Source organism: Paenibacillus sp. FSL H3-0302 (assembly GCF_037982245.1).
Classification (GTDB): Bacteria; Bacillota; Bacilli; order Paenibacillales; family Paenibacillaceae; genus Paenibacillus_AQ; species Paenibacillus_AQ odorifer.
Window position 1 is genome coordinate 1326443 of record NZ_CP150284.1, and the last position, 57671, is coordinate 1384113.

Consider the following 57671-nt stretch of genomic DNA (forward strand, 5'->3'; position numbering starts at 1 on the left):
TCTCCATATGCATACGTGGATACAAAAAATGATCTTGTATTCACCCGGGAGGAAGTAGAAGGATTAATGAATGACTCTACCAAAAGAGTCTGGCGAACATTTGCTGGCTCCGGTGATTTAATCGAGCTGACATTCGCAGATTACTACAAGCGGTTTGTTTATGATGCCGACTTCATTCAGAAGGCCGAAATTGCTGTGAACAAGGGGCTTGGGCAAGGGACGACGATCAATAACTTAAACGAAGTGTATCCTAAGGAGCAATATGATTTCGTTGAATATCATATTGCTGGTATCGATCCTTCTGTCGAGGGTATGGATTGGCGCAGCCTGCGCCTAGTCTTCGAAAAGATCGGAGAAGACCATGCATTAGTCGGCATTATTCATGATCAATGGACGCCTTAGCTTACGGACTCAGATGACGCTATTATGGACGCCTTAGCTTACCGACCCAGATGACGCTATTATGGACGCCTTAGCTTACGGACCCAGATGATGCTATTATGGACGCTGTTTGCCTGCTTCAACTAATTATTCACGTCCGTTGGTATACGCTGATCCTTACGGACCCAGATGACGCTATTCGCGTGTTTTTAGCGATTAGGGCATAGTTTCGGACTCCAGTGCAGCTATTCATTAGAAAAAGGCATATCTATGGTGCTTTTTGTGCCAATAGCGACGATGGAGTCCTTTAGTAGTCCAAATGTGCGATTATACTGCGAATAAGGTCATCTGGGTCCGATAGCTACTGCAACCCCATCCGCTGCAAATCCTTCTGTTGCACACCTAGTTGCTGCACACCTAACTGATGCACACCTAGTTACTGCATACCTAACTCCTACACACCTAACTGTTGCACCTAGCGGTTGCACACCATCTGCTACGTTCGCATACCGCAAACATTGGAACATCGCTGATCTGTATCTTGTTTTTGGGTACCTGCTTCAGCGGATTTTCATATTCGTTGATACAGGATGAGCCTTACGGACCTAGATGACGCTATTCGCGTGTTTTTAGCGATTAGGGCATAGTTTCGGACTCCAGTGCAGCTATTCATTAGAAAAAGGCATATCTATGGTGCTTTTTGTGCCAATAGCGACGGTGGAGTCCGATAGTATCGTGAAATTGGCATTTTTCTGCGAATAAGGTCATCTGGGTCCGATAGAAGCTACGTCCGTGCAAATATGATCTAATCGCTCGAAGTTTGATGTTCATCCCCGTCAAGTAGCCTCTTGCACACAAAAATGATCTAATCCCTGGAAGTTTGATGTTCATCCCCATCAAGTAGCTTCATGCACACAAAAATGACCTAATCGCTCGAAGTTTGATGTTCATCCCCATCAAGTAGCTTCATGCACACAAATATGATCTAATCGCTCGAAGTCTGATGTTCATCCCCGTCTAGTAGCTTCATGCACACAAAAATGACTTAATCGCTCGTAGTTTGATAATCATCACTGCCAAGTAATCAGCATTTCTGAGCCTGAGTTAGCTTGCGAACCCAGCGACGTTATTTGTAAATTTATTGCGATTGGAGCACAGTTCGGGCCCAGTGCTGCTATTCGTTAGAAATAGGCCCATATTGGATACTTTTTAAGACAATAGCAACTATGTAGTCCGATAGCGGCTGCATTCGTTACCTAATCAATCAGAGTTTGGAGTTGGGATAAAGGGAGAAGGAACAACAAATAAGGGATGCTTCAGCAACCATTATGATGGCTTTTGAGGCATCCCTTATTTGCTTATAAAAATGAACTTAGATACCTGAGGAAAGGAAGAGAGGCGAAGGGGAACTCTAGAACTGTAAGAGTGATAATGCCCTCCCTATAGCTTTCCACAGGAAAGCCATCTTCGTAAGCATAAGCTTCTCCGTATCTCAGCCGTCATAAACGGCAGCTGGAAGTCCAAATATTCACCGCAGCTGCGACTGACCCTTAACTCTAAAACCCTCAAGTTCAATTTATATTATTGTGCCGCGCTAGACGAATAAAAGGCGGAGCCAGTTACAGGTTGAGCGATAGCTTTGTATCCATCTGGCAGATAAGTGGCAACAGATGCTTTTGTGATCACCTGCGCGTACATTTTCCCTGGTTCAGGAGCAGTCACGTTAAAGTAAATCACAGCTGTATTGTCTTTACCAAATTCGATTCGCTCAATCACCAGCCCATACCCGGGGTTAGGTAGATTATTAACGGTAAGGGTGGCTTTATTTACGCCTTCACCCGCTTTGGTCAACGTAACCTCTGTTTCGTAGGTTGGAGTAGTGGGACTGCCATTAGATACAATTACACGTTTAGCAAAAGCGGCTGCATCATAGATCAGAGCGGCTGCTTCAGAGCGGGTAATAGCATCATTCGGCCGGAAACTACCGTTCTTATCGAGTGTGGCAATATGTGTATTCAGCAGGATCTGGAGACTATTTATAACCTCCGTAGAGAGTTTATCGCCATCCTTAATGTCTACATACATCAGCGTAACAGGGAAGTTACCTTTACTTTGCAACGCTTGCGTCAATAAGTGCGCGAACTGAGCACGGGTGATAGTTCCATTAGGATCCACTGTCCGGTCGAGTGAAAGGCCATTTTGCTTGGCAGTCAGGAAAGCCGAAGCATACCAGGCCTTGTCGTTCACTTTATCAAAATAATCACTGGCTTTGGAAGAACTACTACCTGCCGCTGGTTGCGGAGTCAGATTCAGACCCCCAACGATGAATTGTATCCCTTGCGCAAAGCTTACTTTAGATTTAGGAGCAAACTTATCTTTTTCTACTCCGTTTATAATCCCCTCTTTATGCAAAGAGTTGATTTTTGCTTCCGCAGGATCACCTTTCAAATCTGAAAAAGCAAAAGCGGATGCCCCAAAAGACACACTCGCTGCCAAAATGCCGCAGGCTATAGTCATTTTTTTAGCGTTATTTATGAATAATGGTTTTTTCATTTGCGTCACCTCCATACTCTTAGATGGTAGATTAGACCAAAATGTTGCATAGAATTTAAAATATTATAACGGTTCAAGTAAAATATTATCCACGCAGTAGCGATTCGGCACCATCTACATAAATTTCAGTTCCCGTCACATGAAAAGATTCATCCGATGCGAGAAATAATACCAGATTGGCAACCTGCTCAGGCTTACCCGGTGCATTTTCCAGCGGATGATTACCTTCCGGAAATTCCACAGGAATCTTCACTTCTTGAAGATCATCGCTTTTATACGTATTATCTCCAATTTGTGTATCGATTGATCCAGGACAGATGGCATTTACACGGATGCCGTATTGCGCCAGCTCTAGTGCAGCCATTTTCATAAAAGCAACTTGTCCTGCCTTGGAAGATGAGTAAGCGGAAGCGCCAATGTTCGAGAATACTCGGTTGCCGTTAATGGAGCTGGTGATAATGATGCTGCCGCCATTTTCTTTCATGTGGGGGATGGCGTATTTTACTGTGGAAAAGGTGCTGCGTAGGTTGGTATTCAGTGTCTGGTTCCAATCTTCGATTTCTAGTGTTTCGATGGGAGACCATGTACCATTAATGCCAGCATTGGCAAAAACAATATCAATCTTCTCGGCCGCCTCCCCAACCTTACGAATACTTTCTTCGACCAGACCTGGATTGGAGACATCGCATTCAATTACTGTTGCTGTACCGCCAATAGATTCAATCTCACGTTTAGTTTCATAGGAATCCTCGGGAGTGCGGTCAAGCATATATACCTTAGCTCCCTGTTGGGCAAACCGTATCGCTGTAGCTTTTCCAATACCGGAACCAGCACCTGTAACCACTGCAACTTTATCCTGTAAACGTTTATCTGTCATGATGAATTTCCTCCTCGGCGTTAAATTTCTTATATTAGTAATTACATACCCGGCATAGCTGAATCTAACCATTTGAACTGGAGGGTGGAACAACGTAGATGGATATATTACTATGGAACATAAGGATGTAAATAATATAAATTTAGATAAATCTAGCTCATGATAGGGGAACTATAGATGATTCAGCAGCAGGGAGCAGAACGGATTAATGTGGGGATATTTGCCCATGTGGACGCCGGGAAGACAACAACAACGGAGCATATTTTGTATGAAAGCGGTCGCATTCGAGCGCTTGGCAGCGTAGATACGGGGACGGCATTGACGGATTCTATGGATGTGGAGCGGCAGCGGGGGATATCCGTACGGGCGGCATTGGCTTCTTTTGCTTGGAAAGGTGTGCAGATTAATCTGGTCGATACCCCGGGGCACGTCGATTTTCTGTCCGAAGTTGAGCGGTCTTTGCGGGTGATGGATTGTGCGGTGCTTGTTCTTTCAGCCGTGGAGGGTGTGCAGGCCCAAAGCGAGATGATCTGGAACGCGCTGCGCAAGCTGGGAATCCCCACACTTATTTTTGTGAACAAAATGGATCGTGTAGGTGCTGACCCTGAAGCTGTGCTGGCAGAGGCGCGAAATTATTTGTCTAGTGATATTATTCCAGTTCAGCAACCCATCGGCAAAGAGAAGGAGTACATAGGAGCAAGAGATTTATGGGAGAATGAAGCTGATGCTAACAAGCGAACAGAATTATTAGAGGCTTTAGCTGAACGGGACGAAGAGCTGTTGGAGAAGTATATGTCTGGTAGTCCGATTGATTTGGCTGAATGGAAAAAATATATGAAAACAGCCTCCTCATCAGGTCGCTTTTTTCCGATGGTTTATGGCGTCGCCGCCAAGGGGCTTGGGATTACTGCCTTGCTGGATGCGATGGTTGAGTATTTTCCGCGCGCTGGTGGGAATGTGGAGGGTCCGGTGTCAGGCATCGTATACAATATTCAACGTGATAAAAGTATGGGACGGATGGCGTTTGTCCGCCTTTATGAAGGGACGATCCGTAACCGCGATACGCTGTTGAATTATACGCAGGATATTCAGGGAAAAGTGACCCAGATCCGCAAGGTCGAAGGTGGTCGGACCGAGGATGTTGGAGCGCTTGAAGCGGGAGATATTGCTGTTATCTATGGTCTTTCCGGGGTGCGCATCGGAGATGTGCTCGGCCATCCGGGGGCCATTCCGGAGGAGGCGAAGCTGGCTGTACCGCTGCTAACAGTGCGTGTATTCTGGGAACCAGATATGGATGACCATAAAGTTATCGGGGCGCTGCAGGAGCTGGCGGATGAAGATCCGCTTTTGGATGCACAGTGGCTGCAGGATGAGCGGGAGCTGCATATCAAAGTAATGGGACCGATTCAGCTGGAGATTCTGAACAGTGTTCTGGAGGAGCGATATGCGCTGAAGGTGACCTTCGGTCAGCCTTCTGTCATTTATAAAGAAACGCCAGCCCGTGCCGGCGAAGGTTTTATCGCTTACACGATGCCGAAACCGTGCTGGGCGATTCTACGCTTTCAGATTGAGCCTGGACCTCCGGGCAGTGGTTTAGTCTATGATTCGATAGTGCGGAGTTCCGATCTGCTGCCGCAATACCAGAGCGAAACCGCACGTCGTGTACCGGAAGCCTTGCAGCAGGGTTTGTATGGCTGGGAGGTTACCGACCTTAAAGTGACCTTGACCGAGGGACAGCATCATGTATGGCATACCCATCCGCTGGATTTTGCTGTGGCGACTCCGATGGGAATTATGGACGGACTCGCTCGGGTAGGCACTAAGCTTCTGGAGCCGATTCTGCAGGTTCGCATCGTGGTCCCTGAGGAGAATGGCGGCCGGGTGATGAACGACCTCGTGCAGATGCGCGGCACGTTCGAGCCTCCCGTGCTGCAAGGCGAACGGATGATTATCGAAGGACGTCTGCCGCTGGCAACGTCACTCGATTATCCTGTCAGCTTAAGCTCCTACACGAAGGGGCGCAGCACGTTTACTTCTTTTTTTGCCGGCTATGAAGAATGTCCACCAGACGTATCTGCTGAGCGCACCCGCCGGGGCGTGAACCCACTTGATCAGGCGAAATATATATTAAGCGTGCGAAAGGCACTGCAAGGGTAAATTGAGGTAGAAGGACTATTGAGACTAATAGGCAGGGTGAAGACAAAGGAGCGTGTCAGCGATGTTAGTACTAAGATATACTCAGAAATTATTAAAAGATATGAAAGTAGCTCCAGTAGAAGTAGAAGACATCTCCTCCTTTTTTAGTTGGCATGTGAATATTATGCAACTCAGAAAAAAACATATTTTATTTGTACATGATGCAAGCCGGTTATGTATATTATTGGATGGAATAAGAAGTGGTCAAGCTGATAAATTGGTTGAAAAGTTCAGAATAGAACTTAAGGAGTATTTATTGCAGGAGGGTTTTAAGAAGCAGCTCATAAATCAGTATTTACTAGAGGCCGGAGAAATCACTATATCCCGTACAAATAATAAAAGTGTACTTGGAACAATGAATGAAATAACACTATACAATTCGGTAGCTCAAAGTGATTTCAGCTTGCTTGAGAGGAATAAGTGGTTGAACACTATTATATATAAACCTATTGATTATAAAGAGCCCATTAATGTCTTTAGAGAATCCTTAAATAGTTACTATTCATAAGCAAGTACTGTCAATCTTGGACTAGCTGAAGCTTTTATCGGAAATCTGAGGGGGAAATAAATTGAAGATTAGAGAAGCAACAGCTAGTGATATAGAGGGGATCGCTTTTGTCCACGCTGCGAGTTGGAGAACCACGTACAGAGGGCTAATTTCGGACGAGTTTCTCGATAAAATCACAGTGGAAGTAAGAAGAAAGCTCTGGATTCGGAATTTTGAAAACCCCAATAAAGACGAGGTTATGTATGTGGCCGAAGATGGGGCTGGGACGATTATTGGTTTTGCAAATGGAGGAGCGCGAAGAGGGTCAGATCTCTCTGATCTCTATGATGCGGAGCTATATGCACTCTATTTGCTTAAGGAACAGCAAGGAAAGGGTCTTGGAAGGCAACTCATAAGAAGCGTAGCACAGAATTTATTGGAGAAAAATTATAGCTCATTCATGACTTGGGTGGTAACAGGAAATCCCGCGATTCATTTCTACCACAAAGTGGGTGGGCAATCTGTTGCGACAAAAGAAGTGAAGATTGGGAATGAGATTGCTGAAGAGATCATGATCGGGTGGAGGGATATTGGGGTTGTTGGGGATTAAGAGCCAAGGAGAGCGATGTGCAGAAGCTTTTAACTGTATTTTGTACAACTATAATCCCACAAATAACCCGCCAAAGAATATAACTGTATTTCGTACATCTATTTTTGTGATTTAATACTCTATGGGCACATTTTATAGTTTTTAAGTGTACAGAATACAATTAAAGTCCTGATGATCCCCTTTGGATGCGGAATAAGTGTATGAAATGCAGTTATTTTACGAGTTCATTAAGCTCCGTGCACAAAACTATCTAGAGAAGGCCAGGTTTTTTTCGCTAAAAAATAGGATGAGTTAAAGGTTGTGAGAAAGTGAGCGATAAACAAGCACGGCTATTACGTATGGAGCAACTGAAAAAAAGAGTGAAAATAGAAAACCCACTAGGTTCTCTTTACAGTGAGTGTATCGAAGCTTTAGGTCCCAACACAAGAATATATAGTTTAGAAAAGTCGTCCGAGATTGTATCTATGATGGAGAGTATAGTTAATTTCACACAGTGGGCGCGGATTGACTGGGAATCTATTGATCAAAAGAAATCCTTTAAGACGCCGGAAGAATTGAAAGACATAGAATCTATTTTATTGCGTGATAACTATTTTATTGTGTGGAATGAGATCAATCTTCCGGTAGTGGAAACTAATTTAAATAATATTATAAATAACTTCAATGATGTTATTGCTGTTGGATTTGATACATGGATTATAAATATGGATAAAGGAATTATCATTGAAAGCTATCACGAGGGGGATCTGACAGTGGGTTGGATCACGCCTCCCTCACTACCAGCTTAACCATAGGCTCTAATGGATGCATAGAGAGTGAAAAATGTACGTAATTCACACTGCGCTAATAACCTCAAGTTTATTCTTCCTACACGGAACAAGCTTACATTAAGTATAAGAGTTTTAATATAAACTATTAGCCTATAGACTCTATTCCCCCTCAGACTCAGCCTTCTTCCGCGCCCGGAAGCGCCGCACCTTCATAAGGTTGCCACAAGCTTTGTCATCGCAGTACCGCTTGGAGCGGTTGCGTGTCTCATCATAATAGACCCAGAGGCAATCGGGATTCTCGCAGATGCGGAATCTTGTGGGTTCTTTTTCAAGCAATGCCTCTGCAAAAGACGCCGCAATCTCCGCCAGCACCTGCTCCCAACCGCTATGAAGTGGCAACAGCTTTATTTCCGCTTGCTCGTCGCTTTTCCATACAATTCGCCGTGTAACAGGACCCTTGTCCAAATAGATATTGAGCTGTTCAAGCATTTCTCCATACACCGAGTTTCCTTGCACAATAGCCTGTACCCAGTTCCATAGTAGTGAGCGAAGCTTTTTAAGCTGCGCCATTTCTATCGTGTTCGGCATCTGTGTTTCTAAAAGAGAATACTCCTTCAGCCATTTAAAAACCCATTCTTCTTCATCGAGCCTGTCCCGATCTTTATTCTTATCTCCTGTTCGCCAATCCCGCCAGTAGCTGTTAATGAAATCCTCCCACAACACGGTCTGTTCATCCTTTCCGATTCAACGCTCATTACAAATCATTGTAACAGTTAAAAATAAGTTTAGCTAGTTACTTGAATACAATCTGGAAATATGCTACATTTCTTTTGTAACCACTATATTATGGTTTAAGTCGTTACATATTAGTTCGCTTTGAAGTAGTTCTTTTTGAAGCTACACCATGAAGTTTATGTTTACACAAATTTTTAGGAGGTTGAACATGCAAAATAAAATCAGTGAGGTCTTGCTCCAAAATTGGGATTATTGCATGGATATCGAGGATTGGGCTCCGCCGCTTAGCGATGCGCTGGAAGGTGTGGATAGCAAACAGGCTCTCTGGAAGCCAGAGGGTGGGGCGGCCAATTCTATCTGGGAAACGGTTAACCATCTAGCTTATTATAAGGTGCGTTTGCTGCGAAAGCTAAAAGGGTTGCCCAAACAACCCGATGCTGAAAGCAACGATGATACCTTTACTGTAACAGCTGAAGGAGAAGAAGCATGGGCGAAAGCCGTTGCAGACCTGAAGGACGTGCATGCTGCTCTTAGAGAAATCATTGAAGCGTTGGAAGAAGGCGCGTATGATTGGGGCGGTTCGGGTCATGCGCCAGGGGAAGAGGTAATGAGCCTTATCTTACACGATTCTTACCATACTGGACAAATTATTATGCTGCGTAAATTGCAGGGTTCTTGGGTGTCCAACCGTAGTTTTAATTAGAACCTCCACATTTAAAAATACAAGCCGTACACTGCTATTCCGGTATACCCGGGTCAGCGGAGGTACGGTTTTTTTGTGTGCAACTCTGGTAGGCACGAGTATATATTATATATGTTTTTTTTGGTTGATTTGGATAAATTAAAACGCGATATGGATATGGGCTCAGAAACTAATCACTGATATCATATAATCCAAAGGCCGAATTAACAAATAACTAGAGCTGCAGATGATTCCTGAAGATTTAAGGGTCATCTTTTTTGATGAGGAATCAAGTCTATCAGGCGGAAGGGAGTGTAAAGATTGACGAGGTTTGGACAGTTAAACACATTGCGTAATCAAATTTTCCTGGGTTTTATGTTTGTCATGGTGATCGTACTAGCCACGGTTGGTTTTTTTATGTACGGGCAAGTTTCGGTTCTATTACGCAATAGTGCGGAGAAGCACATTGAACAGACTGCAGTTCAGGCAACGGGCAAATTGGATGTACTGATCCGGCAGATTAATACGTTGACGGCACAAGTGGCAACCAACGCCTCCATTCAGCGATTGCTCGCTCAAGAGGCCGAAGGAAAGCCGATCAGCTTCGCCGAACGTCAAACCATCCAGCAGGAAGTACGTAAATATGAGGCGTATGCGACAGGGATTCGTTCCATTGAGCTGTATGCAGGTGATTATCAGAAATTACTTTCGGTTGATGACGCCAGCCTGAACAATCGAGTATCCGAAGAATGGATCAGCCGGGTGGACGAGGGCAAAGGACGTCTCGTATGGTTTGGACTTGACCCGCGGAATTCGGATATCGTCATTGCGATTCGTAATATTAGGCTGATTGATCATTCATTCACGAAAGCTGGCTATATTATGGTTCAAATTGAGAAAAGTTACTTCCAGCTTACGGATGAGGTGGACAGCTCACAGGCGGAAACGCGTGAATTAATGAGATTATTTGATGAAGCGGGACGGCAAATTTCTTCCGATTTTTCCGTAAATGTCAATGCAAATAAGATACTGGATCATGGAGGAGAAAAGGTTGAGGTTGGCGGAGAAGACTACATTGTAATTCAGAAGCAGTCCAAGGCAACAGGTTGGAGGCTAGTAATCCTCACTCCAGTTGACTATACGACAGAGGGGATATCTGTCCTTCGTACAGCGATCATCGTATCCGGTGTTGTTGGCAGTTTATTGTTTCTCATCTTTACTTTTATTTTATCCACGATGATTACACGTCCCATACTGAATTTGATTAAAGTGATGCGCGGTTCGCGATTTGGAACCTTGAAACCGATTTCAGTCACTTCTACCACTATGGAGATCAATGAGCTCAATAATACTTACAACCAGATGGTTCACTCTCTGAATGAACTAATTGAAGTCGTCTATCAGAAGGAGATCGTCCAGAGTCGCACAGAATTAAAGGCACTTCAGGCTCAAATCAATCCGCATTTCTTATTTAATACATTAGAAGCATTCTACTGGGCCCTCGATGAAAAGGGTGAGGAGGAATTAGCTCAAATTGTGGTTGATATGTCGGGGCTTTTTCGTTATGTCATCAATCGAACTGATGATGATGAATGGGTGACTATCGGCGATGAGCTCGACCATGCCGAAAGATATTTGAAGATTATGGAGATGCGTATGCTCGACAGGTTATCCTGGCGGATTGAGTCAGATGAAGCTTGCCGAAGTGTCCCGCTACCGAAGCTGTTAATCCAGCCTCTTGTCGAAAATGCGATTCTTCATGGCGTAGAGCAAAGGGTTGGACCGGGGACAGTCATGCTAATTGTCAGACCTTCAAGTCGTCCGGGATATACATTGGTTACGGTAACTGACGATGGTCCAGGGATGGATGCAGCAAAGATATCGTCTATCTATCACACCATGGAGAAGGGGAGCATGAGGTCTTCCAAAGGGACTGGGATTGGTATTGCTAATATAGAGCGGAGACTGAAACTCAGTTACGTAGACAATACGGACGGGCTTGAAATACGAAGTGAAGAAGGTTATGGAACTAGCATCTCTTTTGAAATACCGAATGAACCTGGAGAGGGGAAAAACACGTGAAAACTATACTCATCGTAGATGATGAACCGAGAACAAGAGAAGGGGTTCGTAAAACATTAGAAGCCTGGTCATCCGGTCAATATCGCATCGAAACCGCAGCAAGCGGTGTTGAGGCACTGGCATGGCTGCAAAATAACGAAGTTAATCTGCTTATTACCGATGTGCGCATGCCTGAGATTGGAGGGCTAGAATTAGTTGAAAAGCTGAACGAAATGCCTCATCCTCCAGTGGTTATTGTGATCTCCGGCCATCCTGAATTTGACTATGCACAGAAAGCCTTGCAGTTTGGTGTAGTTGAATATTTACTGAAGCCACTCGACAAAACGAAGCTGGTCCGAGCAGTGGAATTAGCATTGAAACGCAAGGATGATATTTATCGAATCGAACGAATGGAGAAGCTGATCGATCCCAAGCTTATGGAAACGGTACAGCAGGAGAAAGTGTATAGCACTCAAGTGCGTGAGGCACTCCAATACTTAGACGAACATCTTCACGAATCGATATCCATGCGTGATATAGCGGATCAATTACACATGAATGCCAGCTATTTCAGCGTCCTTTTCAAAGAGCAGACGGGACTGACTTACAGTGAATATGTAACGAGAAGGAGAGTACAACGAGCCAAAGAACTACTGGTGAGCACCCGGCTGTCCATTGCTGAAATCGCGGAACAAGTAGGCTATCAAACAGCCAAATATTTTGTGAAGGTATTTCGTGCACTCGAAAATGTTAGTCCAGGGCAATACCGGCAGAACGTCATGACCACGGAGGAAAGAATCCAATAATAGTGGTATTAGTCCCAATCCTTATGACCTTACGACATCATGGGATCCAAGCTACAATCTAGTTAAGCGGTTACAAGGCCGCTAGACAACAATAGAAAAGGGGTTGTAAGCGTGCGCAATAAAAAATGGACAATATTGTTCTTAACGATGTGCCTCGTTCTTGTCACAGCTGGTTGTGGTCAAAAAGATAACAATGCAGGTGAATCTAAAGGTAGTGCAAATGGGGGAAGCGACAAAGTCACCGTTAACTTCATGCATTTATGGCCAGAAGGTGTTTCTGCCGGACAAAATAAAATTGTTAATCAAATCATTAAAGAATATCAAACAGAGCATCCCAATGTTGTAATCAAGCAAGAGGTTCTGGACAACGAGCAATACAAAAATAAGCTGAAGGTATTATCTGCTTCTAACGAATTGCCAGACGTTGGGGTAACTTGGGCCGCTGGCTTTTTACAGCCTTACGTTGAAGGAAATCTGTTCGCACCTGTAGATGACTTGTTGAATGGTGAATTAAAAGACAAGTTCGTCGCAGGAACTACAGAAGCTTATGCTATTAACGATAAAACGTATGCGCTTCCACTTGAGTTTAACATCGCACCTATCTACTACAATAAAGCTATTTTTGAAAAGTATAATCTTGAGGTTCCACAAACCTACGATCAGTTTAAGCAAGTTGTAAAAACACTATCTGATGGGGGCATTGCACCGATTGCTCTCGGCAATAAGGATCGCTGGACAGGATCGCTTTGGTATATGTATCTGGCTGATCGGATCGCAGGCCAACAGGCACTTGCAGGTGCGATCAGTGGATCAGGCTCATTTATGGATGAAGGATTAGTAAAGGCGGCATCAGAGGTCCAATCACTTGTAGACAGCAATGCATTTGTTAAGGGATTCAACGGTTTATCAAATGAAGAGGCAAAATCAGAGTTCGTAAATGGCAAGGCGGCAATGTACATGATGGGATCATGGGATCTGCCAAACTTCACAACGAATGAAGAAATTCCACTGGAATTCCGTAATAGTGTTGGTTTCTTCAAATTCCCGACAGTTGAAGGCGGGAAGGGAGACATTAACAGCTGGGTAGGTGGACCAGGTGTAGGATTATTTGTTGCTGAGAACTCTGAGGTAAAAGAAGAAGCAAAATTATTCGTCGAGTATTTCGTATCCAAATGGGGAGAGCAATCCGTAACTGGAGCAGGCGTTATTCCAGCTACGAAGGTGGACACCGCCACACTGGATCTACCACAGCTCTACATCGATTTGTTTAACGAAATGAACAAAGCTAGCAGCATCACTTTATTCGCAGATGTTCAAATGCGTGCCAATGCAGCAGAAACGCATCTGAATATGATCCAGGCTCTTTTTGGCAAAGCGGTGACGCCAGAGAAGTATTCCGAGGAGCATGACGCGGCCATCTCTAAAGGCAACTAAAGCTTCGACAACTAGGCGAAGGGGACAATTAGCTTATCCGGCAGCGTGATGCCGGATAAGCCTTTCCTCAAACGGTTTATGAAGGAAAGGAGTCGGACACTTTGGATAAAGTGATGTCTAACAAAAAAATAATCGCGTTATATGTATTTCCCGCCTTGCTTCTCATTCTGGCTATTGTATATATTCCGATTGTTCTAACGGGTTATTATGGACTGAATAAGTGGAATGGCATAGGTGCTCTGACTTTTATCGGATTTGATAACTATAAAGCTTTGCTAACAGACCAAACCTTCTGGAATAGTGCTTGGCATTCTCTGCAGTTAGCGTTGTTTTCTACCCTAAGTCTCATTATTTATTTGGCAATTGCTATGGTATTAGCCGCCCGGATCAAGGGAGCTAACTTGTTTCGCAAAATATATCTGATTCCGATGCTGCTATCGTCCGTTGCGATTGCGCAGCTTTGGCTAAGAATTTATCATCCGACGAACGGAATTGTGAACAGCTTATTAGTATCCATTGGTTTTGCTAATCCTCCTGCATGGCTTGCAGAGCCTACATTAGTTTTGTTTGCTTTATTTATTCCCATTCTGTGGCAATATGCTGGTTTCTATATTCTGATCTATTACGCAGCACTCAAGAATATCCCGACCTCTCTGGAAGAGGCAGCAAAGATTGACGGAGCCTCTGCCTTACAAATCGCTTGGAAAATTAAGCTTCCACTCGCAATGGAAGTCATTAAAGTTACGATTGTTCTGGCCGTTGTAGGTTCTCTGAAGTATTTTGACTTAATCTTTGTTATGACGGATGGAGGTCCTAATGGCTCTAGTGAAGTGATGGCGTCTTATATGTATCATCAGGCTTTTCGGGCTTATGATTTTGGCTACGGGAGCGCAATTGGTTTCTTCCTGCTCGTCATCTGTCTCGTCATTACTTGGGTCATTCGCAAATTAACTGCTACGAAAGATTCGATCCAATACTCATAAGGAGGGGCGCTTCATGATGTCTGGAACTGCAGGAAGGCTAGAAATCGGGCCAAAGCCAGGCGGCGCTGGCACGGAGATCACACGTAAATTAGGCTACTCATTGCTATATATCGTGTTGATTGCCGTTGCTGCTCTGCAATTGTTTCCGCTTGTATGGCTGCTGTTTTTCTCATTAAAAAATAATCAGGAAGTGTTCAACCTTCCTGCTCTATCGTTGCCGATGAATCCTCATTGGGAGAATTACGCGAAGGTCTGGAATGTAGGGAACATCAACGTGTATTTCTTCAATAGCGTATGGATTACCATCGTGGCTACGGTGTTAACGGTTATCTTCGGGAGCTTGGTTACGTATGCAGTTACCAGGATGAAATGGAAGGGAAGCTCGTTCGTACTGGGATTGTTTATGGTAGCGATGATGATTCCTGTTCACTCCACGCTTATTCCGTTATTTAGTATATTCAATAAGATTGGCTTAACGGATCACCCTTTGTCACTTATTTTGTCTTATGTCGCTTTTAACATGCCGATAACGATTATGATTTTGCTGGGTTTCTATTACGCACTGCCACGTGAAGTGGAAGAGGCTGCAGTAATTGATGGTTGTTCCGTGAACAGAATGTTTTTTAGAATTATACTTCCTATGACAAGCTCGGTGATCGCGACTACAGCCATTATTAATATGATCTATAACTGGAACGAATTTATTTTTGTAAACACATTTATTAGTTCTGATTCTTACAAGACGCTGACCGTGGGGGTGCAAAACTTCATTGGTCAATATACGACGGATTGGGGTGCGATCGGGGCAACGCTTATGATCAGTATTTTGCCTATTCTGATTACATTCCTGTTCCTCAGTAACCGTATCGTTGAGGGAATTGCGGCGGGTTCGGTTAAAGGGTAAGTAGAAAGAAGACCTGAATTTCTCAGCTCGAAAAGCTGAAGAGAATTCCGGTCTTTTTTTAATCCAATCTAGAATTTTGATTCAATCTTGAAAGCCTCGGGTTAATGGAGGCTATCAAAGATGAACATTCGAAAGGAGAGATTGCTGATGGAACCGGGCTATAAGGATAGAAGTGTTGAAGTGGAGCATAGGGAGGTACAACGGAAATCGGATTCCAGCGTTGTCGCATCTACCTTTATTAAATATGCTGCTTACATTATTATATTTTTTGGTTTTCTGTTCTTTTTGGTTAAATATGTATTTCCTAAGTTTTAATAAGGATTGATTCTTAAGGCGGAGTCTTATTGTTTCTCTGCGATGATCTTTTTTATTACTGCTATAGTTTCTGGTGCAGCATTCTCCAGCATAAACTCAATTGCAGCGAACTGCCGCATAACGTACCTGTGCTCAAGCTTTTCTAAAGGGTTGAAAAAGCCTTCCGGATAATCGATAATCTCCAGATCCCGCTCCGTGACCTGTCCTATGTATTCAAAGGCGTATTCGAATGTACCTTCCGAAATATATAAATCGACGATTTCTTCAATTCGCTTGCGATCAATATGATCCACGACAGTTAGATAATTAGGTGCACTCCAGTAGGCCCCATTTAGACAAGCACCACTTTGGATGTAGTCTTGTCGGATCGCTTCGATGTTCTTGAAGGTGTAGAAATCCGATGCCCAGCGGGAGCGGTCAGGGAATGTGACTATGACATAGAGATTATAATTGTCCTCTTCCTCAGTCCCACTTTCCGGAGACAGCTGTATATGTCTTGTTCTACTGATCATAATTATAAGTCCCCTTTCTTAACAAAAACGGCTACCGTCTTTTTAAAAGACGGTAGCCGCTGCTTTAAATATGTCCTAGATCTTAATCATCCGAGGCTATAACTTCATCTCATTACTCGATTCCGCAGAATTACGATAAAAGAACCAGCACTCATTCAGCAGCTTGATCTGACGGCGGTCTTTTTTGTAATAAGCTTTCATTAGCTGATGGCAGAGCCACTGTGGCAAGCGAATCCCTCCTCTAACAACTTACGTAAGTTAGAATATGGAGAAATAAGCCTAAAGGTGCGGATTACAGTAGGCTTTCTGCTTCCTCTTCGTACCACTGCTCCAATTGAGCCTGTAGTGCTCGTATCTCAGTAAGCAGGGAGATCAGTGGGTAGTTCTTCTGCTCTTGAACAGAGGCGAAGGCTTGTTCCAATCTATTGATATAATCCAGACCGGACTCCAGGGAGTAATCCTCACGTAACAGATCCAGCGAATCGCACTCGGCGATGGCTAAGGGCAGATCCGGAACATTATCGGCTGTCAGCTTGTCGATTTCTTTGTTCAGGCGTAAATTGAGCGCACTTAGTTGGTACGCATATTCCTCAGGCATTTCCACGAATTGTAGTTCTTGATTTTGCTGCAAAATTACATACCGCATTTTCGGCATTGTTCATTCTCCCTCCGTACTTGTCTTCCTTCTTGACAGTTTAGCCTATGCACAAGTTACAATTCAAGTAGAGATCTTAATTCCCGTGGAAAGGACTTGTGATAGAACGCTATGGAAACTATGAGCAACGAAGAGCTACAGCTGTGGATTGAGCAGGTATCACGGGACAGCTTTGGCGTGCCGTTTAGGCATAAGGCGAGCTTTAACAGCCGGTTGTCCTCAACGGGTGGCCGATATTTTACCAAAAGTCATAATATAGAGATTAATCCCCATCAGCTTGCCATGTTTGGCAGAGAAGAGACGGAGCGGATTATAAAGCATGAGCTCTGCCATTATCATTTGCATTTGGCTAAGCGAGGGTATATGCATCGTGACGCTGATTTCAAAAGCCTGCTGGCGCAAGTCGGCGGAAGCCGCTACTGTCAGACACTGCCGGGTGCAAAAGCTCGGAAGCCGCTGCCCTATCGATATAAGCTTGTATGCAGTGCCTGTGCCATGGAGTATCCGCGTAAGCGAAAAGTAGACCCTAAGCGTTATCGCTGCGGTAAATGTTCGGGCAAGTTGAAGTTATTTATTTTATAACCAAACCTAATAATCCGACAAAAGAAACAGCTTGCTGAGGCGAAATGATACATCCTTCTAAATCTTTGATATCCACGATCAAGCCACTGAACTCGCAGTCACTAAGGTCGATCCCATTAAGCTTTGATCCTGACAATGTGGCTTGATCCATATTACACTCGCTGAAGCTGATTTTTTGGAAATTTGACTGATAGTAGTCGGAACTCATTAATGAGCTGTTCTCAAAAGAAACCTGCTTCAGATTAGCGAATCGAAACGTAGCAAAATCCCCGATACAATCTACTACACGAACATTCTGGAATCTGCCTCTTGTAAAGTCTGTGCCGATGAGCTTGCAGTTTCTAAATTCAGTTCGATGAATAATGCCATTCGTAAAATCCACATTAGATAGATCACAGCGATCAAATATCACGTCCATAAGCTCGATCCCAGTTAGGGAGCACTCCGTAATCGTTACATTTTTAAAAATCACGCGATCAAAGCTGACCTTATTAGCCTCTTGATTATCAATAACCGTATCGCTGATGCTGCAACAGCTGAATTCGTCTTTGGTTTGCAGTGAATATATTTGCTCAGGAAGAAGAGAGTCAGGATCTGCTATTTTTGGCGAATCAATTTTGAAATTCATATGTACCTCCGTTTGTTTACTCCTTGCGGGTAGCTAAAACTAACTATCATCGCGTTAAACCGATTTGTCAATCTTCATGAAGGTTGTAGGGATTGGATATCCGTACAAATACACCTTTTTCTGGATAAAATCGCACATCGTTTTGTAAGCGTTCCCAAACTAATATGAAAAGGAAGTCCATATTAATTAGAGGGGGCACATGTATGAAACGAATCAGGTCCGCAATGGCGGGTCTGCTCGCGCTGCTGCTGATTTTTTCAAGCTTGCCTGTAATGGGAACCGGTAGTGGTTCCGTGGGAGCAGAAGGGGTTGGAGGAACAGGCGCTGAGCAAATTCCATCAGGTACGGTACTCATCAAGAATAAGTGGAAAAACAACTTTTTATATGAGACATCCGCAGGAATCGTGCGTTATGGCATGACCAATCCAGCCGATGCTTCAGCGCATTGGACGGTTGAGACGGTGAACGGGCTGTCACGAATCAAGAATGTGAAGACAGGCCATTACATTACAATGGCTGGTAACAACGGCAAAGAGGATTCACTTAAGGCGGCAGAACACCAAGGTTCAGGAAGTGTTGCGGATCAGTGGCTAATCGATACTTCCAATCGCAATGGATACATGATCATCCGAAGTGCGACTGTGCCAGAGGGGAAGTTGGTTATCCACGAGGAGAATCAGCTTGGTTATGCGCAAGTAAGCTCGGATATTAATGTTACGTTTGAGAGTCCGCAGTGGGCTTTTATAGATCTAAATGCAGCACCTGTACGGCTAGAGAGTCGTCTCCGCCCCGGTCAGGTAATGTATGAAAGTGAAGGGAATGTTCTTTACGGTAAACAGCCTGTCAGCAATGAAGCGGCCCAGTGGTATCTTGAATCAGGGACGGATGACGGAACAGTAATGATTCGCAACCGTGCGACAGGTCATTATATTAAGCAAAATGAAGTGACCTGGGCTGGGGTTTTTTCGCAGGAAGTCGATATGGATCACGTGAAGCTAAGTGAATGGGTCCAAGAGCATGCACCAGGCCCTGATGGGACGGGCTTCATTACCCTTCGTAACAGTGGTTTAACTGAAGAGGGGAGTCCATTATGGCTAAATCCACAATTCAGCGATGACAATAATGTGCGATCTAACAGCTGGCCGGGTTCAGCCTCTAATCCAAGCGCGCAGTGGAGAATCGTGCCTATTTCCGAATTACAGCCTGTACGACTGGCAACTTATACGGATGCACAAGTGGCTACAGATTTCTTATATGAATCCGCAAACGGCGAGCTTAAGCATGGAATTATTGCGCCAGATGCCGCTAACACCTCTGACTATCTATGGTATATAGAAGATTATGACGGTAATAAGCGTATCCGTAATGCGGCAACCGATCATTATGTTTCTTATAGTGAAGGTACTGCCAAGGCCTTGCAGATTAGCGGAAGTCAGCCGTCGGATCAATGGATTTTTAATGATTCCGATGATTATGATGATTACCAGACGCTTCAGAATCTCGAAAGCACAGGCATTTATTTGTCTACATTGGGTGGAGAACATGCGGGTGCGATTGGGGATGCGACTTCTTTGAGCGCTCAGTGGCAGCTTTTAGATCCTAACACACCAACTGACGGCACCGTGCCCTATTACCGAATTCAGAATGGCTGGAAGTCATTTTATTGGTATGAGAGTGTTGATGGTCTTTTAAAATATGGAAATATGCAGAAGGACGGCTCCGATCAGTGGCTCGTGGAGAAATATAACGGCCGCAAGCTGTTCAAAAACAAGAAAACAGGCCATTACATGAACACGATGAATATGCCAAATGGCCACCTTCAGGTCACAGAGCTTCCAGACAGAAATCATGTGGAACGAGAATACATCTGGACAGGCAAAAATGTTGGGAACAACACCTACGTAATCAGTAGCGTTCTCGACAAGGAACCTAATAAAATCCCAGAGAAGTATATTTCACTTCAAAACCTCACTAAATATGCTGAGTACGGAGTGATCAATCCAGGTTGGGGCAGTCCGCAGTGGAGATTTGTTCCGGTCACCGAGAAAAAACAAGATTTGTTCCGTTTTCAGCTAGATGCTGTAAATGGAGAGGATCAATATCTTAAGGACGGTCCTTTGCTGACTTCTTCAGCCGCACTAGAGGAATTGCCAGAATCCAAGACGGTTACTGAAGCTGTCTATGCTGACCAGGACTCTGCACACTCTAACCAAAATCTTGCACCTCTAGCAGCTGCCAACGAGGATGTAACAGTAGGCCAGGCTACTTATGGTCCACTTGATTTGAATGACGATTCCTTTGTCTGGCAGTTGCAAGAAATAGCGGGCAGCAATGGATCGGTGAAGATAAAAAATAAAGGCACTGGACGTTATCTCTCCCTTGAGCATATAGGTGGGGCTGTAGATGAGATTGATCCTAAAGTTAGCGTTCAAACTTTGCAAACAGTGTACGATGTATGGGCCAGCATTAAGTGGAAGGTTGATATGCAACCGTCCGGTGTGACTACCATTATGAGCTCATGGGCTGGTCACTATATCTATGGTGCGCCGGATGATAACGGCAACCCAATTCTCCGAATCAGTAAAGCTGCAGATACAGCGGAAAAAAGCAGTGCACATTTTACTGCTGAAGCGGTTGAAGCGATTGCTCCGCCACTGCCTGATTACCCTGTAAGATTCAAGAATGCAAGCAGCGGAGAGTATTTATACGAAAATGAGCGTGGGGTTGTTCTGTATGGGCAGCCGTCAGCAGACAATGGATTTTCGCACTGGAATGTAACTGTACAGGAGGGTAAACAGACGATCACCAACCGGGCAACAGGTCATTTTTTAACGCTGAATGGTGATTATTCATATTTGGAGAGCAGTAGTACAGAACCTGCTGTAGACGGAGCCTCTGCCTGGGAAGTAAGCTTGGCTTCCGATTATACACATTACACCATTCGTAGTCTCTTTGGAGAATACGACGATGAATTAATAAACATTGCCAATAAGACAGGATATGCTGAACGTGCGCTTTTGCTAGAAAGTGAGGGTACGGCACTATGGACACTTGAGGCGGCTCCACAGGAGTTTACTACTCCATCTGGAGAACTGCGCAATAACAATACAACAACTCCAGTTCAAAATGATACCAACATCATAACCATTGTACCGAAAGGCATGGCTGGTAAAGTATTGGCCGAAAAAGAGGGGGCTGTCCTATATGCAGATGCTTCCGATATGGCGGCTCAATCCCAGTGGCTGGTCCAGGAGATAAACGGACGCAAACGGATTATGAATGTTCAGACACAACATTATCTTTCGCTCAATGAATCGGGCCAAGTGGTCTTGTTAGCTGCTGGAGATACAGAAAGATCCCAATGGAAGCTGGAAGAGAAGTTAGGTTATGCTCTTCTGCTAAGTGCGAACGGAACAGGTCTTCTTTCTCACAGCACATCGGCTGTTCAGCTTGGTTCTGCTGCAAATGGAACTGATAGTGAGCTCTGGAGCTTCTTACCTATCCCTGCTGATGCAATTTATGCAGGAGGAGAAGCATTCAAAGGGGAACGTGTTATACGGTTTGCAGTCAACGCCCAGCAGGCTGGGGAATACGATGCTGTTATTCGATACAAAAATACCGCTGCTGCCGCAACGGATCTGGCACTAGAGGTGAATGGATTAAACGAAGGGGGCAAGGTTAGTCTTGGCAAGTCTGCCTCTTGGAAGACTGTAGCGGTAAAATTGCAGCTTCGTGCAGGCATCAACACGGTTTCTCTAAGCAGTGACAACGTGGATTGGAGTAAAGTAACCCTTGATAGCCTGACCGTAAAAAACAGCGTTAACAAAACATACCGTGGAGCAACGGTTCCATATATCAGCTATGAAGCTGAGGATGCGGCAACAAACGGAACGCTGATTGGCTCGTCGCGGAAATATCTCAGCATGGCTTCCGAGGCTTCTGGACGACAAGCGGTGGCCTTGAAGAATACGGGAGATTATCTAGAGTTCAAGCTTGCAGAATCAGCTAACTCCATCGTTCTTCGATATTCTATTCCTGATAGTCCAGATGGGGCTGGTGCGGAAGAAACCTTGACTCTATATGTGGATGGAATTAAGAAGCAGCTTAAGCTGACATCCAAATATGCTTGGGAATATGGCAGCTACCCATGGTCAAATGACCCTCGCCAAGGCAGTGGACACCGCTTCTTTGACGAAATCCATGCTCTGATTGGTGATGCTCCTGCCGGAGCAACTATTCGCTTAGAGAAGGGAACAGGAGACAACGCAGCTTCTTACGTCATTGACCTGGTGGATATGGAGCAGGTTGCCCCTGAGTTGGCTCGCCCGGACGGATTTATTTCCGTAACGGATTTTGGAGCGGCAGCGAATGATGAGGGAGATGATACCGCAGCCTTCAAGGCAGCCCTTGCCGAAGCGAATGCGACAGGTAAAGGTGTGTGGTTCCCGGCGGGTACCTTTAATGTCGGTGAGGGTCTGCTGGATCTGGATACCGCTGAAATACGTGGTGCCGGCATGTGGTATACGGTTCTGAATGGAGCTAAGTTTTATGGTCACGGCGGTAAGGTTGGTGTTTACGATCTGATGATTGAAGGCGGCATTAACGAACGGGATGATGAAGCGATCACCAACGCTTTCCATGGTGCTTTTGGCCAAGGTTCGATTATACAGAACGTTTGGATAGAACATACCAAAGCAGGCTTGTGGTTAACTCAGCCGATGGGTGAAAAGGCGCGTACGAAGGGTCTGTACATGGCAGGTCTGCGGATCCGCAATCTTATGGCAGACGGGATTAACTTTGCCGTAGGGACTGGCAACAGCATGATGGAACAAAGTGACATCCGCTATCCAGGGGATGATGGAATCGCAATGTGGTCGTTTACAGACGGCAAGTTGAAGGATGTGAATGGTACGGAACGTACACCGAGCTATAACAACACGGCACGTTTTAATACGGTATCCTTGCCTTGGTTAGCGGATAACATTGTAGTCTTTGGGGGGAAAGATAACAAAGTCCAGGACAACGTGGTAAAAGACACTGTGACTAATGGAGCCGGGATTGCAGTGTCCACCCGTTTCACCGCCGAGCCATTCCAAGGAACAACGATTGTGGAGCGAAATACCTTGCTTAGAACTGGCAGCTACGATTCCGGTTACGGCGTGAATCTGGGTGCGTTATGGCTTTATGCTGGTGAGAGTGATCTGAAAGGAAAAGTACTCATTCGCAACAATACAGCACTGGACAGCACTTATTCGGGGCTGATTGCTCAAGGTGATCTAGAGGGAGATACTCTCACTTCCATTGATGGAGTAGTGATGACGAATAATGTATTAGATGGCGCAGGTACAAGCGGTATAGAAGTTACGAAAAATCTGAAAGGGAGTCTGTTGGTCGACAACATGATTATTCGTGGCGAACGGATGAACCTACTGACCAATGCCTCTCCTGACTTAAGCATTAAAGAACAAAATCAAGGAATAGCCTCAGCCATTAAACCGTTCTCTATCAAACTAGCAGATGGACAGAGCGGGCCTGTGGTATTAGAGCAGGGTAAGTCAGCTAAGCTTAAGGTACTAGATAAAGAAGGCAGAGATCTTACCGCACAAGCTACTCTAAATATTATGAGCAATGAGATTGCTACATTTACCAACGACAGTCTTAATGGAATTAAAGCGGGTATCACAGACTTCACGGTAACTGTGGGCAACGATAAGAGGGGATATACAATTGAGGTGCTATCACCTGGCGGGACAGATCCTGTAGACCCGATCAATCCTGTGGATCCAACAAGTACTCCTAGTCCGACGAGTACTCCAGAACCAACAAGTACTCCTGGTCCAACAGACCCTACAGGGTCAGTGAACCCTGTTCAACCCGGCACACCGACGGCTACACCAGCACCTACGCCAGCAGCTAATCATGATGCGCAGCTAAAAGCTAAGGCGACTGCAGGGCAGGCTGTTATCGAGATTTCAGCTAACGGTGACGGCACAGCCCGGTTTAGTGCAGATGCTTTACGTAAGGCGGCGGCACTTAGCCCCAAAGCTGTGCTTGTTATTGAAAGTGGAGGGATGAGCTACCGCTTCCCGTTAGAGCTTGTGGAGAGTGTGCTCAAAGCCGCACAAATGCCGGCAGGCACACTGGAGTTCAATGTAAATTCGCTAAGCGGAAAAGGATTGGAACAACTGCTTGCCAAAGCTAAGCAGCAAGGCTTTACTGTGCAAGGAACACCGGCTAATTTCACTCTAAAGGTAACGGATGGAAAAACCTCTGTAGCAGCAAGCGGGTTCGGTACCACTTATTTAGATCGTACATTTATGCTTAAGGAGGCGCTGGATGCGAAGACAGGTGTAGTCCTTATTTACGATGAACAGACGGGTTCCTTCCGTTATGTACCTGCATTGTATGAGCTCGTTAATGGGATGACCAAGGTTACGGTTAAGAGCAGTATTGCGAGCGGTGTATTTGTCGCTGCGCTGCACCCTGTGACTTTTGGGGATATTGCTACACATTGGGTGAGAAATGAGATTGAGAGACTTGCCAGCCGACTGATCTTGACCGGACAATCCACAGATACCTTTGCACCTCAGAAATCTGTCAGTCGTGCCGAGTTCGCAGCTATGCTGATTCGATCGTTAGGTCTTGTAGCTGCGAACACGACGAAGACCTTCAGTGATGTGTCCGATTTATCTTGGTATGCAGCGGACGCCAGAGCTGCTGCAGCCTTAGGACTGGTTCAAGGCTATGAGGATGGAACCTTCCGTCCGAACGCCACTATTACACGGGAGCAAATGGCTGTTATGGCAGCCAGAGCAATGAAGCTGCTGAATCTAGAAGCTGAAGGATCTAGAGCAATCGTTGCTACAGATGTTTTCAGAGACGCTTCAACTATTTCCTCATGGGCTAAAGAAGCAGTGTCTGACCTGGTTGCAAAAGGTATTATGAAAGGTCAACCATCAGGCAGCTTTGCACCTAGCAGTGATACTAGCCGTGCAGAAGCCGCCGTAATTCTTGTACGGTTGCTTAGAGCGGCTGAATTATTGAATTAGCTACCGCGGTAGAAGCTACAATATGGCATAAGTAAAAAGACAGCAGAGCAGCGATCCTCCGGTTATTGGAGGATCGCTGCTCTGCGTTTTTGACGATGGCTGGCCTGCTATAAAAGCTTATGAGCAAGCAAAAGCTCATTGACTTTGAGTAACCCATTCACTTGCATACACACCAACAGCAACACCAACAGCAACACCAACACCAACACCAACATCGACACCTGCACCAACACCAACATCGCCGAGCTATCATTGGCTGAGGCTTACGGACCCCAATGACGCTATTGGCAAGTTTTTAGCCTTTTGGGCAGGGTTTCGGACTCAAGTGACGCTATTCGTTCGAAAGAGGCTCATATTTGGTGTTTTTCGTGCCAATAGAGGCAATGGGGTCCGATAGTATGCCAAATATGCGATTATGCTGAGTATAAGGTCAACTGGGTCCGATAGTAGCTTCATATCCGATTCCGATACAGCCTTATTTTAGCTTTCCCATCGATAGATTGACTCTGTAATTTCCGAACTTCAGCAGTTCGTCGAGAAAGCTATTCAACTCCTCTTGGCTTCCGGTACGAACACGTATCCAGTAGCAGCCTTCTCCGCTGACCCTATGTATTTCTTTTACACTATCATGCTGCTTTGCGAATGTCTGAAAGGCTGGGTGAACCGTATTCGAACCCAAAAAAACAGTAATAAAGGCATGAATAGTCTCCCCAACCTTATCAGGATTCCAGCGGACCGTGTAGCCTTCAATCACTCCGGTGTCCTGCATTTTGCGAATACGTGCGCCCACAGCCTGACCGGTCATATGCACTTGCTGCCCAATATCTTTGTGACTGATCGTGGAATCTTCAATTAGAAGCTGCAGGATGCGAAAATCCACATCATCTATAAAATAAGAACTCATTATTATCTAAAATCCTTTCTGCGTGAAAGTAGAACGGGCCAATCTTTTTCCAATCTCAATGTATTCTGTTTCAAGGTCCAACTATAATTAATTGTAGCAGAAGATATCTGAAAGAAAGAAGGGCTTCCGATGAAAATACAGCATATTCGCAACGCGACCCTATGGCTAGAGTATGGTGGCAGTACATTTTTAATTGATCCTATGTTGAGTGAACAGGGTGCTAATCCACCTATTTTTAATACTGACAATGATCGCCGCAATCCGCTCGTTCCTTTGCCGGGAGCCGTAGAACAATGGCTGAGTCCTAATGCAATTCTTGTCACACATCTTCATCAGGATCATTGGGATGCTGCTGCCATTTCTTTGTTGCCGCATGATCTACCACTATTATGTCAGGAAGGAGATGGAGATAAATTAGCGAAGCAGGGGTTTGAGCATACCACGGAAATTAGCGGTTCTCTGACGTTTAATGGAATAACTATAACACGTACTGATGGACGGCATGGCACTGGAGTGACTGGTAAACTTATGGGTAAGGTATCCGGGTTTGTGTTTCAGGCGGAAGGCGAACCTGTTCTATATGTGGCTGGGGATACGATTTGGTGTGATAAGGTGAAAATGGCATTGGATGCTTTTAAACCTGAGGTGACCGTTGTGAATGCTGGTGGTGCGCAGTTTTTAAGCGGATGCCATATTACAATGAATGAGCAGGATGTCGTAGACCTATGTGAATATGCTCCTTCTACTAAAGTGATTGCTGTGCACATGGACGCCATTAACCATTGTTTGGTTACCCGAGATAAGCTAAAAGCTCATTTAGAGAAGGAATCGTTGGGGGATCGGGTACAGCTTCCGCAGGATGGAGAATGGTGTAATCTATAGACGGAGAGGGATGGAAATCTCTTTAAAAAATCTAGCAAGCGGCCGAATAATAGCATAAATTTGAAAACGATCACAAAAATTATTTTGCCCGCTTGACTAGACCTTGAAATCATGATAAATTAATTCATGTTCACTTGTAATGTTCCCTGATAGCTCAGTTGGTAGAGCACTCGACTGTTAATCGAGTTGTCACAGGTTCGAGTCCTGTTCGGGGAGCCATTTTCATGGAGAGATACCCAAGTGGCTATAAGGGGACCCTCTGCTAAGGGGTTAGACTGCGTAAGCGGTGCGTGGGTTCGAATCCCACTCTCTCCGTTCTGAATTACATAAGAAGAGCTTCCATTCTGGGAGCTCTTTTTTTGTTGTGTAAATTTATTTTTCGGTTGCTATATGCGATTCTGAGAACGGTGAATTCAATATTTTGGAAGGGGAATGGAGTGGAGGGATCGAATGTTTATTTGATAAGTGTGAAGAGTTTAAAGGAGGGAGCATGAAAACAATAAATCAAATACAAACAAAACCGTCAAGCCGATATGATAGTTTTGATCCGGATCAAGAGGGAAATAAAAATACTATTTTTGCCGACGTAATAATTGATGGTAGATCTCTTTACCAAATGTTAAAAAAATATGATAGGGTTCCTTCCCTCGGGTGGGGTAGTGAAGAGCATCAAAGGAAAATGATTAATTATTTTTTGTTAAACGAAATGCATGAATATTTGTACTACAGGTACCCAATATTAGTCTGTCCCTGGTGTGGCGATGAAGAATGTGGCTTTATATCCGTGTTTATTGAGAGAGAAGAGGATCTTATTATATGGAGAGATTTCAAACTAGAATCCGGTAATAAGACTATTGATATAGGCCCTTTTTGCTTTAAATGGGATGAATACGAAAAAGTTATTAAAGAGACATTTGGAACTGCGGGGATTCAATAAAGTAAACCTGAAAACCCAGGGAAGAGATGTGCTCAAATAATTTATATGGGAAAGATCTATGAGTGAATCCAATAACTACATGATCAAAGGAGTGGAATCAACATGGAACTGTTTAAGCAGATCCCCTTGTACAGATTTTTGGCATTATGCAATGAAAGTAGTATGGAAAAAAACATATTAGACTGCGGGGCGGGAGGGGATTCACCTCCACTAAGTTTGTTTGCAAACTATGGATACAGTACATACGGTATTGAGATGAATGACGAACAAATTAAAAGAGCTAGTCAGTTCGCAACTGAAAGAGGACAGAATCTAAATATACAACAAGGCGACATGAGACAGTTGGCACTAAGTGATGAGTCGATGAGTTTTGTGTATTCATATAACTCTATTTTTCATATGAGAAAACAAGATGTGAAAAAAGCGATAAATGAAATGAAACGCGTTCTAAAACCTAATGGATTATTATTTGTAAATTTTTTAACCCTAAAGGATTTTAGAGTCGGCGATGGAGTTGATTTGGGGGATAATCAGTTTGAACAAATAGAAGACGATGAATTCGTAATACACTCTTATTATGATTATCATGAGGCGGATTCTATGTTTGATGATTTGCAGTTAATATACAAAGAAGATCGAGTACTGGAAAGAAAGTTTGAAGGCGAATGGATACGACAAGGATTTATCGATTACATATATAGAAAATAGCTGGATGCTGAAGAACATATTAGTAGCTCCGAAAAAGCTAGATAGTTGCGAACAATACGTTTACGCCGTGGACCACGAGGTGTTGGTTCGATAAAGGTAAAGGTTTGAAGAAGAGTTAGCTAGGTGGACAACCCCGCGAGTCTAATGCTAGCGACTGTTTCCTAGGTAATAAGTCGGAAATAAATAAGGTTATTTTTATATGTTTCGATGAAGCGAACTATGAACTATATAGGAATGAATTAAAGAGATTTTGTTAGAATTTTGATGTTTACCAGAAAAGGAGATGTGCCAATGAATAACAGATCAGATTTGCTAAATCAGTTTAAGGAATGGAATGGATTTGTTCTAGAAATTATTGATTTAGATTGGAAAACACCCATCGCTGAAGGAAAATGGACCATTCATGATGTTGTTAGTCATATTTTGTTATGGGATAAATACTTCTATGAATCGACGATCGAACCGATAGCATACGATAAAGCGATAACACTTCAACTTATTGATTTCGATCAATTCAATAATGATGCTGTTACATATGGTAAAACAAAAACCAAAGACGAATTAATAGAATTGACTGTGAAGTATCGTAACTTAATATTAGATTGTATAAGTAGTCTTGAGGAGGGAAAATACTCAGGCAAATATGTGGACGGAAGGTTTTCCTTTGAGTCCTATTTAAAGGATTTTATATCGCATGACCTACATCATATGATGCAGATTAAAGAATTAAACAAGAAAATGATGAGTAATTGACTCGTGACGGAAGTGCAAAGAATGGAACTGACCACCCTAATTAGCTTTCTCTCACTCGAATTATTGTGTGGGACAGAGCTTTTTTTTGCGCAAAAATAGAGATACAACTTGACCAGTAACTCATAATAAACTCGAAAAACACATATCCAAAGAGACAAATGTTATATTATTTATCATTAAATGCAATCTGTAGGTAAAATCAAAGACTCCCCCTCTGAAAATCAAACTTTAAAAATCTCCATAATTCTTCTGTTTTCTTCTCTTTACCCACTTTCTATCTTTATACATCCCAAAGGTTTAACTCGAAATGTTATGTAACATAACATAAAATATTGAATATTATAGTAAAAACCTCAAATTTTACTGACGCATGTATAGTACTGTGTTAATATAAGTGACATAAAACGATGAAAATGAATGTAAGCTAAAGAAAGGTGTTTTTAAAAATAAATATGGGGATTGGGGGACGGCGATGGAGTATTTCATTCAACAGTTAATTAACGGGATTTCTGTAGGGAGCATCTATGCTCTGATCGCACTAGGGTACACCATGGTTTACGGGATTATTAAATTGATCAATTTCGCCCATGGAGATGTGTTTATGGTTGGGTCGTTTATTGGATTGTTCAGTGCCAGGTACTTGGCTTCAGCAGGGCTTCCTCCGATACTGGTCTTACTTATCTCATTGGTGATTTCTATGACAATCAGTGCGTTGCTGGGGATGTCAATCGAACGGCTAGCATACAAACCTCTACGAAAAGCTTCACGAATCGCTGTGTTGATTACTGCAATTGGCGTTTCTTTTTTGCTGGAATACAGCGGTGTGTTTGTGCTTGGTCCTCAGGCTAAAGGATTTCCGGAGATTCTTAATAAGCAGCAATACAACTTGTTTGGTTCCTCGATTCAGGTGGACTCCAATCAAATCATGATCTTGGGGACGACGGTTATTTTGATGATCATCCTTCAGTATATTGTGCACCGAACAAAGATTGGTAAAGCGATGCGGGCCGTTTCTTTTGATATGGAAGCAGCACGGTTGATGGGGATTAATGTAGATCGGACCATTTCAGCCACCTTCGCTATAGGATCTGCACTTGCGGCAGCAGCAGGCGTTATTTTCGGAATGACTTATAATTCAGTGGATCCGATGATGGGGGTGCTTCCGGGTCTTAAAGCTTTTGTGGCTGCCGTTCTAGGTGGCATTGGCAGTATTCCTGGTGCTCTGGTAGGGGGACTTCTGCTGGGCACAGTTGAGACAGAGGTTTCTTCTCTGGGATACTCTTCATGGCGTGATGGTGTGGCATTTGCTGTACTCATCCTAATCCTTATCTTTAAACCATCCGGGCTATTTGGTAAAAATGTCCGCGAGAAAGTGTAGGGAGATGCCTATGAAGAAGATAAACAAGTCATTTTGGATAGGCATTGTATTTTCTGTCATGCTATATATCGTCATTCAAGTTCTTCTAACAACGGGAATATTTGATGATGTCATGGAGTCTACGCTAATTCTAATTTGTATAAATGTCATGCTGGCGGTGTCTTTGAATCTGATTAATGGGATAACGGGGCAATTCTCAATCGGGCATGCTGGATTTATGTCTATTGGTGCTTATGTTTCTTCCATTTTAACTTTAAACTTTGAGATGCCATTCGTGCTGGCGCTAGTGATCTCTGGACTGGTTGCTGCATTTTTCGGTGTACTTATCGGGATTCCGACCTTGCGGCTGAATGGAGACTATCTGGCGATTGCTACGCTGGGATTTGGTGAGATTATCCGGATTGTCCTGCTCAATACAGAATATGTGGGCGGAGCTTCAGGTCTTAGCGGCATCCCCAATCAAACGACTTGGACGATTATGTTTCTGTTCACACTGGTCACGATTGTTGTGATCAATAACTTTATACGTTCCACTCACGGCCGGGCTTGTATAGCGATTCGGGAGAATGAAATTGCTGCTGAAGCGATGGGGATTAATACAACTTTGTACAAAGTCATTGCTTTTTCACTTGGAGCATTATTTGCGGGAATAGCTGGTGGTCTCTCTGCTCATAAGTTCTACGTCATCAATCCTGGCAGCTTTAATTTTCTGAAATCATTCGAAATTCTAGTCATGGTAGTGTTAGGTGGGCTAGGAAGTACAAGCGGGGCCATCGTGGGTGCGATTGTACTGACGGTGCTCTTCACGGTGCTTCAGGAATATCCGGAGCTGCGGATGATTATTTACTCGGCGATTCTAATTCTGATGATGATTTTTCGGCCTAAAGGGCTGCTTGGCAGCACGGGTTTTTCTTTCTTGAAATGGTCTAAAAAGGAGGTCAAGCCAAGTGACAGCATCAACAGTGGAAGTGCTTCTTGATGTTCAACAAGCAAGTCGTGCATTTGGCGGGCTTAAGGCGCTTAATGAGGTATCTCTCCATATTAATAAAGGCGAGTTGATTGGGCTCATCGGACCTAATGGCGCGGGAAAAACAACCCTTTTTAACTTGCTGACAGGTGTATACCCGCCTTCCAGTGGCGATATTATCCTCAGCAATCAGGCAGTAGGCGGGATGAAGCCTTATCGGATTAACCGAAAAGGGGCAGCGCGGACATTTCAGAATATCCGTCTATTTACTTCTATGACGGTGCTGGATAACGTTAAGATCGCATTTCACCAGCATGCCAGACATTCGATGTTCACTTCCATGCTTCGTCTGCCTAAGCATTTTGTAGAAGAAAACGAAATTACGCAAAAGGCTATGGATATTCTCAAAATATTTAATCTTGCCGATCAATGTGATGAATGTGCCGGGAATCTTAGCTATGGAAATCAAAGGCGTTTGGAAATTGCGCGCGCGCTTGCAGCAGGACCTAAGCTTTTGCTATTGGATGAACCAGCCGCAGGGATGAACCCGAATGAAACTCGGGAACTAATGAATCTTATTGCCTGGATCCGTGAAGAGTTTGAGCTGACGATCCTGCTTATCGAGCACGATATGTCCCTGGTTATGGGGGTATGTGACCGGATTTATGTGCTGGATCGCGGAATGTTGATTGCTGAAGGTACGCCCGTTGAAATACGGAATCATCCCAAAGTCATAGAAGCCTATTTGGGACAGGAGGCGTAGTGGACCATGCTTAGCGTACAGGGGATCAATGTATATTATGGGGCTATTCATGCCTTGAAGGATTTAAGTATGAATGTAAAAGAAGGCGAGATTGTAACTCTAATCGGCGCAAATGGAGCAGGCAAGTCCACGTTGCTTAAGACGCTTTCGGGACTGCTGAAACCCAAAACAGGCAGTATAGATTTCATGGATAAATCTTTTACGAATCAGAGTGTTCAGTCTATTGTAAAACAGGGGCTTATTCATTGTCCGGAAGGCAGGCGTGTATTTGCTAATATGTCTGTGGAAGAAAATCTGGAGCTAGGAGCTTTTTTACAGGATTCAGGCAGCTTAGCTGCTGATTTTGCCAAGGTTTACTCCACCTTCCCGCGTCTTTTAGAAAGAAAAAAACAGCTTGCCGGCACATTATCCGGCGGGGAGCAGCAGATGCTTGCTATGGGGCGCGCGATGATGGGGCATCCCAAGCTTTTATTATTAGATGAACCCTCGATGGGGCTTGCTCCATTGCTCGTTCAGGATATTTTTCGGATCATCCAGGAAGTAAATGCCTCTGGAACAACAGTACTTCTTGTAGAACAAAATGCCCATCAGGCGCTTAAAATTGCTCATCGGGCTTACGTTCTTGAGACGGGCAGAGTGGTGCTTGAGGGAGATGCCAAGGAATTGGCAGATTCGGAAGAGATCAGAATGGCTTATCTGGGACATTAATTCATCGGTTAGTTCACAACAGTATCACAGAAAGAACCTATAAATTATTTATTTTGGGAGGCTGGAAGAGGATGAAGAAAATCGGGGCCATATTGCTGACTGCGTTACTGGCTGGTGGATTGCTGGCAGGCTGTGGGAACAAGACAGACAACACTACTGCTGAAGGTGGGAATGCTGGTGGAGGGACCATCAAGATTGGAGCAGACCTTGAGCTTACAGGCGGCCAGGCTTCCTTCGGTGATTCTGCACTCAAAGGGGCAAAGCTGGCGGTAAAAGAAATTAATGACGCAGGTGGAATACTCGGCAAAAAACTTGAGCTGATTGAAGCGGATAATGCTTCCAAGTCGGAAGAGGCGACACGCGCAGCGCAAAAGCTAATTACTACCAATAAAGTTGTAGCTATTATAGGTGCAACTACATCTACGAATACACTCGGGATTGTTCCCGTTGCTCAAGAAAAAGGCATCCCGCTGGTTAGCTCCTCAGCCACCAATCCCAAAGTAACAGTTGATGAACGTACTGGAGATTTGAACGAATGGGTATTCCGGGCCTCTTTTATTGATCCTTTCCAAGGTGAAGTAATGGCTAACTTTGCTAAGGATACACTTAAAGCGAAGACGGCTGTTATTTATACGGATGCTTCAAGCGATTATTCCAAAGGGCTGCAGACCTTCTTTAAAGCAACGTTTACTAAGAACGGTGGCTCAATCTTAGGCGAAGAATCCTATCAACAAAAAGATTCTGATTTTAAAGCCGTATTAACACGTATTAAAGAAGCTAATCCCGATGTTATTTATCTTCCAGGCTATTATGAGGAGGTCGGCAAAATCGTAAAGCAAGCTCGCGAAATGGGGATCACCGTTCCGTTTATGGGCGGGGATGGCTGGGATTCACCTCAGCTGGCTGAGATTGCCGGAGCGGATGCCCTAAACAATACGTTTATGTCCAATCACTATTCACCTGAAGATAGCTCACCAGAAGTGAAATCGTTCGTAGATGCCTTCAAGGCTGCTAACGGTGATCTTGTTCCAGATGGGATGGCTGCGCTTGGATATGATGCTGTGAAACTAGTGGCAGACGCGATTACACGTGCGGATTCTACAGAACCTGAGAAGCTGAAGGATGCACTGGCGGGGACAAAGGATTTACAACTGGCCACGGGTAAAATCACAATGAATGAAACGCATGACCCGGTAAAAGCAGCTGTGGTGCTAAAGTTTGTAGATGGGGTACAAACCTTCGAGGCAAAAGTAAATCCATAAGCGTTGTGATTAGAGGCGCGTACCTTTATTGGTGCGCGTTTCTTTTAGTTTAAACTTTTTTTTAAAAAAGGCTTGTCAAAATTCTTATGGTTTGATATACTCATTTTTGTTGTGACAAGAAAATAACTTGTAAAGCATGGCCCGTTGGTCAAGGGGTTAAGACACCTCCCTTTCACGGAGGTAACATGGGTTCGAATCCCATACGGGTCATATTATGCGGTAGTGGTGGAATGGCAGACACGCTATCTTGAGGGGGTAGTGGGTGTATACCCGTGGAGGTTCGAGTCCTCTCTACCGCATACAAATAAAAAGTAAGAAACCCTTTGTTCGCAGAGGATTTCTTACTTTTTTTTATAAGATTAGAAGTGAAATTCAGTGACGTCAGGTCATCTCTTAAAAGCCCCAGCATACTGGGGATAGAGCTGTCTTATGCAGTCTGGGCAGATATCATGAGTGAATTGCAAAGAAAGCTGATGCTTTAAGAAATGTTCAATGGTGATCCATTCATCCTTGGGATTACGAATACATTTACAGGAAGCACAGATTGGGATTAGCTCAAAAGATGATGGTAAGGTTGAACGGAGGTTTATGATCTCCGGATGAAGAGGTTCTTCTTTATAGGGGCCCACATCATATAGTGAAATTATAAAAGTGGCTTCTGGGTGCGGATCTGAGAGAAATGGGTAGATCTCCAAACGGAAGATTCGTTTCCCTTTATTAGCGGTTTGTATGGAGAATTCGGAAGAATAAACCTGATGCTCTCTGCGGAGTATATATTTCACTGATTCATAAAGCTTGGCCCATTGATCGGGATCGACAATCACATCTTGCATGAGCTCAGAGTAATACGCGCCAATCCATTTCTTATTAGTAGAAAGACCATATTCATGACTAAAGGTCTTCCACCTGCTGTTGGTGAACTGGATAATCCCATGACTGTTGATTACCACCGCATTGTGCGGTAAAGCTTCAAGTGAATGGATAATGGAAGATGATAAGCATTTTGACAAAAGTCACCGCTCCCTCCTAGAGATCATTCAGGATGATAAGTTAACAAAGGGGGCCAGACGGTATTCTACAGATACTTGTCACCTGAGTCGCCTCTTATCGTCACTCCAGCCATATGATATAATCGGATAATACATAACAATACTAATTGTATACTTTTTTACGTTATTTTGCAATAGGTAATTACGTAAATAAGTAATTTATTTTTAGATGGAGGGCGATTCACCGATGCAGACCATATACGAACGTATAGAATACCTGATTAAGCAGAAAGGTTTGACCAAAAAATCATTCTGTGAGCAGTTAAATATCAGCACAGGTAATATGGGAGATTGGAAGCGGGGGAAGACTACTCCAGGAACACATAAGCTGATTGAGATCGGTGATTTTTTTCATGTTAGTCTGGACTGGCTCATTCTCGGCAAAGATACACCGGATACTGTACGAGAGAGCGGCGTAGACTATGATTTGAGTGATGTTCAGCTATCGGAAAGCCGAGTAGAAGAATTACTTCCAGCAGAAAAGAATTTTATCAAGGAATATATAGCTTTTGCTGAATATCGTAAACAGAAAATGGTCGACGAAGAATCTTAAAATCTGCATCTTTACTTTTGAGAAAAGTACATTTATAATAATGAATGTTGACCTCAAACAAATTTATGTTCTATGTTTTACACACCGCGCGGTAGTGGTGGAATGGCAGACACGCTATCTTGAGGGGGTAGTGGGTGTATACCCGTGGAGGTTCGAGTCCTCTCTACCGCATACAGAATGAAGAAAGAGGCCTTGCGATGCAAGGCTTCTTTTTTGTTCAATCCTCAATCACACAACTTACTTCTTTACAAGCGGCACGCATAGATTGGCTTCGAATCCTTCATCATCCGGACCGGACTTTTCCGTGTATTGGATGTAAAAGACTCCATCAGGGTTGAACTTATAACCGGAATCCGGCAGCCATTCATTATGTATATAATTCCAGGTATGTTGAAAAGCCAACTGAGGGAATCCGTTTGCAGTAAATATAGCATAGGTAGACGCAGGAAGTTTCTTATGAACAAGGCCTTCAGGGATACAATCTAACTGCTCGACTTCAACGCAAAGGAAAAAATCAATATCCCATGCGGTATGCTCCCACAGTTTAGGCACGGATGTACGGTTCTGAAATAGACCGAGATAACAACCGCTGCTTTGAACTTTTGTGGGTATAGCATCAAATTTTGCATCAATATCCAGCTCGCCAAAAACATATTCCCAAAGATTCGCGTATGGCTCCCCGGATGAGTTTACATTTGCCCAGCCAATAACATTTAGTTCGGGTATATCAAGCAGTTGAACAGTCACCGATTGTCCCTCCCAGCAAAAATATTTCAACAATATTATAAAATATTCCAAGAGATTAAAGGGTGCTGATATATAGCGATATTATGACGTTCTTTCTAGTTAAAAAGGATACTTTACCGCATAACAACAGGGGGCTGTGTGATGTGGTGAGTATCCTTTTTCTAATGAATTATTTTAAAAGCTTGGAGATATCGGATTCGATCTGCTGTGGAGTGGTTTTAGGAGCAAACCGTTTTAGAACACGGCCATCTTGGTCAACCAGAAACTTCGTAAAGTTCCATTTCACGCTTTTTGAGCCTAAGACACCAGGGGCTTCTTTGGATAAGTATTTGAATAATGGATGTGCTTCATCGCCTTTTACGTCAATCTTCTCGAACATAGGGAAGGTTACCCCATAATTAATCTCGCAGTATTCCGCAATTTCATCACTTTCGCCAGGCTCTTGTCCAGCAAATTGATTGCTTGGAAATCCTAAAACTTCGAACCCGCGGTCCTTGAATTTCTCGTACACTTCCTGAAGACCTTTATACTGGGGAGTAAATCCACATTTGCTGGCAGTATTCACAACCAGGAGTACTTTACCCTTGTACTTTGACAATGATTCCTCTTCACCCTTAAGAGTGTTGACCTCAAAATCATAAATACTCATGGATGACACCTCCATAGCTAATTTAAGTTTTTAACAATTTAATTGTACACTATTTATGATCTGGAGCCAAATAAGAAAGTATTATGAATCATTCCTCATCATCGTTTCAAATCATACCTGTTGTTTAAAGTATAAAGTATGAGCATGACCAATACAGCTTGATGAAGGAGAAGATGACTCATGAAAGCATTATACACAGCAACTACAACAGTCCATGGCGGTCGTGAAGGCTCCATTGAATCCTCGGATGGCGTGTTAAAGCATAATCTAAGCATGCCTAAAGAGCTTGGAGGGCCGGGAGGTTCCGGTACCAATCCAGAGCAACTATTCTCGGCTGGTTATGGAGCGTGTTACGAGAGTGCACTAGCGAATATCGCCCGTAAAGAGGGCGTGAAACTCCATGACGTGGAGGTCACTTGTAATGTGTCCATTGGGAAGGATGACAGCGATGGAGGCTTTAGACTTGCTGTGAGAATGGATGTGAAGCTGCCAGGGATTGAACACGACAAAGCAGAGGAACTGGCGAAGAAGGCTCACGAATTCTGTCCTTACTCCAAAGCAACCAGAGGTAATATAGAGGTTGAATTAAAGATTGTCGATTAAATGTATCTGTATATATTTTATGGAAATAATGGCTAAATAGAGACGTAAATCATAAAAGAGTAATAAATAGCTGCCGTGTTAGGCGTCTTTGGTTGACATCACCCTTAAAATTCTTTAATATGTCTAAGTATCTGAGAATGTGCCTGCGTGTGCAATTTACAACCAAAAATTTAAATAATGGGTGATGAAGATGTCTTACAGACCGAATATTACGAATGTGACCAAAGCCAGCAGCAACGATAAGGAAGGATTGTACGAGTTCATTATCAAGCTTGCTGATGGAACGGAGTGCCGCGCGTTTTATCATCGGTTTCCGGAATGGAAAATGACGAACATCAGCCGCCTGCTTAAAACTCCATGTCCAATTTGCCGCAAAGATTTCATCTGCAAATGCATGGAGGCATTCACTGCTGATTTCGAAGGGCAAATGATCGGGGATCAATGGATTGAAAAAGCAATCGCAGAATAATTAAAGAACGGCACTTGATGGCGCGGGAGGTTATCCCGCGTTTTTGTTTACCCAAAAAACCAGAAATTTACGCCTTTAAGACAGAGGGGGAGCCATGAACGAGGAACTGAACCTTATGAAAGGTAAGTCCATTGTGTTGATAGACGGAGTGTGTCATCTTTGCCAGGGGGTAGTTCGTTTCATTATCCCGCGTGACCCCGAGGCTAAATTTCTATTCGCACCTTTACAGAATGAGATTGCGGCAAAGCTAATGAAAGAGTCCGGACTTCAGCCTGGACAATTAAACACGGTGATTTTACTGGAGAACGGAGTGTATTATACAGAGTCGGCTGCTGTGCTAAGAATTGCCCGTAAATTGAGATTTCCTTGGCCTGCCGCATACGTGTTCATCTTAGTACCACGCCCATTGCGCAATGCTCTTTATCGGTATGTAGCTAAGAACCGCTATCGTTGGTTCGGACGTGATGAGCAGTGTATGCTCCCTACCCCAGAGATCAAACGGAGATTTTTGTAAACCATAATCTGGGAGAATGTTATAATGAAACTATAAATGGGTACAGTTTTTTCATATTATCACTAGGGGTGAACGAATAGTGAAACGGAAAGGGCTTCTGCTTTTTATAGTCATGTTGTTATCTTTAAGTATGATCGGTACGGCCTCAGCTGCCCCCAAGCTTCGCATTATGGTGAACAATTCAAGTGTGGATGTTGGTGTGCAAATCGTGTCGGGGAAGACGCTGGTTCCGCTGAAGGCTTTTGAAAGATTCAAGAATACTTCTATTCAATGGGATGCCAATACCAAGCAAGCTACGATTGCTAGAGATTCTATGAAGATTAAGCTTACGGTTGGCTCACGGACGGCTTGGAAGAACTCGGAGGCTGTACAACTGGATGTATCGGCCAAAATAGTGGATGGAAGAGTAGCGGTACCCCTGCGGTTTATTGCGGAGGCTCTTGGAGCGAGAGTAACAGTAGATGCTGCTTCGAATACAGTCTGGGTTCAGGAACGGGCCAATGCTAAACTTGTGCAGAATTATAATAGAAATGACTTAGTTGTTTCCCGCATAGCTGCTTTGCAATTCCCGGTTGAAGAAAGAGAACCCTCCAAATTGACGGGTGATAATGAAGCATTGTCTATGACGTATTATTTTCCTGAAGGCAGATCTGATGGTTATTTTATATTGTATGGACATTTCGTAAAGTATTATGAGATCAAGGATAATATTGTAAAAGTAGTTTGGGAAGCTGATCTGGATATGTCCAAAGAGGCTACAAATAAAGATTTTACCGCGATATTCGGTTACCCAGTTGCGAAGGAATATGGTAAAGCACCTATTCTAGCTCCATCCTATGCCTCTTTTTATACGAGTGTTTGGGGAAGTCAGATTATTTATGGAATGGTTAATGCGGATGGAACTACTAAAGTTTCAGGACAGTCTCTGTACTGGGGGAATAATGAACCTTTTGTCGTAGCTATTCCCGGAGAGACTAAGCTTTAAGCAATATATAAGTCATATAAATATGGAGATGAATGATGAACAAGGGGAAGCCTAAAGGTTTTATGCGTTTTGATTGGCCTTATCATTTTGTAACTATGCCGCTAGCGCTGATTATATTTGTATGGTCGGGAATTTATGTCGTTCAGGTGTTACGAGATGATGGTGCTCTAACAGCGCCCTTGCTATTATTCGGTTTATCTCTATGCCTATTATTTGCAATTACTCGAATTCGAATTTATGCCACAAAAAATCAGGATCGAGTAGTGAGGGTAGAGGAGCAGTTCCGGTATTTCCGATTGACAGGTGATGTATTAAATCCAGAGCTTGAATTAGCTCAGATTATTGCGCTTCGGTATGCAGGAGATGAAGAGTTTCCGGCACTATGTCAGCGGGCGGTGAAGGAAAAGCTTAGTCCTGCCGATATCCGGTCTGCCATCAAGAATTGGCGTGAAGATACGATGAGAGTCTAAAAACCACTTGATGTGCGAAAAAACTTATTGCTGCCTTCTTATATATATGCTACTATAGCTGTAAATTAAAGGGATAGTAACGGAAGCACCGTTCAATGTACCGTATCCACGGTTATTGTCGGTGCTTTTTTGCTGTCTTTTTTTTGACAATATTTATGAATTTCTTGCGAAAGGAGAGAGGTTTTATGGCGGCAAGGATTGTACTCGCAGTGCGTGAAAGCCAATATATCGAACCATTGCTACACTATCTTCATCATAGTGAGTATGGAGAAATGCTGCGAATCACGGCTTTTAGTCGGCTGGATGCTTTTATCGATTTTATGAGGGGAGAGGATATGCCGGATGCTGTTGTAGGTGACGTTACTTTTATCGAGGCTTGGCTTGTGGAGGGAAGAACTAAGGTGCCTTGGGCAGTTTTGAGTGAGGAGGGAGCTTATCTTAGCAGGAGTTCTAAAAGCCTGGCTGGAGGCATCATGATTGCGAAATATCAGGCACTGCCTTCTCTGCTGGGAGCATTTATTCAACTATGTGAAGTGAAACGAGCTAGAGGTTCCTCTGTATTAGATGAAACGCTGCTGCTCGGTATCGTCTCCTCAAGCGGGAACACGGGCAAAACTACAGTAGCTATGAATATGGCTAAGCAGCTAGGTGAATTGGGGCTTTCGGTCTTTTATTTGAATCTTGAAAGTGTGGACAGCAGTGGATTATTTTTACGACCCCCTGCAGGAAATACGCCTGGACTAGAGCGGCTCCTTTATGAAATCAAAGCCAGCCGGGATAAGGGCGGAGCCGATACGATTGATTTGGGGCAATACGTGATTAGGTATGATCACCTTCGAAGTGCTGCTTTTAGGCCAATTATTAATGTAAAAGAAATGCTGCAGATGACTACGCAGGATACGCTAGATTTGTTGGCGCTGTTGGTTGCGGAAAGAAATTTTGACGTAGTTATAATAGATACCGGCAGTATTGAAGAAGAACGTGCCAAAGCTGTGTTACATAAATGCGGAATTCTATTGTGGGTAGTTAGAAATGACGAGGTAAGCATTCATAAGACCATGAGATGGCTATCCCATTGCAATGCTCCTAATTCTGGTATGCCCAGCCAAGTGATGGACAAAAGTAGATTTGCCGTGAATTTTGCCGCAGAGGGTTTAGAGGTGTGGGCACCTCCGGAAGGAATTACCGTTGAAGGTGTACTTCCGTATATCCCATCTTGGACGCTGCAGCACCGTGAGGAGCTTTTTCTGAATTCACCACAATTCCAAAAGGAGATCTTACAGCTGTGCAAGCAGATTATAGAACCGTCGCTTCCGCAAGTATTCACTGGTAAGGGTTTACATGAATGAGGAAATGTTTAAGGCACTTCGCAGTGACATCCGGGCAGGATTAGATGTTACTTCTGCAGTTGGAAATCGTGAACTCACCCAATATATTGAAAGGACAATTTTGGACAGCGAAAATCTGCGTTATTTAACAGCACAGGAGAAACATGAGCTCGTGAAGAGATTGTTCGATTCTTTTCGAGGATTGGATGTACTCCAGCCCTTAGTGGATAATCCGGCGATCACTGAGATTATGATTAACAGCCATACTGAGATTTTTGTAGAAGAGGAGGGGCAGATTCGTCGTCTCCATTTGGAATTTGAGTCCAGCAGCAGGTTGGAGGATATTATCCAAACGGTTGTATCCGGTGTGAACCGGGTTGTAAATGATTCTTCTCCTATCGTTGACGCTCGGCTAAAAGACGGATCGCGTGTAAATATCGTGCTTCCGCCAGTAGCTCTGAAAGGCCCGGCGATGACCATTCGGAAATTTCCTGAAACACCGATGACGATGCAGGATTTAGTCCGTCGTGAAGCTTTAAGCTTGGAAGCCGCAGAGTTGCTGCAAATTTTAGTGGCTGCTAAATACAATATTTTTATTAGTGGCGGGACAGGCTCTGGAAAGACTACTTTTCTTAATGCATTATCTCAGTATATCCCCCCACAGGAGAGGGTCATTACGATAGAGGATTCCGCTGAACTGCAGATTGTAACCGTGCCGAACCTTGTTTCACTGGAGACCAGGAATGCTAACACGGAAGGTAGAGGGGAGATTTCCATCCGAGATTTGATTCGTTCTTCCCTGCGAATGCGCCCTAACCGGATTGTTGTGGGGGAGGTACGGGGAGCGGAATGTCTCGATATGCTGCAGGCTATGAACACCGGGCACGATGGAAGCTTGTCTTCCGGCCATAGTAACAGCGCACACGATATGGTCAGTCGACTGGAGACGATGGTGCTAAGTGCTGCGGAGCTTCCGGTAGCTGTTGTTCGCCAGCAAATTTCATCGGCAATTGATATCTTCGTACACTTATCACGTCTCCGTGATCGTTCCAGGCGGGTGATGGAGATCAGTGAGGTTGCGGGGTTGAAAGACGGGGAAGTGATCTTGAATCCCTTATATGAATTTCAAGAGGCTGGTGAACGAGAGGGAAGGGTGCAAGGGGGGCTGCTTCCCTGTGGTAACCCATTGTTGCATACAACGAAGCTTAGGATGGCTGGTGTAAACTCCTATCCATTGGCTCAATAGAGATTCAAAATTCCAGAAGGGGGGGAGGACATGCTTAAGTTTAAATTTGTTGCTGCAAAGCCTGTAGAAGCGGATCCTGACGGTCCTTCGTTATTACCAGATTATAAGGTATACGAATTGACCTTGCTGCAGAGGATTCTGACCCTTACTGCAGGTGGACTGCTGATGTATGGAATTGGATATCTTTTTTATCATCATTGGCTGCTGTCGTTGCTGCTTATGCCTGGCGGAGCTTATGCCCCGCATATGCTGCGTAACTATCTACTGAAAAAACGTCGAAATGCACTGAATTTACAATTTAAGCAGACGTTATTTTCGCTGTCTTCCTCCCTTTCAGCTGGGCGTTCGGTGGAGAATGCATTCCGAGAGGCGGTTCAGGATTTACGTATGCTCGACCCGGAGGGAAGCAGTGATATGATCTCCGAGTTAAACATTATCTGTGCACGCATGGAATATGGACAGCCTGTGGAAGAAGCGCTGCGGAACTTTAGTGAAAGAGCGGGAATGGAGGACATCGAGCGATTCGCGGATGTGTTCTCGGTCTGTAAGCGTACTGGTGGTGATCTTGTAGAAGTGGTGCGCCGTACATCAACGATTATCGGTGAGAAGCTGGATATTCAGCAGGATATTGCTGTAAGTATTGCTCAGAAGAAATTTGAGGCTAAGGCACTGCTGATATCTCCGCTGATCATGGTGATGTTTATGAGTTTGACGGCTGGAGAATATATGCAACCTATGTATACAGGAGCGGGTATAGCCATATCGACATTAGCGCTTGTTGCTTTATTCCTATGTTATCTCTGGACTACTAAAATAATGGACATTCCACTGTGAAGGGGGTGAAATCATGCGCTGGCTATGTGCGGTGGTTACTGTTATTTTGCTGATAGTCTGGGTTCTACTGCGAATTCAATGCGGCAACAGATATGTCGCGTTACGCAGTCTTCCTATGGAAGGATTACGGCTTCGGAAGTTAAGCGAACCGTTATTACTGCTTATTGAGAAGAGTGGTATCGCCAGTCGGTTTCCCTCACTGTTGTTCAGAATTCAGCGTTCTCTACAGCGCAGTTATGGGATGCGTTATAGCGCAGAGCGGACCCTGCTGTTCATGGGTGAGATGCTAAGTTACAGCTGGCTGTTGCTTGTAGGTGGAAGCTTGATTACAGCATTTAGTGGCGAACAGGCAGGTATGATATTGGGTGTGTTTTTGGCAATTGCTCTACCAACCGCTATGGTCAGTGATCTTCACAAAAAGGTGAGAGTTAGGGAGCAGAATATTATGCTCGAATTGCCAGAGCTGCTGAACAGTATTGTGTTGTTGGTTGGCGCAGGAGAGACCGTGCAACGAGCTATTATTCGCTGTGTGGAAAGCCACCGGGGGGATACGAATCATCCTCTGTATAAGGAGCTAATGACTATGACTAGTGAATGGGAGGGCGGATATTCTTTCCAGCAGGCGTTTGAAAATTTCAGCAAGAGATGCGCTGTGCAGGAGGTATCGGTATTCACAACGACAGTTTTGCTGAATTATCGCAGAGGTGGAGCGGATTTTGTGCTATCGCTACGTGATCTGTCGCGGATGTTGTGGGATAAACGAAAGGCTCTTAGCCGGACGCGCGGAGAGCAAGCATCCTCTAAATTAGTTTTTCCGATGGTAGTTATCTTTTTAATAGTAATTGTACTGGTGGGAACGCCAGCATTTTTGATGTTAAAAATGTAGGAGGCTGAAGCTGATGGTATCAACAATGTTGGACAGTATGAAGAACTTTTGGGAAGACGAGGAAGGTTTAGGAACTTTGGAGATGATTTTGATTATTGCTGTCTTGATTGCAGTTGTTCTTTTGTTTAAGGACAAAATTCAAGAGGTAGTAGAAGCCTTAATTAAAACGGCGGGTGAAAAGAGTCAGGAAGTATTCGATTGAACAAGTTTAAGGGTGATCAAGGCAGTTTTACTATTGAAGCGTCACTTCTGTTGCCGATCGTCATGTTTATTACGATGCTTCTTTTGTTTTTTTGCTTGTATAGCTATCAGAAGTCCATGCTGTTGCAAGTGGCCTCAGGAGCTACTGAGCGGGCGGCTTACAACTGGGACAACAGTCACAAGGAGATCTCTGGTTCTTACATGGCTGGTGAGTATGACTCCCTTTATTGGAGAATTGGGGATGATGCCTTGTTAGCCTCATTATTTGGTGGAGAAGCTGGCAGTGCTGGCGTGACAATAGAGTTGCCCGGTGAAGTATCAGGGAAGAGTGATTTGCCAGTGCTTAAACTGGGCCATTCGTCTACTATGATTCCGGACAATATGCCAGGAACTATGCGTTATGCTCACAGCCTTACAGGACGGAGAGTAAAGGCCGAGTTAAATCGTCTACTGAGCTTGCCTGTGCTTGATAGCGTTCTATCGGATGAGGCTAACCCAACTGTTGAAGCCCAGTCTATCATTGTCGAGCCTGTTGAGTTTATTCGTACGGTCGACCTGATGCGTTATTTTGGAGCTAAATTTAAAGGGGGCTCTGAGGGTAGTGGATCTGCAGTTTACATGGATAAGAAGGATGCTTCTGCTATGCTGACCAAGCTTCAGGATAAGTAAAATCTCTGTTCAAGGGAGGGGGTTTTAATGAAAAGTATAATTACGGGTTGTCCTGCTAAGGGCAAAACAGAAGGCTCAGTTACAATTTTTCTAATCATGGTGCTGGCTTTCGTCTTTCTATTTACTGCTGTGCTGATTGATTATGCGCGAATCGCTGCGTTCAACGTTCAGGAGGAACGATTGGCGAGAGCCAGTATCCGCTCTGTTATGTCTTCATATCATGTTGAATTGCGTGAGAGATACGGTTTATTTGCATTCGGTGATAGTGATGGTGATATGCTGCTGTCCAAAGTGCTCAATGAAAATTTGCATAAAAGTGGGCGGGGGGATACGTTCAATCTCTTACCCTTTGCACTGGAATCCTCCTCTTTGGAATGGAGCCGGCCGCTGGGAAGTTATGATGTTTTTCGTCATCAAATACTGGAAGAGATGAAATATAAGGCTCCGGTTGATTTCGCCTTGGAGCTGGCAGGTAAATTCAAGCCGCTGTCGGGCGTAATGGCAGAGGCCTCAAGAGCTACTGAATTACTTAGTAAGCTGCAACCTTTATATGATGAACGTGAAGAGAATTTGGATCTAATGTTAGAGCGGAGAAGCCAAGCGGCGGAGAGTGGAAGAAGAGTACTGCTATGGATTATGAATCCGCCCGGAGATTCTATCTCGGCCCATTCGCTCGGAAGCATGCAAGCAGCCGCGGATATACCAGCACAGTATAGTGACTATCTTGGCAAATATTACGAAGATCTATATCGTGATAGTAAAAAGCCTGCAAAGTACACTTATCAGTTGGCACTTTATCAGAGCCGAACTTCAGAGATGTTGTCGCGGCTCCCATCCTTATTAACAACCTTTCATGAAGAACATGGACAATCAATGGAGGAAGCGAAGGATGCGTTAGACAAAGCGCAGCAATTGAATGACCGGATGAGAGATGTTTTGGCAGCTTCCCGAATAAGTGGCGTAAATCTGGCAGACGATCCTGCTAAGGACTGGGATATTCCGGGAAACTCGGGGGAAATAAGCGCTGAGCCACTTAAAAAGCTGCATGAACAGGAAGATGCCTTGATCCTCTCTTCGGCTGACATTAGTAGTATGGAGAATGGTTTATTTATGCAGCAAGGTGCGTACGAGTCCATTGAACCGACGGTAACAGGATTATCAGGAGTGTTGCATGAAGCTTTGGGAGTCAACGGCGATTCCTACCAAATGATTTCCTCTGTTCTAGGGGCTTCGCATGTAGTGGACAACTATTATAAAAAATACGGTAAGAAGGGAAGTGTTATCGCTAGTGATTTGGCTTTTCTTGAAGAGCATCGCAGCTCGGATAAAGCACGTAAGCAAGTAGAGTGGGAAGCCAAATCCAAGCTGGGCGAGGTTAGAGCACTGCTGGACAAAATTAGAATGCTAGGTAGCGGAGCGGCAGCTTCGATGGAACGTTATCAAATCCTTCATCAATTTTATGAGGACAATGTTTCATTTAACAACGGATTGGAGTCTCAATCCTCTGATAAATCTGAAGTGTCCTCAGATCCCTATGCTGCTGGAAGCTCGGCGATGAAGGATATTGACGGGATTTATGCAGCAATGAGTGGCATTATGGGGGGCGCTAGAGACAGGCTTTTTCAAACGGAGTATTCCGCGCTTTATTTTCAGCATTTTGATGTTTCAAAGTTAGCTAGTCTGGCACTGAATTCTCTGGAAGACACTAGTGAGCTCACAGATCAGCTTGATCCTCGCGCTCAGGAGCTGGAATACATTTTATACGGATTTCATAATCCCGCAGGGAATGTGGCCGCAGCCTATGCCGAAATATTCGCGATGAGGTTGTCCATTCGCACAATGGAAGGATTTATAGAAAAGGCAACCTTGGGAAATCCACTGGCTGTTCTAGCGGCGGCACTGTTGTATGGAATCCAGCATGCCATTCAGGATATGTTGCAGCTTTGTGAGAAGGATGCGATTCCTTTATCCAAATATATGCCGGCGCAGCTGACTTACCGTGATCATCTGCGACTGTTCATGATAATGCATGGAGGCGGGGAAGTGCAGCTATCGCGGATGCTGGCTCTAATTCAACTGAACACAGGAATAAATCCTGAGGAAAGAAACACCTATGTATCATCGGACATTAAGCTCCAAATGCAGTTATGGTTTCTGCCAGGTGTAGTTAAAATGTTGAATTACACTGCTGGTTTTCCGGGAGAGGTACAAGGGAATAAGTATCTGAGGGCAGTAAAAGCTGATTATTCTTATTAGCGGGAGGTTGGTAAGGAGATGGGGGATGGGTATGGAATCAGAGGGGAGGACAAGGAAGAAGGTAGCATGGTAGTAGAAGCGGCGATGGTTCTTCCGTTCTTCCTGCTATTCGTCCTGTTCCTGATTTCTATCGTACAGATGACCTTGTATTCGACAGCTTTGCAAAGTACAGCATCAGACACTGTAAAGTCTATTTCAACTCATATGTATCCTGCGGCTTTGGCGGTGCAGAAATGGGGAATATCCAGCGAAGTAAGTGATGATTCGGGAGGGGATGACAGTGATCATTCTGCTGGCCTGAATTGGACTATTCCTCGCTTGTCACTTACTGATTGGGGCGATAGTTATGCTGAGTCTTTACCCAAGCCGTTAAATGAGTGGGTTATGTCGGCTTTAGAAAGTGGTGAGGGACCGTTGCAGAAGCTTCAGGCAGAGACTAGTGAAAGTGTACTTGATCTTGCGATCAAACCTTTATTGAAACCATACCTGACATCAGATTTACTGGATTATGAGCGAATTCATGTATCTAATGTTATGGTGCCGGAGCTAAAAGAGGGTACTCGTCCCTACCTTGGGCTAGTGGTTAGTTATAAGCTGCCGATGAAGGTCCCCTTTCTAAACCAAAGTATTGTTTTAGAAGCAAGTGCTGTTGAACGCCTCTGGATCGGGGATACGGGAGAAGGCACAGCCAAGGAGGGGAACGGTACTGGCCAACCAGATGAATTCATTGAAATCTTAGAAAAGCCGAACCCGGCTGTAGCGAATAAGCAAGGCAAGGTTCGTGCCAGAATACCGCCGAATGCTTCTGCCAGCTTGTCAGTCTTTTATAAGAGCGGGGGCAGTACTGCCAAATATTTAGGCTGGAAACAAGCGGATGCAGATGGATATATCGAGTGGGAATGGAAAATTGGTGTAAATACCACACCGGGCTCGTGGCCGTTTGTTATACAACTGGATGATGGTAGATCTGTTGAGGTTATGTTCACAGTAGTGAAGTGAAAGGGTGGAAAAAGGAGTGTAATAAATGGCAGAGTGGACATTTTGGGGATGTCTACCGTTTTTAGCAGCGGCACTGATTACAGATTTGAAGTCGATGAGAATACCAAACTGGATCACCTTGTCAGGCTTGCTCACCGGTCTGCTTGCACAAGGGGTGATCAATAGCTGGCATGGACTGCTGAGGGCTTTCGGGGGAGCTGCTGTAGGATTTACAGTCCTTCTGATCATGCATTTATTAGGGGCGGTTGGCGCGGGGGATGTTAAGCTTTTTGCTGGAATCGGAGCGTGGACAGGGATGTTGTTTACGCTGCAAGTCGTCATGTACTCCGTACTATTTGGTGCCTTAATAGGCTGGTTAATTGTTTTAAAGAGACGGGAGGCGGTCAGTCGTTCGCGTAAGATCATCAGCAGAATTTCTGGATTTATTTTATGGAAGAGCCCGTTTCTATTAAAAAATAACGATAGTGAACTGTTGAAATTCCCTTTCATGCTGGCTGTTATCCCTGGTTCCATATGCGCTTATCTATACTTTTAGTTCGGGAGGTGATGTTTTGTTGTTCGGATTAACCCGTGATTTTATACAACAGGATGGTATATATATGATCCTTGGTGAACCCGAAGGAATACCTGAGGAGAAGCTTAATTTGATTCAGGCGCGCATGCTGATGAACACCGACATTCCTCATCATTTGAGGCTGTTACTTAGAGAAATAGATATGAAGGTTACTATGGAATACGCTGTTTTACGCAAAAAAATGCTTAGTCATCTACTCAAAGGAGAGAAGCTAAGTATGAGCTCATTTTTCGGGTTATTGCTGCAAATTGCCCAAGGCATGGAAGATGGCAGGTTATATATGCTGCGGGCGGAACAGTATGCTTTGCATGCAGATTACATTTTTATTGAAGGGTCGTTACAGAGCGGTAAAGTATACCTGACCTACATACCCATTCAGGAGAATAAGTCTGGTTCAAAGCTTGGAGAGTCACTCAAGTCACTAATCATGGTGTTAATGGCATCTATCACAGAGCTTACTGGCAGTGGTGTGCAAAGACTATTGCAATATTGCAGTGAAGAGGGATTTACTCCAGCTGGCTTAAAGATTCTTTTATCAGAGTTGCTGACAGAAAGAGAGCCCGTTACACCTGAAAGACAGCTTCATGAAGGCGTAAAAGAATATCTAGTGAAAGAGGCAGCAGCTCCACCATTAAGAAAAATATATGAGCATCGCGAAGATAAGGGATTGGAGCAGCCGACTGCTACTCCTTGGATCAGCAGCTATCCTAATCTTAAGATAAAAGAGAAGGAGAGCCTGTCTCTAAGCTTGGAGGATGAACAGGTAACGAATCCGCAAGCCTCAAGCTCAAGAACCTATATAGTGCTAGGGTGTCTATTAGGCGATGCACTCCTGTGGAAGTTTCTATATTTGGATAGTCCAAAGCCGTTATGGCTTGCCGTCTGTGGAGTTGTGACGATTGTATTGGCTGTTTTAAGCTGGATGGTTTGGAGCGGAAGGCTAAAGGTTGGTAAAGAAGATGAGGATTGTCTGAGTGAGGATTCGGAAGATACTAACTGTAATCCGAGTCGGAAAGAATTGGAGTGGAATTTTGGCAGGAATCCTGTGGCTTCTACGCGTCCTCCAACATCAATTCCAAAGATAACTCCGCAATCCTCAGATTCAGCAGCTAACGTTCCGGCAACCCGTCATGAATCACTAGCAGAGGAACATTGTTCTGTTAAAGCACCAGAAGCCATAGCACCAACAACTTTATTATCACGGGAGAAAATGCCTGAGCAAGGACGACAAATCGAAAAGCTGGATCGGAGTATTCCTTATCTCCAAAGAAGCGGTGAGGAGGATGAAGAGGCGGAAATGATCGAGTTAAATCGAACTAGCTTCATTATCGGCCGATCGGCAGAGGTGGCTCAATATGTGGAAAGATCAGAAGGAGCCTCTAGAGTACACGCTGAGATATCTAGAAGCACCAGCGGATATATTCTGAAGGATCTTGACTCCAGAAATGGAACGCTTTTTCAAGGTGAAGCCATGGTCCCGTATAAAGAGTATCCACTAACAGAGGGGACCACATTTAAAATTATAAAAGGAAGCTACACATTTCATACAGCATGAAGGTGAGTTCTAACGATGAATGTGGCTCTACAATTTTTGTTTTTTCAAATCTTCTAAAGCGACTTGAAGTGTAGGGAAGGTAAAGTCAAAGCCATGATTTAATGCCGCTGCGGGCAGGACGCGCTGACCTTTGAGTAAGATTTCGGATAATTCCCCGACTGCTGTTTTTAACAGGAAGGCTGGCAAAGGGAACCAGTGCGGCCGTTTGTAGACTTTGCCAATCGTTCTGCCGAACTCTTCGTTCGTTACCGGATGTGGAGCAGTCGCATTAACAGGTCCGTTAATCGTTGGATTTTGCGTACAGAAATCAATTAGACGCACAATATCCGTCAGATGGATCCAAGAGAGCCACTGCTTTCCAGAGCCAATGTTGCCGCCAAAACCTAATAAATAAGGCAGCTTCATTTTTGGGAATGCTCCGCTCTCATTGCCGAGCACAACTCCGGTACGCAGCTTGACCACGCGGATATCATGGTAGGTTTCATCTGAAGCCTCTTCCCATGTCTTAACTACTTCTGAAGGGAAATCCATGACCTGGGCTGGTGAGGATTCACTAAAAGTATCCTCTAAAGAGGTACCGTAAATCGCCACGGCGGAAGCCTGAATGATTACGGAAGGCTTTTGCTTCATTTGATCTACTAACTTAGCTGCTGCGGAAACGGTTGCAAGTCGGGACTGCATAATCGCTTTTTTGCCACTTGGACTCCAGCGCTGGCTAAGGGAAGCTCCGGCGAGATTAATTAGGGCAGCTGCATTTTCCACTGGAGCGGGATTAGAACTTAGACTGTCCCAGGTGTGGTAACTCAGCTTAGGATGAATTGTTGTTGCGTCTTTTGGTAAATTCCGACCTACAATAGCAACTTCATTACCTGCTTGCAGCCAGTATTTTGTTAGTTCGCTACCTATAAAACCGGTGCCGCCACATATCACATATTTCAAAGGAGGGCCTCCGTTCTAAATCGTACAATTCATTAAAAATTACTTAAACAAATGCTGGTAAGCAGAGTAATCAATTTTATTCTTTTCGAGAAAATTGACAAGAAAACGGTTATCGCGCCGCGGTGTGGCAACTATGTAACCTTTAATGCAGTGATCGCGAGTAACTTCTTTTGCATTGCTCTCGACGGCGATTTTTCCGATCTCGGCAGCAATAGAATGCTTCGCAATATCACGAAATGGACCAGGTACAGGCTGAACAAGCTGGTCCAAAAAGGCTTTTGTTTCGTCACTCCAGAGCGGGCGGCTACGTTCTACCCAGTAATTTTGCCAGTCTAGCTTTGACTTTCCATCAGCTTTGGGCAGGACCTTTAGGAATTTGCGGAACATAAAAAAACCGCCGATACACATGGAACCAAGCAGCATAAATGTCCAGAAAGCGATAGAGTTCATAAACCAATTGCTCGGTGTGGATAATAAACCAAGTCCTGATTGGATAAACATGCATACACCACCTTTTGGCAATGAGGATTCTCACACGAATTATTCTCATATTAAAGTATAGCTTATTTCCAAAGTTTTGCGAAGCAGAACCCGGCATATTGGCCTCGTCTAGATTTATTTTTCCGATCACGGTAGAATAGGGGTTAATTCGTGAAGGAAAGAGGGAAGAAGTATGCTGAAAATAGGTTCACATGTGTCTTGCTCGGACAAGGGTCTTTTGACCGCAGCAAATGAAGCAAATGAGTATGGTTCCAGCTCGTTTATGATATATACAGGAGCGCCGCAGAATACGCGCCGCAAGCCGATTGATGCCATGTATCCCAACGAAGGGAAGCAAGTTATGAAAGAGAATGGTGTAGAGGAGATTGTTGTCCATGCACCTTACATTATTAATCTCGCTTCCTATAAAGAGAATACGTACCAACTGGCTGTTGATTTCCTGCAAGAGGAAATTCGCCGTACCCATGCACTTGAGGTCAAGCATATTGTATTACATCCAGGTGCGTTCACTGATAAAGATGCTGAATATGGTATTCAGCGGATTGCAGATGGCCTGAATGAGGTGCTTGGAGGCACGAATGAAACGGAAGTGCATATCGCTCTAGAAACTATGGCTGGTAAGGGAACAGAGATCGGCCGCAGTTTTGAAGAAATCGCTTCTATTATTGCTAAGGTCGAACATAACGAACGTCTATCGGTCTGTCTTGATACTTGCCACATTCATGATGCTGGTTATGATATCGTTAATGATTTGGACGGTGTTCTCAACAAATTTGATGAGACTATCGGGTTGAATCGTCTTGGTGTAATCCACATTAATGACAGTAAAAATCCATGTGGCGCTCGCAAAGACCGTCACACGCCAATTGGCTCAGGTTGGATTGGGTTTGATACGATTAACAAAATCGTACACCATGAAAAGCTGGAAGGTCTGCCTTTCATTCTGGAGACCCCATGGATTGGTAAAGATGCTAAGACACAACGTCCGATGTATGAGGTGGAGATCGCTTTGCTGCGTGGTAACGTAGCTGAACGCTTTGGACCGGAATTCGTGCAGGATGTTGAAACATTACGTGAATTTTTTGCCAAGCAGGAGATTGATTCCCGTCAATATGTACTTAATGTCTGGGAGCTGCTGAAGAACGATGCCAAAGCTAAAAAAGCTGATCCACGTGAACCACTGGAGCGTCTGTACGATGAAGTTGTCGCTGCCCAGTTGTTCCCGCAACTAAGCGAGGAAGCTATTAATCATCGTTTAATTGCTTGGTTAGCAGGCAATTAAGTGCTCGTGAACGCTTAAGCTATACTTCAGATTGCGTATGTAGATGAGAGGATGGGAAGAGGGTCATGGAATTACACGTAAAAAGAAACAATTCGTCAGGTGTCGAGCATTATTCCAACCGGGCACGTATGCTCATTTCCTGTCCTGACGGACCGGGAATTGTGGCGGCTGTATCACACTTTCTGTATCAGCATGGCGCAAATATTGTGCAGTCGGATCAGTATACGATGGATCCAGATGGTGGAATGTTCTTTATGAGAGTCGAGTTTGACCTACCTGAATTAGGCGATCGTCTGGAAGAGATTCGCTCTCAATTTGGCGGAGTGGCGGAGCGTTTTAAGATGGACTGGAAGATTTTTAATGTTCGTCATAAGAAGAAACTTGCCATATTCGTCTCTAAAGAAGACCATTGTCTTGTTGAACTGCTCTGGCAGTGGCAAGCGGGCGATCTCGATGCCGATATTGCCCTCGTCGTTAGTAACCATTTGGATATGAAATCTTATGTCGAGTCGTTTGGCATTCCATTTCATCATATTCCAGTCACAGCGGATACTAAGGATGAAGCAGAAAAACGCCAGTTAGCGGTCATCGGAGACGATATCGATGTGATTATATTGGCACGGTATATGCAGATTATCTCGCCGTCCTTTATTGAGCATTATCGCCATCAGATTATTAATATTCACCACTCTTTCCTGCCTGCCTTTATTGGCGGCAATCCATACGCCCAAGCGTACCAACGTGGGGTGAAAATTATCGGGGCAACCGCTCACTATGTTACTGAAGAACTAGATGGTGGACCGATTATTGAACAGGATGTGCAGCGGGTAAGCCACAGTGATGATGTTATTGAGCTGAAACGGATTGGGCGTACCATTGAACGTGTTGTTCTGGCTCGTGCGGTGAAATGGCATATCGAGGACCGGATTCTCGTCCATCAGAACAAAACTGTAGTATTTAAATAAAGGTATTCTCCGGTGAAAGCAACGGTTATGCCCGAGGGCTTTCACCGGAACCCTTTAATTTAATAGTTCACTAAATCTCTATCAGGTAAAAAAGCATTTTACCAGCAGCTTGGCTATTTATGCCAAGGTGCTTTTTGTCGTTCTCAAAAATCATGTAGTTAAGGAGGTGGAAGGTTTGGCGTTACAGCGGGGACGTTTGTTAAAACGTAATTATTTTTTCGCAAGTCTCATTTTGATTACTGGATTCGGGGGATTGCTAGGTTATGATTTCTATTTCAAGCCCTACGTGCTTTCCCAAACCGTGGTCAAAGTTAAGGTGGGAGCTGGGGAATCTCTACCTAAAAATTATGAGCTGAAAGCAAGTGATTTGTATCTGGATTCTGTTCAGACCAAGGATATACCCTCTGGTGTAATTACGGAAATCGCACAAGTGGAGTACAAAATTACGAATGTAAATCTGACTAACGGTAGTATTTTGACAGCATCACTGGTGGATGTTAGTGATTTAGAGCCTTTGCAGGATGAAGGTATATTTCCTATTCCGAAGGAGGCTATTTATGCCATCAATGGTTCGTTGCGAAGCCGGGATAAGGTAGACATTTATCTTGTAGAAGGTGAGCGAGAGAAGCAGCGAGAGGCGCTTGGTTCAAATACAGTTAAAAAAGAAAACGAGGAACAGGTGAAAAAACAAAGCTTGCTTAGCGATCCTGCTAAAGAGATCTTTTTATCTGGAGTTACCGTGAACTATGTGCGAACAGAAGACAATAATGATGTACAGGATTCTGAGAAAGGCAACAACAATAACCGATTCACTTCTACTGGCAAGGTGGCGACACCAGAATTGAAGCTGAAGAAAAGTGAGGGTCAACGGTTAGGGCAATTTTTGGAGCAGGGCAAAAAACTGTGGATCGTACGGGTAGAGTAGGGGGAGATTGCCTTGAAAATATTTAGTCTGGGCATAGATCAGTTAACGATTAATGATATCAAAAACGCGGGATTTAATGTAGTTACACAAAACGTGTATCCCGATCCGGCGCATACCGAAGGTCATATGTTAATGGTTACTAGTGACCAGGTATCTGTTCAAGCGCTTAGCGAGCTGCGATACAAATATCCAAGCTCTATGATCCTGTATTTATATCTGCAAAAGGGAATTCGCGGCTATCAAGCTGTGCATATGTTATGTGAAAGCTTAGGTCTATATTTTATTCCTCCTCGTTCTACCTCGTCAGCAGTGATAGAGAAGATTCGTTTTATCCTGGAAGAGGATGGCGAGGAACGGAGCAATTTGGTTGGCTTTTTTGGCTCAGGTCCAGGCATTGGCTGCACGAGTGTGGCGAAGCTGTTCGCAAGACGAATTGCTGCGGCAGGTCTACGTGTTCTTGTACTTGGTTTGGATTTATATGACCCCGGGTATGACCGCAAAGCGACGATAAGTCTAGACAAACTGCGCCCCAAGCTTACAGGGAAGATGATTCATGATGAAGATTTCGAGCAATTGATTAGGCAGGATGGCTATTTGTATCTACCGGGGAATTACGACTACTTGAGTGTCCAGGATTATCTGGAGGAAGAGATCGAATATTTCTTGGCTAGAGCTGGAGCAAATGCGGATGTGGTTATTGCTGATTTCGGTTCAATTCCCGAGAGTGCTGCGTGGTATGTCGGTATGCAAAAGTCGTCGTTACGCATGATTGTCACTCATCCTAAACATGAACACAGATTAGAACCTCTATTCGAGCTTGCGGGGCATATAGATCTGCGTCCGCATGATTTCCAGCTGATCATTAACCGCAGTAATGTGGAGGAAATATCTTCGTCCAAAAATATGGCCCTTAGATTTGGCACTGAAATCTTGCTGGAGTTACCGTATTACCAGCCCTTGCAGGAAAGCTTGCCTCTAGGCAAAAAAGAGCTACAGCATGTGGATGATAAGGTACATTCTCTATTGGTGTCGATGGGATTAGCGCCAGAGGCCAAAAAGAAAGGGATATTTCTATGATTGAAACTCTCGCGAGTCGTCCACTCTTTTCTCTAAAACAAAGCGTGCTGCGCACTAGCAAACCGGGCAAGGAAGATTTTTATGCTTTTTTACAAAAAATGAAAACCGAGATGAACGAAGGGTTAGAACGTGAGGATGACGCTTACTTCGAGCTAAATGCAAAGGCATTAATTGGCGATCCGCAGGCAGTTAGCTTTTTTATGAATGAGATTGAGAAGTACTTACGAAAAACACCTTTTACTGGAAAGGTTCCAGAAGCGTACCGAACGGCGGCAGAGGCCCTGTATCACGAGTGGAAGGGTTTTGGACCAGCGTATCGTTGGTTTACTGATCGTGCATACAGCGAGTCAACCGGATTACAAATGATTGGGAAGCAAATTTTTTATAACCATAAAGGTGAGTTTATAGCTTACCCGTATGAGATGCCTTCACTGGATCGGGTGGAGCAGCTGAAGCGTTCCTTGCTAAAAAGTGATCCCAATAAAAAGCTGAACAAGGATAATCCTTCGGTGGAGTTCAAAATGGATGATCCGCTTTGGCCAGGTAGATTTATTCGGCTTGCGATTTGGGTATCACCTAGGGTCTGGGAGGGTTTTACTACGATATCACTGCGGCGACAGGTTGTGGAATTTCTGGATTTGGAGGATCAAGCGGGTACGGAATGTATTCCTGCCGAGGCGGTTGAGTTCATTCGGGCGTTATCGTCCACGTTTCGCAATACCATTATTGCGGGTGCTGTAGGGTCAGGAAAAACAACCTTTGCCAATACGATCGTTGGTGAGCAACTGCTTGGCTCTTCATCCTGCATGGGAGTAGTGATGATAGAGAAACATCCGGAATCCATTTTACCGTATCAAATTAAAGGCCATCGGATTATTCCAATTCAAGCTGCGAATGAGGAACTGATGGAGGT

General features: G+C 44.2%; 57 protein-coding genes and 5 tRNA genes (2 of these 62 running past the window's edge). 49 read left to right on the forward strand and 13 right to left on the reverse strand.

All coding sequences use genetic code 11. The features are described from left to right. On the forward strand, positions 1-402 hold the 3' end of the coding sequence (locus tag MHH50_RS05820) for a hypothetical protein (protein WP_340034073.1). 417 nt of this gene lie to the left of the window's left edge; 402 of the gene's 819 nt are visible here — the last part of the coding sequence; its start codon lies beyond the left edge, outside the window; its stop codon occupies positions 400-402. A 1560-nt stretch (positions 403-1962) separates the two neighbouring features. Here the strand turns inward: MHH50_RS05820 and MHH50_RS05825 are convergent. Both MHH50_RS05825 and MHH50_RS05830 read right to left on the reverse strand, forming a co-directional pair. Next, a complete protein-coding gene (locus MHH50_RS05825; protein WP_076280196.1) occupies positions 1963-2934 on the reverse strand; it encodes an S-layer homology domain-containing protein in 972 nt (323 codons plus the stop codon). 85 nt (positions 2935-3019) lie between these two features. Then, positions 3020-3811 (reverse strand): SDR family NAD(P)-dependent oxidoreductase, encoded by a 792-nt coding sequence (locus tag MHH50_RS05830; RefSeq protein ID WP_076280197.1) that lies wholly within the window; start codon positions 3809-3811, stop codon positions 3020-3022. 177 nt (positions 3812-3988) lie between these two features. On the opposite strand from MHH50_RS05830, the gene MHH50_RS05835 reads away from it, so the two are divergent. From MHH50_RS05835 to MHH50_RS05850, 4 genes are all read left to right on the forward strand, one after another. After that, positions 3989-5968 (forward strand): TetM/TetW/TetO/TetS family tetracycline resistance ribosomal protection protein, encoded by a 1980-nt coding sequence (locus MHH50_RS05835; protein ID WP_076129526.1) that lies wholly within the window; start codon positions 3989-3991, stop codon positions 5966-5968. A 61-nt stretch (positions 5969-6029) separates the two neighbouring features. Beyond that, positions 6030-6515: a hypothetical protein gene (locus tag MHH50_RS05840; RefSeq protein ID WP_076129525.1), complete on the forward strand. Its 486-nt coding sequence runs from the start codon at positions 6030-6032 to the stop codon at positions 6513-6515. A gap of 61 nt (positions 6516-6576) precedes the next feature. Continuing rightward, the gene (locus tag MHH50_RS05845; protein ID WP_340034074.1) at positions 6577-7104 is read left to right on the forward strand and encodes a GNAT family N-acetyltransferase; all 528 of its coding nucleotides are present in this window, start codon (positions 6577-6579) and stop codon (positions 7102-7104) included. 308 nt (positions 7105-7412) lie between these two features. Beyond that, positions 7413-7892: a hypothetical protein gene (locus MHH50_RS05850; RefSeq protein WP_076303353.1), complete on the forward strand. Its 480-nt coding sequence runs from the start codon at positions 7413-7415 to the stop codon at positions 7890-7892. A 141-nt stretch (positions 7893-8033) separates the two neighbouring features. Here MHH50_RS05850 and MHH50_RS05855 read toward each other — a convergent pair whose 3' ends face one another. Continuing rightward, positions 8034-8597 (reverse strand): CGNR zinc finger domain-containing protein, encoded by a 564-nt coding sequence (locus tag MHH50_RS05855; RefSeq protein WP_340034075.1) that lies wholly within the window; start codon positions 8595-8597, stop codon positions 8034-8036. Positions 8598-8817: 220 nt separating this feature from the next. On the opposite strand from MHH50_RS05855, the gene MHH50_RS05860 reads away from it, so the two are divergent. The 7 genes from MHH50_RS05860 to MHH50_RS05890 all read left to right on the forward strand — a co-directional run bounded on the left by MHH50_RS05860 (position 8818) and on the right by MHH50_RS05890 (position 15794). Beyond that, positions 8818-9312, forward strand: coding sequence for a DinB family protein (locus MHH50_RS05860; RefSeq protein ID WP_340034076.1), 495 nt, complete (start codon positions 8818-8820; stop codon positions 9310-9312). A 300-nt stretch (positions 9313-9612) separates the two neighbouring features. Then, the gene (locus tag MHH50_RS05865) at positions 9613-11373 is read left to right on the forward strand and encodes a sensor histidine kinase (protein ID WP_038569068.1); all 1761 of its coding nucleotides are present in this window, start codon (positions 9613-9615) and stop codon (positions 11371-11373) included. After that, positions 11370-12158: a response regulator gene (locus MHH50_RS05870; protein ID WP_038569070.1), complete on the forward strand. Its 789-nt coding sequence runs from the start codon at positions 11370-11372 to the stop codon at positions 12156-12158. The genes MHH50_RS05865 and MHH50_RS05870 overlap by 4 nt, the downstream gene beginning before the upstream one ends. Before the next feature lie 111 nt (positions 12159-12269). Then, positions 12270-13592, forward strand: a complete 1323-nt coding sequence (locus MHH50_RS05875) for an extracellular solute-binding protein (RefSeq protein WP_038569072.1) — start codon at positions 12270-12272, stop codon at positions 13590-13592. 101 nt (positions 13593-13693) lie between these two features. Then, positions 13694-14575 (forward strand): sugar ABC transporter permease, encoded by an 882-nt coding sequence (locus MHH50_RS05880; RefSeq protein WP_036686803.1) that lies wholly within the window; start codon positions 13694-13696, stop codon positions 14573-14575. 13 nt (positions 14576-14588) lie between these two features. Next, positions 14589-15479: a carbohydrate ABC transporter permease gene (locus MHH50_RS05885; protein WP_076280203.1), complete on the forward strand. Its 891-nt coding sequence runs from the start codon at positions 14589-14591 to the stop codon at positions 15477-15479. Positions 15480-15599: 120 nt separating this feature from the next. Beyond that, positions 15600-15794: a hypothetical protein gene (locus MHH50_RS05890; RefSeq protein ID WP_036686806.1), complete on the forward strand. Its 195-nt coding sequence runs from the start codon at positions 15600-15602 to the stop codon at positions 15792-15794. A gap of 26 nt (positions 15795-15820) precedes the next feature. On the opposite strand, the gene MHH50_RS05895 is transcribed toward MHH50_RS05890, so the two are convergent. The 3 genes from MHH50_RS05895 to MHH50_RS05905 form a co-directional block, all read right to left on the reverse strand. Next, positions 15821-16306, reverse strand: coding sequence for a hypothetical protein (locus MHH50_RS05895; protein ID WP_076280204.1), 486 nt, complete (start codon positions 16304-16306; stop codon positions 15821-15823). A 96-nt stretch (positions 16307-16402) separates the two neighbouring features. Next, positions 16403-16534 carry a cortex morphogenetic protein CmpA gene (gene cmpA / locus MHH50_RS05900; RefSeq protein ID WP_094903512.1) on the reverse strand — a complete coding sequence of 44 codons (132 nt, stop codon included), beginning with the start codon at positions 16532-16534 and terminating at the stop codon, positions 16403-16405. Between the two features lie 64 nt (positions 16535-16598). Further along, a complete protein-coding gene (locus MHH50_RS05905) occupies positions 16599-16961 on the reverse strand; it encodes a hypothetical protein (protein ID WP_036686808.1) in 363 nt (120 codons plus the stop codon). Between the two features lie 120 nt (positions 16962-17081). Between MHH50_RS05905 and MHH50_RS05910 the strand changes: the two genes are divergently transcribed. Then, the gene (locus tag MHH50_RS05910; protein ID WP_081383508.1) at positions 17082-17543 is read left to right on the forward strand and encodes a SprT family protein; all 462 of its coding nucleotides are present in this window, start codon (positions 17082-17084) and stop codon (positions 17541-17543) included. Here the strand turns inward: MHH50_RS05910 and MHH50_RS05915 are convergent. Beyond that, positions 17533-18171, reverse strand: coding sequence for a pentapeptide repeat-containing protein (locus MHH50_RS05915; RefSeq protein WP_076129517.1), 639 nt, complete (start codon positions 18169-18171; stop codon positions 17533-17535). The two genes, MHH50_RS05910 and MHH50_RS05915, sit on opposite strands and share 11 nt — an antisense overlap. A 203-nt stretch (positions 18172-18374) precedes the next feature. Between MHH50_RS05915 and MHH50_RS05920 the strand changes: the two genes are divergently transcribed. Further along, positions 18375-25220 (forward strand): S-layer homology domain-containing protein, encoded by a 6846-nt coding sequence (locus tag MHH50_RS05920; RefSeq protein WP_340034077.1) that lies wholly within the window; start codon positions 18375-18377, stop codon positions 25218-25220. 475 nt (positions 25221-25695) lie between these two features. Here the strand turns inward: MHH50_RS05920 and MHH50_RS05925 are convergent, their stop codons facing one another. Next, positions 25696-26124 carry an Lrp/AsnC family transcriptional regulator gene (locus tag MHH50_RS05925; RefSeq protein WP_076277914.1) on the reverse strand — a complete coding sequence of 143 codons (429 nt, stop codon included), beginning with the start codon at positions 26122-26124 and terminating at the stop codon, positions 25696-25698. 129 nt (positions 26125-26253) lie between these two features. Between MHH50_RS05925 and MHH50_RS05930 the strand changes: the two genes are divergently transcribed. The 13 genes from MHH50_RS05930 to MHH50_RS05990 all read left to right on the forward strand — a co-directional run bounded on the left by MHH50_RS05930 (position 26254) and on the right by MHH50_RS05990 (position 34781). After that, a complete protein-coding gene (locus tag MHH50_RS05930; protein WP_076277915.1) occupies positions 26254-27006 on the forward strand; it encodes an MBL fold metallo-hydrolase in 753 nt (250 codons plus the stop codon). Positions 27007-27149: 143 nt separating this feature from the next. Further along, a tRNA-Asn gene (locus tag MHH50_RS05935) sits at positions 27150-27225 on the forward strand. A gap of 7 nt (positions 27226-27232) precedes the next feature. Beyond that, a tRNA-Ser gene (locus MHH50_RS05940) sits at positions 27233-27321 on the forward strand. Positions 27322-27496: 175 nt separating this feature from the next. Further along, on the forward strand, positions 27497-27943 hold the full coding sequence (locus MHH50_RS05945; RefSeq protein WP_076185853.1) for an oxidoreductase: 447 nt from the start codon (positions 27497-27499) through the stop codon (positions 27941-27943). 102 nt (positions 27944-28045) lie between these two features. Next, positions 28046-28651 (forward strand): class I SAM-dependent methyltransferase, encoded by a 606-nt coding sequence (locus MHH50_RS05950; protein WP_076309317.1) that lies wholly within the window; start codon positions 28046-28048, stop codon positions 28649-28651. A gap of 291 nt (positions 28652-28942) precedes the next feature. Next, positions 28943-29404, forward strand: a complete 462-nt coding sequence (locus MHH50_RS05955) for a DinB family protein (protein WP_076280575.1) — start codon at positions 28943-28945, stop codon at positions 29402-29404. Between the two features lie 472 nt (positions 29405-29876). Next, positions 29877-30782, forward strand: a complete 906-nt coding sequence (locus MHH50_RS05960) for a branched-chain amino acid ABC transporter permease (protein WP_038569087.1) — start codon at positions 29877-29879, stop codon at positions 30780-30782. Between the two features lie 10 nt (positions 30783-30792). Next, positions 30793-31761 (forward strand): branched-chain amino acid ABC transporter permease, encoded by a 969-nt coding sequence (locus tag MHH50_RS05965; RefSeq protein WP_076128228.1) that lies wholly within the window; start codon positions 30793-30795, stop codon positions 31759-31761. Continuing rightward, on the forward strand, positions 31730-32512 hold the full coding sequence (locus tag MHH50_RS05970; RefSeq protein WP_340034078.1) for an ABC transporter ATP-binding protein: 783 nt from the start codon (positions 31730-31732) through the stop codon (positions 32510-32512). The genes MHH50_RS05965 and MHH50_RS05970 overlap by 32 nt, the downstream gene beginning before the upstream one ends. A 6-nt stretch (positions 32513-32518) precedes the next feature. Beyond that, on the forward strand, positions 32519-33220 hold the full coding sequence (locus MHH50_RS05975; protein WP_340034079.1) for an ABC transporter ATP-binding protein: 702 nt from the start codon (positions 32519-32521) through the stop codon (positions 33218-33220). A gap of 71 nt (positions 33221-33291) precedes the next feature. After that, positions 33292-34482, forward strand: coding sequence for an ABC transporter substrate-binding protein (locus tag MHH50_RS05980; protein ID WP_340034080.1), 1191 nt, complete (start codon positions 33292-33294; stop codon positions 34480-34482). Between the two features lie 138 nt (positions 34483-34620). Further along, a tRNA-Glu gene (locus MHH50_RS05985) sits at positions 34621-34692 on the forward strand. A gap of 6 nt (positions 34693-34698) precedes the next feature. Then, positions 34699-34781 (forward strand) — tRNA-Leu (locus tag MHH50_RS05990). A gap of 87 nt (positions 34782-34868) precedes the next feature. Here the strand turns inward: MHH50_RS05990 and MHH50_RS05995 are convergent. Further along, positions 34869-35492, reverse strand: a complete 624-nt coding sequence (locus tag MHH50_RS05995; RefSeq protein ID WP_076282035.1) for a hypothetical protein — start codon at positions 35490-35492, stop codon at positions 34869-34871. 226 nt (positions 35493-35718) lie between these two features. On the opposite strand from MHH50_RS05995, the gene MHH50_RS06000 reads away from it, so the two are divergent. After that, entirely contained in the window at positions 35719-36084 is a 366-nt protein-coding gene (locus MHH50_RS06000; protein WP_076282034.1) for a helix-turn-helix domain-containing protein, read from the forward strand. Between the two features lie 88 nt (positions 36085-36172). Then, positions 36173-36255, forward strand: a tRNA-Leu gene (locus MHH50_RS06005). Between the two features lie 66 nt (positions 36256-36321). Here MHH50_RS06005 and MHH50_RS06010 read toward each other — a convergent pair. Together MHH50_RS06010 and MHH50_RS06015 are read right to left on the reverse strand one after the other, a co-directional pair. Next, positions 36322-36831, reverse strand: a complete 510-nt coding sequence (locus MHH50_RS06010; RefSeq protein WP_076194729.1) for a GyrI-like domain-containing protein — start codon at positions 36829-36831, stop codon at positions 36322-36324. Positions 36832-37000: 169 nt separating this feature from the next. Beyond that, positions 37001-37480: a glutathione peroxidase gene (locus MHH50_RS06015; RefSeq protein ID WP_038569095.1), complete on the reverse strand. Its 480-nt coding sequence runs from the start codon at positions 37478-37480 to the stop codon at positions 37001-37003. Positions 37481-37660: 180 nt separating this feature from the next. Here MHH50_RS06015 and MHH50_RS06020 point away from each other — a divergent pair, with 180 nt between their 5' ends. The 15 genes from MHH50_RS06020 to MHH50_RS06090 all read left to right on the forward strand — a co-directional run bounded on the left by MHH50_RS06020 (position 37661) and on the right by MHH50_RS06090 (position 51069). Further along, complete coding sequence (locus tag MHH50_RS06020; RefSeq protein ID WP_036681676.1) at positions 37661-38083, forward strand: organic hydroperoxide resistance protein; 423 nt, start codon at positions 37661-37663, stop codon at positions 38081-38083. Positions 38084-38273: 190 nt separating this feature from the next. Further along, positions 38274-38552 carry a hypothetical protein gene (locus MHH50_RS06025; protein WP_036681678.1) on the forward strand — a complete coding sequence of 93 codons (279 nt, stop codon included), beginning with the start codon at positions 38274-38276 and terminating at the stop codon, positions 38550-38552. A 94-nt stretch (positions 38553-38646) separates the two neighbouring features. Beyond that, a complete protein-coding gene (locus tag MHH50_RS06030) occupies positions 38647-39066 on the forward strand; it encodes a thiol-disulfide oxidoreductase DCC family protein (protein WP_076308658.1) in 420 nt (139 codons plus the stop codon). 79 nt (positions 39067-39145) lie between these two features. After that, positions 39146-40051 carry a copper amine oxidase N-terminal domain-containing protein gene (locus tag MHH50_RS06035; protein ID WP_340034081.1) on the forward strand — a complete coding sequence of 302 codons (906 nt, stop codon included), beginning with the start codon at positions 39146-39148 and terminating at the stop codon, positions 40049-40051. A gap of 32 nt (positions 40052-40083) precedes the next feature. Next, complete coding sequence (locus tag MHH50_RS06040; RefSeq protein ID WP_340034082.1) at positions 40084-40521, forward strand: DUF6526 family protein; 438 nt, start codon at positions 40084-40086, stop codon at positions 40519-40521. A gap of 185 nt (positions 40522-40706) precedes the next feature. Next, a complete protein-coding gene (locus MHH50_RS06045) occupies positions 40707-41870 on the forward strand; it encodes a hypothetical protein (protein ID WP_076185824.1) in 1164 nt (387 codons plus the stop codon). Continuing rightward, the gene (locus MHH50_RS06050; RefSeq protein ID WP_076099051.1) at positions 41863-43095 is read left to right on the forward strand and encodes a CpaF family protein; all 1233 of its coding nucleotides are present in this window, start codon (positions 41863-41865) and stop codon (positions 43093-43095) included. Before MHH50_RS06045 ends, MHH50_RS06050 begins: the two co-directional genes overlap by 8 nt. A 30-nt stretch (positions 43096-43125) precedes the next feature. Beyond that, positions 43126-43929: a type II secretion system F family protein gene (locus MHH50_RS06055; RefSeq protein WP_340034083.1), complete on the forward strand. Its 804-nt coding sequence runs from the start codon at positions 43126-43128 to the stop codon at positions 43927-43929. A 13-nt stretch (positions 43930-43942) separates the two neighbouring features. Then, positions 43943-44815 carry a type II secretion system F family protein gene (locus tag MHH50_RS06060; protein WP_340034084.1) on the forward strand — a complete coding sequence of 291 codons (873 nt, stop codon included), beginning with the start codon at positions 43943-43945 and terminating at the stop codon, positions 44813-44815. Positions 44816-44828: 13 nt separating this feature from the next. Further along, positions 44829-45017: a Flp1 family type IVb pilin gene (locus MHH50_RS06065; protein WP_036681690.1), complete on the forward strand. Its 189-nt coding sequence runs from the start codon at positions 44829-44831 to the stop codon at positions 45015-45017. Next, on the forward strand, positions 45014-45685 hold the full coding sequence (locus MHH50_RS06070) for a TadE family protein (protein WP_340034085.1): 672 nt from the start codon (positions 45014-45016) through the stop codon (positions 45683-45685). The genes MHH50_RS06065 and MHH50_RS06070 overlap by 4 nt, the downstream gene beginning before the upstream one ends. A 27-nt stretch (positions 45686-45712) precedes the next feature. Continuing rightward, complete coding sequence (locus MHH50_RS06075) at positions 45713-47941, forward strand: hypothetical protein (protein ID WP_340034086.1); 2229 nt, start codon at positions 45713-45715, stop codon at positions 47939-47941. Positions 47942-47959: 18 nt separating this feature from the next. Then, positions 47960-48940: a TadE/TadG family type IV pilus assembly protein gene (locus tag MHH50_RS06080; RefSeq protein WP_340034087.1), complete on the forward strand. Its 981-nt coding sequence runs from the start codon at positions 47960-47962 to the stop codon at positions 48938-48940. Positions 48941-48965: 25 nt separating this feature from the next. Then, entirely contained in the window at positions 48966-49475 is a 510-nt protein-coding gene (locus MHH50_RS06085) for a prepilin peptidase (protein ID WP_076128203.1), read from the forward strand. A 16-nt stretch (positions 49476-49491) separates the two neighbouring features. After that, entirely contained in the window at positions 49492-51069 is a 1578-nt protein-coding gene (locus tag MHH50_RS06090; protein ID WP_340034088.1) for a DUF6382 domain-containing protein, read from the forward strand. Positions 51070-51096: 27 nt separating this feature from the next. Here MHH50_RS06090 and MHH50_RS06095 read toward each other — a convergent pair whose 3' ends face one another. Together MHH50_RS06095 and MHH50_RS06100 are read right to left on the reverse strand one after the other, a co-directional pair. Further along, on the reverse strand, positions 51097-52008 hold the full coding sequence (locus MHH50_RS06095) for a TIGR01777 family oxidoreductase (protein ID WP_340034089.1): 912 nt from the start codon (positions 52006-52008) through the stop codon (positions 51097-51099). Between the two features lie 39 nt (positions 52009-52047). Continuing rightward, entirely contained in the window at positions 52048-52509 is a 462-nt protein-coding gene (locus MHH50_RS06100) for a DUF2621 domain-containing protein (protein WP_036681700.1), read from the reverse strand. A gap of 172 nt (positions 52510-52681) precedes the next feature. Here MHH50_RS06100 and MHH50_RS06105 point away from each other — a divergent pair, with 172 nt between their 5' ends. The 5 genes from MHH50_RS06105 to MHH50_RS06125 form a co-directional block, all read left to right on the forward strand. Beyond that, entirely contained in the window at positions 52682-53791 is a 1110-nt protein-coding gene (locus MHH50_RS06105; protein WP_036681702.1) for a deoxyribonuclease IV, read from the forward strand. Between the two features lie 65 nt (positions 53792-53856). Beyond that, complete coding sequence (gene purU / locus MHH50_RS06110) at positions 53857-54756, forward strand: formyltetrahydrofolate deformylase (RefSeq protein WP_076219715.1); 900 nt, start codon at positions 53857-53859, stop codon at positions 54754-54756. A gap of 175 nt (positions 54757-54931) precedes the next feature. After that, positions 54932-55681 (forward strand): SAF domain-containing protein, encoded by a 750-nt coding sequence (locus MHH50_RS06115; protein ID WP_340034090.1) that lies wholly within the window; start codon positions 54932-54934, stop codon positions 55679-55681. Positions 55682-55693: 12 nt separating this feature from the next. Beyond that, entirely contained in the window at positions 55694-56758 is a 1065-nt protein-coding gene (locus tag MHH50_RS06120; RefSeq protein ID WP_076128191.1) for a hypothetical protein, read from the forward strand. Beyond that, positions 56755-57671, forward strand: the 5' portion of a protein-coding gene (locus MHH50_RS06125) for an ATPase, T2SS/T4P/T4SS family (protein ID WP_312149725.1). The gene runs 529 nt beyond the window's last position; 917 of the gene's 1446 nt are visible here — the first part of the coding sequence; the start codon lies at positions 56755-56757; its stop codon lies beyond the right edge, outside the window. The genes MHH50_RS06120 and MHH50_RS06125 overlap by 4 nt, the downstream gene beginning before the upstream one ends.

What these genes read in the sequence shown, in the direction of transcription:
- MHH50_RS06000 (WP_076282034.1), top strand. Translation starts at nt 35,719, where the DNA reads ATGCAGACCATATACGAACGTATAGAATACCTGATTAAGCAGAAAGGT.
- MHH50_RS06025 (WP_036681678.1), top strand. Translation starts at nt 38,274, where the DNA reads ATGTCTTACAGACCGAATATTACGAATGTGACCAAAGCCAGCAGCAAC.
- MHH50_RS05945 (WP_076185853.1), top strand. Translation starts at nt 27,497, where the DNA reads ATGAAAACAATAAATCAAATACAAACAAAACCGTCAAGCCGATATGAT.
- MHH50_RS06015 (WP_038569095.1), bottom strand. Translation starts at nt 37,480, where the DNA reads ATGAGTATTTATGATTTTGAGGTCAACACTCTTAAGGGTGAAGAGGAA.
- MHH50_RS05860 (WP_340034076.1), top strand. Translation starts at nt 8,818, where the DNA reads ATGCAAAATAAAATCAGTGAGGTCTTGCTCCAAAATTGGGATTATTGC.
- MHH50_RS06105 (WP_036681702.1), top strand. Translation starts at nt 52,682, where the DNA reads ATGCTGAAAATAGGTTCACATGTGTCTTGCTCGGACAAGGGTCTTTTG.
- MHH50_RS05955 (WP_076280575.1), top strand. Translation starts at nt 28,943, where the DNA reads ATGAATAACAGATCAGATTTGCTAAATCAGTTTAAGGAATGGAATGGA.
- MHH50_RS06020 (WP_036681676.1), top strand. Translation starts at nt 37,661, where the DNA reads ATGAAAGCATTATACACAGCAACTACAACAGTCCATGGCGGTCGTGAA.
- MHH50_RS05895 (WP_076280204.1), bottom strand. Translation starts at nt 16,306, where the DNA reads ATGATCAGTAGAACAAGACATATACAGCTGTCTCCGGAAAGTGGGACT.
- MHH50_RS05920 (WP_340034077.1), top strand. Translation starts at nt 18,375, where the DNA reads ATGAAACGAATCAGGTCCGCAATGGCGGGTCTGCTCGCGCTGCTGCTG.
- MHH50_RS06050 (WP_076099051.1), top strand. Translation starts at nt 41,863, where the DNA reads ATGAATGAGGAAATGTTTAAGGCACTTCGCAGTGACATCCGGGCAGGA.
- MHH50_RS05905 (WP_036686808.1), bottom strand. Translation starts at nt 16,961, where the DNA reads ATGCCGAAAATGCGGTATGTAATTTTGCAGCAAAATCAAGAACTACAA.
- MHH50_RS05835 (WP_076129526.1), top strand. Translation starts at nt 3,989, where the DNA reads ATGATTCAGCAGCAGGGAGCAGAACGGATTAATGTGGGGATATTTGCC.
- MHH50_RS06085 (WP_076128203.1), top strand. Translation starts at nt 48,966, where the DNA reads ATGGCAGAGTGGACATTTTGGGGATGTCTACCGTTTTTAGCAGCGGCA.
- MHH50_RS05925 (WP_076277914.1), bottom strand. Translation starts at nt 26,124, where the DNA reads ATGAGTTCTTATTTTATAGATGATGTGGATTTTCGCATCCTGCAGCTT.
- MHH50_RS06045 (WP_076185824.1), top strand. Translation starts at nt 40,707, where the DNA reads ATGGCGGCAAGGATTGTACTCGCAGTGCGTGAAAGCCAATATATCGAA.
- MHH50_RS05965 (WP_076128228.1), top strand. Translation starts at nt 30,793, where the DNA reads ATGAAGAAGATAAACAAGTCATTTTGGATAGGCATTGTATTTTCTGTC.
- MHH50_RS06040 (WP_340034082.1), top strand. Translation starts at nt 40,084, where the DNA reads ATGATGAACAAGGGGAAGCCTAAAGGTTTTATGCGTTTTGATTGGCCT.
- MHH50_RS06065 (WP_036681690.1), top strand. Translation starts at nt 44,829, where the DNA reads ATGGTATCAACAATGTTGGACAGTATGAAGAACTTTTGGGAAGACGAG.
- MHH50_RS06030 (WP_076308658.1), top strand. Translation starts at nt 38,647, where the DNA reads ATGAACGAGGAACTGAACCTTATGAAAGGTAAGTCCATTGTGTTGATA.
- MHH50_RS06080 (WP_340034087.1), top strand. Translation starts at nt 47,960, where the DNA reads ATGGGGGATGGGTATGGAATCAGAGGGGAGGACAAGGAAGAAGGTAGC.
- MHH50_RS05950 (WP_076309317.1), top strand. Translation starts at nt 28,046, where the DNA reads ATGGAACTGTTTAAGCAGATCCCCTTGTACAGATTTTTGGCATTATGC.
- MHH50_RS06055 (WP_340034083.1), top strand. Translation starts at nt 43,126, where the DNA reads ATGCTTAAGTTTAAATTTGTTGCTGCAAAGCCTGTAGAAGCGGATCCT.
- MHH50_RS05915 (WP_076129517.1), bottom strand. Translation starts at nt 18,171, where the DNA reads ATGAATTTCAAAATTGATTCGCCAAAAATAGCAGATCCTGACTCTCTT.
- MHH50_RS05890 (WP_036686806.1), top strand. Translation starts at nt 15,600, where the DNA reads ATGAACATTCGAAAGGAGAGATTGCTGATGGAACCGGGCTATAAGGAT.
- MHH50_RS05930 (WP_076277915.1), top strand. Translation starts at nt 26,254, where the DNA reads ATGAAAATACAGCATATTCGCAACGCGACCCTATGGCTAGAGTATGGT.
- MHH50_RS05980 (WP_340034080.1), top strand. Translation starts at nt 33,292, where the DNA reads ATGAAGAAAATCGGGGCCATATTGCTGACTGCGTTACTGGCTGGTGGA.
- MHH50_RS06060 (WP_340034084.1), top strand. Translation starts at nt 43,943, where the DNA reads ATGCGCTGGCTATGTGCGGTGGTTACTGTTATTTTGCTGATAGTCTGG.
- MHH50_RS06100 (WP_036681700.1), bottom strand. Translation starts at nt 52,509, where the DNA reads ATGTTTATCCAATCAGGACTTGGTTTATTATCCACACCGAGCAATTGG.
- MHH50_RS05885 (WP_076280203.1), top strand. Translation starts at nt 14,589, where the DNA reads ATGATGTCTGGAACTGCAGGAAGGCTAGAAATCGGGCCAAAGCCAGGC.
- MHH50_RS05840 (WP_076129525.1), top strand. Translation starts at nt 6,030, where the DNA reads ATGTTAGTACTAAGATATACTCAGAAATTATTAAAAGATATGAAAGTA.
- MHH50_RS05960 (WP_038569087.1), top strand. Translation starts at nt 29,877, where the DNA reads ATGGAGTATTTCATTCAACAGTTAATTAACGGGATTTCTGTAGGGAGC.
- MHH50_RS05830 (WP_076280197.1), bottom strand. Translation starts at nt 3,811, where the DNA reads ATGACAGATAAACGTTTACAGGATAAAGTTGCAGTGGTTACAGGTGCT.
- MHH50_RS05975 (WP_340034079.1), top strand. Translation starts at nt 32,519, where the DNA reads ATGCTTAGCGTACAGGGGATCAATGTATATTATGGGGCTATTCATGCC.
- MHH50_RS05910 (WP_081383508.1), top strand. Translation starts at nt 17,082, where the DNA reads ATGAGCAACGAAGAGCTACAGCTGTGGATTGAGCAGGTATCACGGGAC.
- purU (WP_076219715.1), top strand. Translation starts at nt 53,857, where the DNA reads ATGGAATTACACGTAAAAAGAAACAATTCGTCAGGTGTCGAGCATTAT.
- MHH50_RS06075 (WP_340034086.1), top strand. Translation starts at nt 45,713, where the DNA reads ATGAAAAGTATAATTACGGGTTGTCCTGCTAAGGGCAAAACAGAAGGC.
- MHH50_RS05825 (WP_076280196.1), bottom strand. Translation starts at nt 2,934, where the DNA reads ATGAAAAAACCATTATTCATAAATAACGCTAAAAAAATGACTATAGCC.